The organism is Psychrobacter sp. TB15, from assembly GCF_000511655.1.
GTDB lineage: Bacteria > Pseudomonadota > Gammaproteobacteria > Pseudomonadales > Moraxellaceae > Psychrobacter > Psychrobacter submarinus.
Window position 1 is genome coordinate 115,344 of sequence record NZ_AYXN01000031.1, and the last position, 51,786, is coordinate 167,129.

Here is a 51,786-nt window from a genome sequence, read left to right on the forward strand (position 1 = left end):
TTTGTCTTGTAGCGCGGCGATTTTTGGCAGACGGAATAACGCGTTTGAATCGATACCAATTTTGCCATCGACACAGACGATCTCGCCATTTTCACGTACCGCTAATGGGTTAACTTCGAGTAAAGCAAAGTCATTATCCACAAAGGCATTATAAGCACCAGTCATGATTTTCACGAACTGATTGATTTGTTTGCCTTCTAGACCTAACTGGAACGCAACATCACGCGCTTGATAAGGCATGAGACCGACTAATGGATCTACAGTGACTTTGAAGATTTTTTCTGGCGTCTCATTAGCGACTTCTTCGATGTCAACGCCGCCTTCGGTTGAGGCCATAAAGGTGACACGGCGGGTAGAACGATCGACAACTGCGCCTAAATATAGCTCAGTCTGTACCGGATACATATCTTCTGCGACTAAGACAAAATTGACCGGTTGGCCATCAGCGTCAGTCTGAAAAGTGACTAAGTTAGTACCGATAAGCTCATCAGCAACTTGCTTAGCTTCTTCGCGAGTTTTGACAAGTTTGACGCCGCCCGCTTTACCACGGCCACCCGCATGAACCTGCGCTTTGATAACAGCGATGTCTGTTGGAGTCTTATCAAAAGCAGCGGCAGCTTCGTCACCGCTGTGAGCAACGATACCCTCTTGGATCGGTAGGCCGTAACTTTTTAATAGCTCTTTGGCTTGATACTCATGTAAATTCATTGATTGTATCCTTTATTTTTTTCAATTGAGAATGTGATAATAAATAGTTAAACAAACGCGCCATGATATAACTGACAGCGCGCCTGTGGTTAGCTAGAGCGATAATAATAGATAGCGCTACTAGCTGTAATCCTTATGCTTAAGGTTGTCCGCATGACAGCGTATTAGCCTGCCAGTTTGACAGCTATTGACGCTTTAGTTGCCATCTTCTTTAGGACGAAGTGATGACTGACTAAGGACAAACCTGCACGGATACTATTTACGTTTTTTACGCTGAATGGCGTGAATAGCACGGCCATCAGCAGATAAGGCAGCTTCGTGTACCGCTTCTGAAATCGTTGGATGCGCGAAAGTCATCAGCTGCAAATCTTCGATACTAGAGACAAATTCCATCGCGATCATGCCTTGATGGACGATGTCGCCGGCGCCAGCAAAGATAGCATGCATACCGAGTAAACGATCGGTCTTAGCATCGGCAACGACTTTGATTGAGCCTTGCGCTTCACTTTGCGCCAGCGCGCGACCGTTAGCAGCTAGATTGAATGAGCCTGTTTTGACCTCATAGCCTGCATCCGCAGCTTCTTTTTCAGTCAGACCAACCCAAGCGATTTCTGGATGGGTATAGATAATGTTGATAATAGTGTCATAGTTGACTTGTGCTTTTTCGCCATGAATGCGCTCAACCGCCATCATGCCCTCTTCCATCGCTTTATGCGCGAGCATCGGGCCACGTACTAAATCGCCAATAGCATAGACGCCATCTAGATTGGTTTTGCACTGATCATCGACATCGATAAGGCCGCGTTCGGTTAGCGTCACACCGCTGTCCTCGCCAAGTAGCTTCTCAGAGTAAGCACGGCGACCGACACAAACGATCAATTTATCAAAGCTCTCATCTGAGGCTTCGCCTTTGTTTTCGCTAGTGACGACGACTTGACCGTCTTTGACTTCTGCATTAGTCACTTTGGTATCGACGCGGATATCTAAGCCTTGTTTTTTGAACATCTTACGAGCTTCTTTGGCGATATCTTTATCAGCAGCGGCTAAAAATTCAGGCAGCGCTTCATAAACCACGACTTCCGCGCCCAAGCGACGCCATACTGAACCAAGCTCAAGACCAATAACGCCTGCACCAATCACGCCCAAGCGCTTTGGCGTCTCAGTGAAATCAAGCGCGCCAGTCGAGTCGACGATATGCTCGTGATCGACTTTGGCAACTGGAATATCGATAGGCACAGAACCTGAGGCTAAGATAACGTTCTTGGCAGTAATGGTGCTTTCTGCATCATCCTCTAGCGCAACAAATTTAACTTTTTTGTCATCGCCTTTACCGTCGACTAACGTGCCCCAACCTTGTAGCCAGTCAACACCATTGCCCTTGAGTAGTGCCGCAACACCGCCCGTTAATTGCTTGACGATACCTTCTTTACGCTCAATCATCTTCTCGACGTTGATGCCGACATCACCGGTGCTGATGCCATGCTCGTCGAGCTCGTCTTTTGTCGCCTCATAGCGATGTGAGGTATCAAGTAAAGCTTTTGATGGAATACAACCAACGTTCAAGCAAGTACCGCCAAGCGCCGGCTCGCCTTTGTAAACACGTTTTTCGATACAAGCGACGCTCATACCCAACTGACCGGCACGAATAGCCGCTTCGTAACCACCAGGTCCGCCGCCGATAACGACTAGATCATAATTATCTTTCATAGTAATTTCCTAATATTTTTATCGTAAAATTTAGTTTGGCTCTATGCTATTGACGTTATTCTCGCTTGCATAGCTATTTATTTTAATCGATTGATAAAGCATCAAATTCAAGATGTATAGCTAATACACTATCTTGATAGGATGATTCACCTAAAATGAATAGCGAGAGTTTTAAGGTGAAGTTTATTGTTCTAAACAGTAGGCAAGACAGAACATTTATTGGCATAAAGTTAAAAAGCTTGTATTAGCGATTGCCAATACAAGCTTAGAAGCTTATAGGTCTAATAACAGCATGGTTGGGTCTTCGACAAGATCCTTAAGTGTCACCAAGAACTGTACCGCCTCTTTACCATCAATCATACGGTGATCATACGATAGCGCTAGGTACATCATTGGTAAAATCTCAACCTTACCATCGACAGCCATCGGACGCTCATTAATCGCATGCATACCTAAGATAGCAGTTTGCGGTGGGTTCAAGATAGGCGTTGACATGAGTGAGCCAAAGACACCGCCGTTAGAGATGGTGAACGTACCGCCTGTCAGCTCATCAAGACCGAGCTTACCTTCTTGTGCTTTACCGCCAAGCTCACGGATTTTGCTTTCGACATCCGCCATGCTCATCTGATCAGTATCACGAAGTACAGGTACAACTAAACCGCGATCTGATGATACAGCAACACCGATATCATAAAAACCATGATAGACGATATCATCGCCATCGAGTGAGGCGTTCACTGCTGGGAAACGTTTTAGCGCTTCAGTAGCAGCTTTGACGAATAACGACATAAAGCCTAGACGCACACCATGACGCTTCTCAAACTGATCTTTGTACTTAGTACGCATATCCATGAGTGGCTTCATATTGACTTCGTTGAACGTCGTCAGCATCGCTGTTTCTTGAGTCGCTGATAGTAGACGCTCGGCAACACGCTTACGCAAACGAGTCATCGGTACGCGCTTTTCGCTACGCTCGCCCGATTCGGCGACTGGCGTCCCCTTATCGTTTTTGATGCTGCTATCTGCTTTGAGTTTAGGGCTTGCCATATCAGATTTGGTAACTCGGCCATCACGGCCACTGCCTTCGACATTTTTTGGATCAACGCCAGACTCTTTCGCCGCTTTACGTACCGCTGGGCTTTGGTCTTTATGAGCGTCTTCTTTTTTGTCTGTCGCTTGTACTGGCTCACCGCCATCAGCTGCTTGCTTTTTCTGTACTGGCGCCGCAGGCTGATCTGGATTGACGGCTGGAGCTTCCGCATCATCACCGCTGCTGTCTTCACTATCGGTACTGCCGCTAGCGCCAGCTTCAAACTCAGCGATAAGATCGTCTGACTCAACCGTATCATCGACTTGCTTAACGATTTTGGTGACTACGCCGTCATCTGGAGCGACTACTTCTAATACAACTTTGTCCGTTTCGATTTCCGCTAAGATATCATCACGGTTGACTTGTTGACCTTCAGTAACGTGCCACTCAACGATCGTGCCATCAGCTACCGATTCTGGAAACACGGGGGCTTTAATCTCAGCCATCGATATACTCCTTAGATTGGGATAAATATTATTTATTATGAAATTGTGGTAACCAGCCAAATCATTTGATTCACTTTAATTTAGTACTTTGTTCCAATACTGTTGTGAAATGAATAATACTCTGACTGCTACCACCTGTTTGTTTGATCTTTCTTAAAGCTAATACTGTCAAAAACTACTTTGTCAATTGTGAGACTTCTACACCTAAGCCGCCGGCAATTAAGTCTTGCTGCTGACTGGCATGCAATTTTGGCGATCCGGTAGCTGGTGCGGCACTTGCTGGACGCGCAACAGGCTCCATCACTTTCGCTTTGGTTGGGTGCGGAACCACAATACGGAACATATGCGGCGCTAGATAATACCAAGCCCCTTGGTTTAAAGGCTCCTCTTGCGTCCAAACGATCTCTTTTAAATTGCTGTATTTATCAAATTCAGCGATCAAACGCTCTTCTGGTAGCGGGTATAGCTGCTCAATACGTACGATAGCCACATGGTCTAAGCCCAATTCACGGCGCTGCTCGAGTAAGTCATAATAGACCTTACCCCCACAAAGCACTAAACGGGTAATTTTATCGTTATCCTGCTCATCAATCTCAGAGATCACCGTCTCGAACTTATGACCAGTCGATAACTCTTCTAGCTCTGAGGTAGCAAGCTTATGACGTAATAAGCTCTTCGGCGACATTACGATCAAAGGCTTACGAATCGGACGTACCGCTTGACGACGCAGGGCATGGAATATCTGTGCTGGTGTCGTTGGAGTAATCACTTGCATGTTATCTTCAGCACACAGCTGCAAGAAGCGCTCAAGACGAGCTGAAGAATGTTCAGGACCCTGACCTTCATAGCCATGCGGTAATAACATGGTCAAGCCGCACACGCGCTGCCACTTAGTCTCACCACTAGCGATAAACTGGTCGATGACCATTTGTGCGCCATTGACAAAGTCGCCAAACTGAGCTTCCCAAACGATTAATGCATTTGGCACAGTCGTAGCATAACCATATTCAAAAGCGAGCACTGCCTCTTCTGATAAAAGCGAGTTATAAATTGCAAAGCGCGCTTGATCTTTACTCATATGCGCTAATGGCACGTACATACTGCCATCGTTCATATTGTAGATCTCGCTATGACGATGCGAGAAAGTACCCCGGCCAACATCTTCGCCAGTGATACGTACTAAGGTTTTGTCATGGTCAACTAAGCTGGCGTAAGCGAGTGTTTCAGCCGCGCCCCAGTTTAGTGGCTCTTCACCGGTTTGCATCGCTAAACGCTGCTCAACCACCTTTTGTACTTGACGCTGTAGCTTATAACCTTCAGGCATCACTGCCATCTGCTTACCATAGCCTTTTAGGATGTCGATATCGACGCCAGTATCCCAGTCATCTTCTAACTCATGACCTAAATAAGGGGTCCAATCGACAAATAGTGCTTCATCAGGCTCACTCACTAAAGAGTTCGCGACATACTCGCCGCGATCTAGTGATTCGCGGTATTCGTCTTCGTATTTAGCGGCTTCATCTTTGCTAATAACGCCTGCATCGATAAGCTTATTGGTATAGATAGTGCGCGTCGTTGGCAGTTTTTTAATCACTGAATACATCAGTGGCTGCGTTGCTGAAGGCTCATCCGCTTCATTATGGCCATTACGACGATAGCAGAAAAGGTCAATAACGATGTCTTTGCCGAACTCATGGCGATAATCTAGTGCCAATTGCGCAGCAAACACTACCGACTCAGGATCATCACCATTCACATGTAAGATAGGCGCATGTACCATCTTAGCAATATCTGTACAGTACTCTGTCGAGCGCGCATCTTCTTGACGGCTAGTGGTAAAGCCAACTTGGTTGTTAATAACGATATGTACTGTACCGCCAGTAGTATAAGCGCGGGTCTGTGACATCTGGAAAGTTTCTTGTACGACACCCTGCGCTGCAAAAGCAGCATCACCATGAACGACAATCGGTAATACTGAATTACCGTATTTACCATGATCTTTTGGCTCGTCATTACGGCGAACTTGACGGGCGCGTACGGAACCTTGTAATACAGGTCCCACAATCTCAAGATGTGATGGGTTAAAGGCTAAGGCCAAATGTGCCTCTCCGCCAGGTGTCATCACGTTTGAAGAATAACCATTATGGTACTTGACGTCACCTGAACCTTTTTCTGGCTGCACTTTGCCATCAAACTCATCGAATAGGTCCGCTGGGTTCTTACCTAAGATATTAACGAGTAAGTTTAGGCGTCCACGGTGCGCCATACCGATGACCATCTCTTTTGTGCCGTAGCCACCAGCGCGCTGAATGATCTCGTTTACCGCAGGAATAAAGCTCTCACCGCCTTCTAGACCGAAGCGTTTTACCCCAGTATATTTACGTGCTAAGTATTTTTCTAATCCTTCAGCAGCCGTTAAGCGCTCAAGAATAGATAAGCGCTTTTCTTTATCGAATTCTATATGGCCAAGATTGCTTTCCATATACTGCTCCATCCAGCGCTTCTCAACGCTAGTGGTCACATGCATATACTCGATACCGATATAACGGCAATAGACGCGCTCCATGATTTCAATGATCTCACGTAGCGACGCTTCAGGCTTACCAATTTTTAAATCGTTGGTCGGAAAGACGGTATCTAAATCAGCTTCTGATAAGTTGTGGTAGGCCAGTGTCAAGTCTTCGACTTTGTCACGTGGATGCAAATCTAAAGGATCAAGCTGGGCACGGCGATGACCGCGGCGACGGTAAGCGGAGATGAGCTGCTGTACGCCCATTTGCTTAGGGTCAGCACAATTAGCAGTGCTATCACTATTAGCAGCTGAGGCACTAACTTTGTTTGCCGTTTGATTGCGTGCCAATAACAAGAACTGATCTTGAATGGCGTTATGCTTAGCATCATTTGGCGATTGATATTGTTTGAAGTACTGCTGCCAATTCTCATCGACACTGTTAGGGTCGGTTAAGAACTGCTCATAAAGTGCTTCGATATAATGAGCATTATCAGCGGCAAGTTCTGTGTATCCTGCATCGGCTTTTCTTTGAGTTGTACTATTCATAATAATCGTCTATTTCATAGATAAATGAATGGAAGTTGCGGGTTGTACTTATAATTATGAGTAACTTTTAGAACGTCTTGGGCTAAATCAATTATTTGTGAACGCCCAGTCTTATTATCTTAGTCGTTTGATAATAATAACTTATATATACTAGCTCTAGCCATAACTATGTCTATCGCTTAGTTTTAACTTTGAAGCGCTCATTAGTGTTTATGGCTTAAAGAGTCTATCGACTACAAATATTGTATCCTTTTACTCTCGTCACTCTCACTAAACGATGCTCCCTAGGGTAGCACGGCCCACAAGCTAACCATAGTTTGTTTGTTCAATACTAGGTATTTAAGTAATGAATATTCACTATCATAGCCAATGTTAAATACATTGAGCCACTACTAATGAGCATAAAAAACTAACATAGAAAGCGAAAATTTCGTTAATTGAGCTATTATGGCCTATGATAACATTTTCGCTCGTAAGTTTTTATGGCTAGTTTGTCATTATCGCTGTACTTAGCACAAAATATTAACAAAAGAAAAACACCGCCTCAGGACGGTGTTTTTCTTTTGTCTGATAAATAGTATGTCGCTTATTGACCTACTAGATTAGCCTGCTTGATCAATAAGCAAATTGCGCAGATGACCGATAGCTTTGGTTGGGTTTAAGCCTTTTGGACAGACTGAAACGCAGTTCATAATACCGCGGCAGCGGAACAAGCTGAACGGATCATCTAAACGCGCTAGGCGAGCCTGCGCATCCGTATCACGACTATCCGCTACGAAGCGATAGGCATGTAACAATGCTGATGGGCCCAAGAATTTATCTGGGTTCCACCAAAATGAAGGGCAGCTGGTCGAACAGCAAGCACATAGAATACACTCATAAAGACCATTCAACTGCTCGCGCTGCTCAGGAGACTGTAAGCGCTCTGTCGGCGGTGCTGGCTGGTCATTAATCAAATAAGGATGTACTTTTTCGTACTGCTCATAGAACTGGTTCATATCTACGACTAGGTCACGAACGACTGGCAGTCCAGGTAGCGGTCTGATGGTAATCTTTTCAGGTAGCGTGTTCATGTTAATAAGACAGGCTAGGCCATTTTTACCATTGATGTTCATACCGTCCGAACCACAAATACCTTCACGGCACGAGCGGCGGAAAGTGATGGTCTCATCTTCTTTCTTTAGGCGTAATAATAAATCAAGCAACATACGATCTGACTCTAGTAGCTCAATCGTATAGGTTTGCATGCGCGGCGCTGCGTCCACATCAGGATCGTAGCGATAAATTTCGATGGTGCGAGTACCTCGGCTCATATTGCTAAACTCCACACTTAGTAAGGGCTGGCATACAAGGATTCTATTCTCTTAGCGTAGGCGCTGCTGAGTAACTTGTAGCTGGCAGTAAACTGCCTAAAATTAAATATCTTAATACTTTATTGGTACTAGCGCACTAGTATGCGCTAGTACTAAACGATCCAAATAGCGATTGACTAATAAACGCGAACTTTTGGTTCAATATAATCGACCGTCAATGGCGTCTTACGTACAGGCTTATAAATGATACGGTTATCATCAGAGTACCAGATGGTATGCTTCATCCAGTCGTGATCGTTACGACCATTTGGCGCATAATCATCGTCTTCAGGACGGTCATAGTCGGCAACACTGTGCGCGCCGCGGCTCTCATGACGGCTAGCTGCTGAGATCATCGTCGCTTTGGCTACTTCGTATAAGTTAATCACTTCAAAAGCTTCGATACGCGCGGTGTTAAATACTTGCGACTTATCTGCTAAATGAATATGATCGATCTTTTCTTCTAGTGCCAATAGCTTCTCTACGCCTTCATCCATAAGCGCTTGCGTACGGAAGACGCTAGCATGCTTTTGCATAATTGCGCGAATCTCATCAGCAACGTCTTGTGCATTGTAGCCTTCGGTTGACTGCTGTAGCTTATTCAAACGGCCAACCGTAAAGTCTAGCACATGAGTATCTAGCGGCTTATAGTTATGATCGTTATGATGGAATCCATCAACGATATGCTTGCCTGCTGCACGGCCAAAGACGACTAAATCAAGCAGTGAGTTGGTACCTAAACGGTTAGCGCCATGGACACTAACGCAAGCGCACTCGCCAATAGCATATAGACCTTTGACAATCGTGCCTTCGCTATACAGACCTTCGTCATCGGTACCAGCTTCTAGATTCGGGGTGATGACCTGGCCATGAATCGTGGTTGGAATACCGCCCATCATGTAGTGAATCGTCGGAATCACGGGAATAGGCTCTTTGGTGATATCGACGTTAGCAAAGTTTTTACCAATCTCAAATACCGATGGCAAACGCTTCATAATCGTATCAACCCCCAAATGCGTCATATCCATAACGATATAGTCAGCATTTGGTCCACAGCCGCGGCCTTCTTTGATTTCTTGGTCCATAGAGCGCGATACCAGATCACGTGGCGCTAAGTCTTTGACCGTTGGCGCGTAACGCTCCATAAAGGCTTCGCCATCTTTGTTACGTAAGATAGCGCCTTCACCGCGGCAGCCTTCGGTCAATAGTACACCGGCTCCGGCCACACCCGTTGGGTGAAACTGCCAGAACTCCATGTCTTGTAGAGGAACGCCAGCGCGAACCGCCATGCCGATACCGTCGCCAGTATTGATATAAGCGTTAGTAGAAGCAGCAAAAATACGACCCGCACCGCCCGTTGCCAGTACAGTCACTGGCGACTGGAATACTGCAACCGTGCCCGTCTCTTGCTCAAGAGCAATAACACCGTTGATATTACCGTCTTCGTCTTTGATCAAATCAAGAGCAATCCACTCAATAAAGAACTGCGTACCTTGTTCAAGGTTCTTTTGATATAAAGTATGCAACAACGCGTGACCGGTTCTATCAGCTGCCGCGCAAGCACGTTGCACCGCTTTTTCGCCGTAGTTTGAGGTATGACCACCAAACGGGCGCTGATAAATCGTGCCATCTTCGTTACGGTCAAAGGGCATACCCATGTGCTCAAGCTCGTAAACCACTTTTGGCGCTTCACGGCACATATATTCGATAGCGTCTTGATCGCCTAACCAGTCTGAACCTTTAACGGTATCGTAAAAGTGGAAATGCCAGTTGTCATTGCTCATGTTCCCCAAACTTGCACCAATACCACCTTGAGCGGCTACAGTATGTGAGCGTGTTGGGAATACTTTCGTGATTACCGCAACATTCATACCCGACTCAGCCAGTTGTAGCGAGGCACGCATACCTGAGCCACCACCGCCGACGATGACTGCGTCGTAATTAAGGGTTTTGATGTTGCTAATAGTATTGTCTTGTCTTGTTGCCATTGTGATTTTCCTAATGCCTGTTTGTGCTCGCGCCTGTGTTATTTATACAAGATGCCAGCGAAGTAACTACAAGGGCTATCTACTATCTAAATCTGTGCTATACACTTATAAAAGATAAGATCTTGGCACGTTATGACCGTTGTCATCGGTATTTATTGATATAGCGACTGGCCTGTAAGAATTAAAATGCTAGGCGCTACTGTCAAAAATAGCTTAAGCGCTAATGGTTATAATCAAGCGAACGCATCACTTATCAAGCGTAATGCTAAAAATTATACGGCGATAACGCCAAAGCCATTGCCCCAAAAGATCATGATGCCCCAGAACAAATAAACTAAAATGGCAAGAATCATAAAAGTCTGTAGTACCATTCTGAGTTTAGTAGCACTTTCGCCCATCTTTCCTGAAGTGATATAGTCAGTAAACACAGTCCACATACCTACCCACGCGTGGCCAGCTAATGCCAAAATAGCAACTAAGCTAAATAGACGCATAGGTAAGCTATACATAAAGCTCGACCATTCTAGAAAGGTCACGTCTCCATGGGTCAAAAAGAAGCCCAGTAATACGATACTGTACACCGCTAGAACAATAGCACTAATGCGCTGCACCATCCAATCACGCGTTCCTGAACCAGTAAGGCCTGTAGCGCTTTTTACTCCTGAATTATTCTTTATCATTAGAACATCACCCATACAAATGACGCGACAATCAATATCGCTGCAATCACGAAACTGACAAAAGATGCCGTACGTGCTGATTTCAACTCTTCATTTTGGCCATTATCAGCAAATAAATGCTTCACACCCATTACAAAATGATAGGCCGTAGCAGCAACAAATATCCATGCTAAGAAACGAAGAAAAACGTTATCGAATACGGTCAAAAAACTCTCAGGCGATGCCAAAGAGGTTTGCAGTAGCCACAACATAACAGGAATGAGTAAAAATAGGATAATGCCAGAAATACGATGCAAGATTGACGCAATCGCAATCGGTGAGCGGTTAACGCTAATCACTTGGCTTAAGGGCAGATCAATAGGTCGGTTGCTTTTCACAGCGGGCATCCTTTTAGCGGTTATACTCGAGTTCTACTTATGGTTTAGTAATCGTCTACCAAACACACTGAGCGACATACGAGATGAATAAAATAAGGAAGAGCTAGCTGACTTTGCTAAATGCACGTTACGCCATCATGGTGATATGACATACTTACTAAGCGATGATTGCATTATTCTAGCTAGTGTCTGTCAACCACCATAAACACAAAAAAAGATAACGCCATCGGCTATCTTTATTAAGAATAACTACATGATCATCATTCTAAAAATAGAATAAATAACAATAACATTCAAGTCTTAAACGCTTTTTAATCGCCAAAACACCCTATCAATCGTAACAAGATATTAGAAAACGACCCTGTTAGCTGTCAGCTTCTGATAGGTTTGCGTTAAATTAACAAAGCGTATGTCAGTTAAATTACCGCAATTATAAAATGACTGGCGACTAATTACAAATTTATCCCCAAAATAGTCACTTTTGTCGTTGTTTTTACAAAAACTTAAGCTTCAGTGAGTGTTGGTTCAACTTTTCTAGATTTTTCTCTTAATCTGTCTACAACACTTATAAAGGTATATCACAGCTGTATATCTTCTTATATAAAGTAGGCTATCAGCATAGTCTTGCTACTTTGTAATTATTTATCAGTACCCTCATCATCAATATGTGCTTAAGATATATAGTGCTCTTCATCAGTTTGTTTCAGTAGCATATACCTCGTAAAAGTGTTAAAACGGATGAAATTAACGCTAAATTACACATCAGACATATTTTGATACAACTTATCACCCTTTTAGCTGCCTTTAAAGCCTATGAATCTCGTGTTTGGAGAGAAAAGTATTTTCACCTCTTCCTGAATTACTGCTAATATAGCTTACATATGAAGTGAGCGGCATACAAAGTACCGCTCCTCAGTAATGACTTAACCAGTAACGACAAGCCGTTACGACTACACCGTATGACGCACTAGCAAGCGTCGCTTTTACATTCATACGCTAAAACAATGGAGAGGAAATTATGGCTGACAACATTAAGTCAAATAATGAAGCCAAACTAACCGCAGAAGGTAAGGAATACCAACTTCCTATTATTCAGGGTACTTTAGGTCGTCCAGTTATCGATATCGCTGCCCTACAAGATTCAGGCTTTTGGTCTTATGATCCTGGCTTTAAAGTGACTGCCCCTGTTGAGTCAAAAATTACTTTTATCGATGGTGGTAAAGGCGAGCTGTTATACCGCGGCTACCCTATCGATCAGTTAGCAAACCATGCTGAATACCTAGAAGTGGCTTATGCGCTGATTCATGGCGATCTACCAAACGCAGAACAAAAAAAGGATTTCTTTGAGAAAATTCGTAAGCATACTGGCGTCCATGATCAGCTACGTAAATTCTTTGAAGGCTTCCGCCGTGACGCGCATCCTATGGCGATTATGGTCGGTGTTGTTGGAGCGTTATCTGCGTTTTATCATGACAAGCTCGACATCAGCGACGAAGATCATCGCGAAATCACGGCCATCCGCTTAATCGCTAAAATGCCAACTCTTGCGGCTATGAGCTATAAATACTCACAAGGCGAGCCGTTCATGTATCCGCGTAACGACTTTAGCTACGCAGAAAACTTCTTATATATGATGTTTGCTACTCCTGCTGATGTTGATTATAAAGTCAATCCTATCCTCGTTGATGCGATGGACAAAATCTTTACTTTGCATGCCGATCATGAGCAAAACGCTTCGACGTCTACTGTACGTCTAGCCGGCTCTACTGGTGCAAACCCTTATGCTTGTATCGCTGCAGGTATCGCCGCTCTATGGGGTCCATCACATGGCGGCGCGAACGAAGCTGTCCTTGAGATGCTAGATGAAATTGGCACAGTGGAAAACGTACCAGCATTTATGGAAAAAGTGAAAAGCCGTGAAGTAAAACTGATGGGCTTTGGTCACCGTGTCTACAAAAACTTCGATCCACGCGCGCAAGTACTGAAAAAAGCTTGTGATGAAGTATTAGAAGCTCTAGGTATCGACGATCCTAAGCTTGAGCTGGCTATGGAATTAGAAAGAATCGCTTTAGAAGATCCGTTCTTCATCGAGCGTAACCTCTATCCAAACGTTGACTTCTACTCTGGTATTATTCTAAAAGCTATTGGTATTCCAACGTCTATGTTTACGGTTATCTTCTCGTTAGCGCGTACCTCAGGCTGGATCAGCCACTGGATTGAGATGCATAGCGCACCGTTCAAAATCGGTCGTCCGCGTCAGCTCTATACCGGTGAGACGCATCGTGATCTTGTTAAGGTTGAAGACCGCAAATAAGAATCAACGATTTAGTTGTCTTACTAACCTTCTGTACTAAAATATCACCCATAAAAAATCCCGCTCATCGGCGGGATTTTTTATGGGTGATATTTTATGCTTAGTTTTTATAAGCAGTTACTGAAACTCTTCTAAGGTCTGTTCGTATTTCGCAATTTGCTCATCATAGTCTTTAATAGTTTCATTAAACTTGGTCATCAACTCTTCAAACTCTTGCTGCTGAGCGATTTTCATCTCTTGCATGTAGCGGGCTTGCCGAGCTTCTATTTGCTCCCAAATTTGGTGCTGGACGATGAGACGCGCTAATGCCGGACTTTTGGCATTGAGCCTGTCGGCAAGCTCTGTATGTTCAAACAGCTGTGGTATCAAGGCGGCGATATTGATTAAGGTATTGACCTCGGCGCTACTCAGTGGCTGTGATATCGGCTGATAAAGCGCATCGATGGTTTGCTGATAGCTGTCGATGATTTGTTTTTCGGTCAAGATTGTCGTTTTTCGCGGCTCAGCGCTAATGCGTCTTAATACGCTCAGATCGCGCTCACCTGCATCAGTGCTGCTATTTGGTTCCAGCTCAGTATCAATATTAATATCAGTATCGACATCAGTGTCAGTATTGGCAACGGTCTCGGTTAAGGTGTTAGATTCATTCGCTGAAAGCTCAGCATCAGTAGTGCTATTATTTGCTGTGGCTGAACTGGATCCAGCAGCGGTATCCACCGCCGCTTCATTGTCATCATTAGTCACGTTATTTAGTAACAGATCATCTTCACTGGTCGTCATATCAGCCGCTTGCAAAGACTCATACTCTGCCTGTAACCGGCGCTGTAAGCTCTGCATTTGCGCCACATATACTGGCTGCATCTGCTTGATATGGGCAGCCGCTGAATCACTTTGAGGTACAGGCTTCATCTCTTCAGTAGCCGCTTGCTCCTCTGCGTTAGCCGTACTGTCATCGACTGCTGATTGTGGCTGACATCCCACTAATAGCGATGCTGCTAGCACCATAGTCGCTAATACTTGAGGCGATTGACGGCCGGCAGATTTAGTAGGTCGTTTATGGCGCATTTGCTGGTCGTCAGCATCAGTGTCAGTGCCAGCATCGGTTTTGGGTCGAACAAGCAGAAAGTTAGGCATCAGAGAACATATCCTTTGTTAAGAGCGCCGCTATAAAAGCTAGATTAAAGTATAAATGGCTACCTTTGACTCACTTGCTCCTAGGGCGTGTTTATTCTTTATTAAAAAGTGTTTTATTGAAAAGTGAGTCGCTTTCATCATAGCGACTATCGCTGACAATCTGAAGATTAAATAGTGAACGAGCTGTCGTCAGTATCTTTTTGAATAAATACCATTGTTAAAATGCTAATGAGTATCTTTGTCAATTAGTGCTAATGTTAATTAATACCTTTGCTAGGTTTTATTTGCTCAGTCGCTGCGGTCAAAAAAGGTATGCACTCCTCTAAGTCGTTGCAATCCTTCCCAAGCTTACGACGAACAAAATAGTCTTGTACCATGCGCGCTTGCTGCTCAATGCCATATCTAAAGAAGGATTTGCCCGCTTTTAGCTCATAAGCATAACGCCGATTGACCAGCGCTCCGCGTACAACCTTTAGGCCTTGTTGCCATTGCCAAACGTGAGTGAGCTCATGAATCAGCCAACTTTGTTTGCCAAGTGCAGCCTTGCTAAAGTCATCAAGCCAATTATCAGGATGAAAATAAATATGACCATTGGGACTAACTGCATAGTTTTTTAGCACCCACCAAGCGGTTTTCAAGCGCACATCTTGTAAGTGCAGACTGTCGCCAAAAACCGAGCGTGCCAGCTCACACTCGCCTTCAGTCAAAGGCCGTGATTGTTGATTAAAACGATCCCGACTTGTTAGTTTAGACAACAGTCGCGATAACGATTTGGGAGAATAGCGAGACATTATTGAGACCGCCTTAAGGTAGTTTTGGAGGCTTTGTTTGCTTGTACTTTCTAAGTGCTAATTAATCTAAGATTATAAAATCAAACGCGCTACAGTAATGAGTTTTGCGCCGTTGCTCATCAGCAGCAAGTGACAGTCATACTAGTTTGCGATCACTGTTTCAAATTAAAATGGCTCTAAATCACCATCGTTTAATTATTAAAACAGAAATATTAAAACCAATCCACTTGTGAATAGCGAATATGCCCTAATATCAAAGGGGACAGTCCTTTTTAAGATTGTGCTTTTTTATTTAGGGCGTGTTAAACATTCGACCATGGCACTGACAGAGACTATTTTTTAGGCGATTTGCAGATAAAAATGGTAAGTTTAGTCGTTCTAAGCGTCTATTTTTATCAATAAAGCGGCAAAAAATAGTCCTGTCCCTGTTGTTGTAGTTAGGGCTGATGCTAAAATCGCCCTAGTCGTTGCGACTGTTTAAATAAAATCAGCTAACCAATGCAATAAGCATTACCTGCAATTTTCACTTAGACTAGAACTATTTTAGCTATCAGCAGTGCGCATTTGTGAATGTTCAACACGCCCTAATAGCGCATTACTTTTAATACGCCTTAGGAATTTTATGCCCTCTGCTTTTCATGCTGATACGCCTTTAGCACAGCGTATGCGCCCTACGACTTTAGATGATATCATCGGCCAAGAGCATCTGTTAGCCGCTGACGCGCCGCTGCGACGTTTGGTCGAACAAAACCATCTGTCCTCTATTATCTTGCACGGGGAAGCAGGCATTGGTAAAACCACTATCGCGATGCTATTAGCAAAAGCGGTAGGCCGACCGTTTCATGCTTTATCAGCTTTGAACACTGGCGTTAAGCAACTGCGCGAAGTGCTCGATAACAATGACTCGCTCAGCTTTGAGTCGCCGGTGGTTTTTATCGATGAGATTCATCGGTTTAATAAAGCCCAGCAAGATGCTTTGCTTGGCGCAGTGGAAGCAGGTGATATTACTTTAATTGGCGCAACTACTGAAAACCCGTCTTTTAGTGTCAATAATGCTTTGCTGTCTCGCTGCCAAGTCTACCGCTTAGAACCGCTGGATAATGAACAAATCGCTGCTGTCTTGCAAAGAGCACTCACTCAAGATACGGTGCTAAAAACTTTAAACATTGAGCTACAAGCACAAGGCTTTATTAGTGAGCTGGCACACGGCGACGCTAGAAAGGCGCTAAATTTACTAGAGTTGGCGGTGCAGACTGCTGATCCTAAGCACACCCCGATTATCATCGATGATGAGATTGTCGGGCGCGTGGCGCAGACAGCATTGGTGCGATACGATAAAGATGGTGAGCAGCATTACGATATCATCTCAGCGCTGATCAAGTCGGTACGCGGCTCGGATCCAGACGCGGCGCTGTATTGGATGGCTAGAATGCTAGTCGGCGGTGAGCCTGCTGATTTTATCGCGCGGCGGCTGGTCATATTGGCGAGCGAAGATATCGGTAATGCCAATCCAAATGCGCTGCTGCTCGCAGATGCAGCCTTGCGTAGTGTGCAGTCTATCGGTATGCCTGAGGCGCGGATTATCTTAGGACAAGTGGTGGTCTATTTGGCCACTAGCGCTAAGAGTAACAGCACTTATAAAGCGATTAATGCAGCGATGCGCTTAGCGGAAAAGGACGCCTCCCCTGTACCGCTGCATCTGCGTAATGGCGTGACTAAACTGATGCGTAATGAGGGCTACGGCGCCGGCTATACTTATCCGCATAACTACCCCAACCATTACTACGCGCAAAGTTACTTGCCTGACAACCTCATTGGCACCCGCTTTTATGAGTATGCTGACAATCAGCGCGAGCAGCACAGTAAGACGTTTATGGATTGGCTAAAGAGCCAAGCTGCTAGTAACGACTGACACGCGCTTAAGAGAATAATTACCTGTAGTACAGCACGTAAGCGTATCTACTGTTACAATTCCACTGTTACAATGACGCATCGATCTTTTGACACCCAAACCAATAAAAATATAGAGAGTCCTATGAGTTTAAATACTATTCCTGAGATAATTGAAGATATTCGCGCCGGTAAGATGGTCATCTTGATGGATGACGAAGACCGCGAAAATGAAGGCGATATCATTATGGCTGCCACCCATGTGCGCCCTGAAGATATTAACTTTATGATTACCCATGCTCGCGGCTTAGTCTGTCTTACCTTATCACAAGCGCGCTGCCAGCAATTGGCACTACCACTGATGTCAGATCGCAATGAGGCTAAGTTCAGTACCAACTTTACCGTCTCTATCGAAGCGGCTGAAGGGGTGACTACAGGTATTTCGGCGGCTGACCGGGCGCGTACCATTCAAGCAGCGGTGTCTTCGGCAGCGAAACCAGAAGATATTGTCCAGCCTGGGCACATCTTCCCTATCATGGCACAAAACGGCGGCGTGCTCCACCGCGCCGGGCATACCGAAGCGGGCTGCGACTTAGCACGCCTAGCAGGGCTTGAACCTGCTGCAGTGATCGTTGAGATTATTAATGCGGATGGGACGATGGCTCGCCGTGATGATTTAGAAGTATTTGCCAAAGAGCATGATATTAAGATGGGTACGATTGCTGATCTTATTAACTACCGTATCGCCAATGAGCAAACGATAGAAGAGATAGAGTCGCGTCCATTTGAGACGGAGCATGGCAGCTTTACCTTGCACCGCTTTCGCGAATTTGGCGCTGATGAGACGCATTTAGCCTTAGTCAAAGGTGATGTCAGTGCTGGCGTCAGTACTGTACGGGTACACGGCTTTCATCCGCTGCGAGATTTATTTGCCGCCAAAAACGATACGACGGGTCGCAGTGGCTGGAGCGTACAGTCAGCACTAGAGGAAATCAGTGCTTCAGAGCGCGGAGTCATGGTTTGGATTGGCAGTCATCAGCCTGTCGATCTTGGCGATGCGTTAGATAAAGCGGCAGGCAATGAGTCCTTGTCAACGATCACTCAGCAGCCCTATCGTAGCATCGGTGTTGGCGCGCAAATCTTGCGCCATCTAGGCGTACGTGATATGCGTCTGCTATCTTCGCCCATGAAGTTTTATGCGCTATCAGGTTTTGATCTTAATGTGGTCGATTTTGTCAGCGCTCCCAATAAAGAATAAAGTGCTGTATAAGTAAATTATTTTATTCAAAGCTGTAATTAAAAATAAAAAGGCACGCTAGCTACTGTTAGCGTGCCTTTTTTTGTCGATAGAATGATAGAAGCGCTTTAATGCTCTGGGGTATGATCAAATTGCGCTTCTAAAGCGAGCAGGCGCGAGCGCTCTTTAGCTGTCCAAGGCAGTTTGTGCTCACTATTATTATCTAAACGTACGATGACCGCTTCTGCCTCTGCTACTACCTCTTGCTGCTGCTGGCTATAATAGCTATATTCTATAATCATGCTGGTAGTACCCAAACGCTGACAACGTAGACCTATAAGTAGCGTGTCAGGATAAGTGACTGGCCGCAGATACTGGCAACTTGAATGCGCCAGCAACATAGCGCCGCTCTCGAACAGATCTAAGGCTTGCAAATAATGAATGCGCGCCGACTCAGCATAACGATAATAAACGACGTTGTTGAGATGGTTTAAGGCATCCATCTCGCCCCATTGCACCACCTGAGAGTAAATGACAGGATAGTGCTGTAAAGCAGCGGGCGTCTCATCTTCCCCATTGCTATGCGTCTGGTTCTGCTGTTTGACTTTGGTATGCTCAGGACTAGTAGGGCTCATAGTAGAGTATCCATAATTCTGTGTTATTGATTATTTTTAGGCTGATTTAGCACTTGGGTGGTCAGTAGTGGCATAGACTCAGGAGGACTGGCTATTAACTCATCCAACCAAGTAATGACTTCGCTAATATTGCTCGGCGTTTTTACCGCTGATTTGTCACTGTTAGCATTAGCAGCACTGAGATTAGCCGTTTTCTGCTCTGTTGATGACTCACCTTTTGAGACGCTGTGGTCTTTAGCCTGCGTTGGGACGACTAAGGGCTGTAGCTGAGCGCGCGTTTGGCTCAAGTAGCGTGTCAACTGATCAGGCTCACGCATATTGCTCGCTTGTATGGCTAAGTTAAGCGTCATCAGCGCTTCGTGAATGATCAACTGGCGGCGGCTAAGACTGGTGTTTTTAGACGGTAAAGTGTGACTGGACTGCTCATTACTTTTGGTGACTGAGCGACTATCAACAGACTTTTCATAGCGATGCAAAAAGGTCTGGATATCTTGAATAGCTAAGCTCTGTAATTGCCACGGGCTAGGCTGAGCACTCCGCGCTTGCAGACGCTCGATGTCATCACTGAGGCTTTGCTTAATGACGATATTGAGCGCCGGGGCGATCTCATTGTTTGCTTGTGACAGTTGCCACTGTAACCCAGTTAATAAATCAATCGCCGCGCTATAGTTATTATCTGCAAGCAAACTATCTGCCGCTTGCATCTGAATACGCAATAAGTCTAACTGATTCTGCGCTTGACTGGTGAGCGGCGCTTTAGGAGCTGGCGCGGTCTGCTGGCTAATGGCGAACAGACGGTCATCCATCTCATTGAGACGAGTGACTACTTGCTCATTATTATTCAGGCGCTCTTTAATTTGGCTCTCAAAGCGCTGCTGACTGACGTAAAGCCAAACCAGCGCTAGTGCTAAAAGTACAATAAACAACCACTGCAAGCGCAGTAATAATATATTCGCTTGCCGGCGCTGCTGAATGACTAAAGGCGACTCAGATGACGGTTTAGGCTCAGTTGACATAACAAGCACCATTATTTAAAAGAAGATAACTATTAGGGCGTATTGATTGCCATCGAAATCGTTTCAGGAGATAAATCCTCGACCTGAATATACATAAGCTGCTGCGCGGCCACCATGTCCGCTAAGCGTACGCCTAGCACCACATAACGAAAGTCGTCTAACCTAAGAGCGCCTGTATGTCTTGTTTGTGCTTGCTGCACGACACTGACCCAATGCTCAAACGCGGTGCCACTGCTGATAATCACAATAGGCTTAGGTTGCGATGTGCTAGCTTGGTCTTGTTGATTAAGATAGCTTGCTAACCATGTTGCATAATCACTCGCCGCCGAGTCTGGCATCATGCGCTCATACCATGCGATGCTCTCGATCTCAACCCCGCGCGCCTGCAACGTATCGACCAAAAGCCTGCGCCCGCCAAGCCCGCGCCAAACCAGTAATTTATCGCCTGCTTGCAACCGTTCAATCTCTGGCATCGCTAGCATGCCTTCATTATTCGCTATTAACGGCTGTAGTACTGGCTGAGTCGCCGCTTGTAAAACCTCAGCGGTGGCGTCACCAACAGCAATGATAGCGCTTGGCGGCTCATAGTGAGCGCGCTTCGCTGTTATTGGCTCGATTGGCTGCACTTGCTGCTCATCAATCAGCGCTTGCCAGACGGCCAAACCGGACTGCGCGGCGGTAGGACTGACCACCACTAACGCTTGATAATCACCGGCAAGCCAGCGCCGCATGATGTCGATATCGGTAACGACGACCGCGCGCGTCTGCAACCTCAGCATGGGCATCTCGACCACTGCAAAGCCGACATCTTGCAAGTGCTTGGTCAAAGGAGCGGCGCGTTCTATGGGACGGGTATTAATCACTACTGGTGAGAGGTTACGAGACATTGAGGTGGGCACCGAGTTAAACCTTGAATGAGACATTAAATGACACAGACAAATGCCGCTATGGTCAATCGCCAATACAATAGCGGCATCATTATTAAAGCACGAGTATTATGATGCGCAGCTGGCAGGGCCTATACTAATTATTGCTAATTGCTAATTGCGACTTAAATTATATGCTTAAGGGTTATAAATAGCATCCAAAATAGCGCCAGCACCTTTTGCTAGTAGTTGCTCAGCAACATCAATACCTAGCTGATTGGCTTGCTGCTCTTTTTGTGCTTGTGTGCCGCTCAGCGTTATGCGCTTTTCCGCTTTTAACAGTCTACTGCCATCTTCTTCACCAACGCGTCCGCGCAGCCATAAGGTGTCGCCATTATCATCATTAAGATTACTACTGATATCGGCAGCATCTGCCATTTGCAATATCGCGTAGGCGGCAATGGGTACCTGACAACCGCCTTGCAAGTGACGGTTCAGCGCGCGCTCAGCGATTAGGCGAATACGCGCCATATCATCATTGAGCGGAGCTAGTAGTGCCATTACCTCTTGATCGTCCTCACGGCATTCGATAGCCAAAGCGCCTTGGCCCACTGCCGGCAGGCATGTATCGATATCCAGCTCGCTACGGATACGCTCGTCCAGCTCAATACGCTGCAAGCCACTAGTGGCAAGGATAATCGCATCATACTCTCCAGCGTCGAGCTTACCGAGTCTCGTTCCTACGTTGCCGCGCAAAGTCTTAACCTGTAAGTCTGGGCGATAGGCTTTGATCTGGCATTGGCGACGTAGACTTGCTGTGCCGACCACAGCGCCTTGTGGTAGCTCATCGATATTATTATACGTATTAGACACAAAAGCATCGGTTGGCGAGGCGCGCTTGCAATATACCCCAAGTGTTAGACCTTCAGGGAGCTGCATCGGTACGTCTTTGAGCGAATGCACAGCGATATCTGCCTGTTTTTCATAAAGCGCCTGCTCAAGCTCTTTGACAAATAAGCCCTTACCGCCGATTTTTGCTAAAGGAGTGTCCAAAATTTTGTCACCCTTAGTGACAATTTTGAGCAGGTTGATGGTCAAATCAGGATATAAGGCCGATAATCGATCGCGAATATGCTCAGCTTGCCATAAGGCTAAAGGGCTTTGACGAGTTGCGATGTTCAAAGTAGACAAAGGAGATGACTGAGTATTGCTCATAGATAGCCTCGGAATGATAAATATAAAGAGATATATCAGAATAAAATGACTTTAGCGCAAAAAAATACCCCTATTTAAGCATAAATAGAGGTCTGATGATATGGTCGGTTAATTAAGGCGTGTTTAACACCCTTAATATCTACATACTTTGGATTTTTTCGCGTAACGCGGGCAGATGGCGACGGCTCACGGCTAGCGTCTCATCTGTTCCTTTAAAGCGCACTTGATAACGACCGTCTTCTATTGTTTCTAAGAAGCCCAAAAAATCTAAATTAATAATGGCATTACGGTGGACACGAAATAAGCGCTCATCGAACTCTTCTTCTAGCTCTTTCAACGTCTCGTCAATCAGCACTATCCCATTAGTGTGACGGACTTTGACGTATTTTTGATCTGCCGTAAAATAGTAGATATCGCTGATGTTAATTAGCTCAACCCCGCGGTGGGTACGAGCTGCGATGTGCTCACGTGGCGGACGCGACATTGGATCTTCAAGCTTACGAATGCCATCGAGCTGCGCGGCATTTAAATTGCTGGCCTTACTCAAAGCGTCAATCAGCTCATCTTTATTGGCAGGCTTTAACAAGTAGCCAATAGCATTGGCCTTAAAAGCGGCAATAGCATAATGATCGTAAGCGGTGACAAAGATAATCGCTGGCGGATGTTCAAGCTCGCCAAGTATTTGCGCGCAGCGTACGCCATCCATCTCAGGCATACGTATATCGAGCAGTATGAGCTCAGGCTGATGGAGTTTTACAGCGTCAACCGCTTCAGCTCCAGTGCCTACTTGCGCCACAACTTCATGGCCTGATTGTTTGACAATCCTGACCAAACGCTCGCGTGCGAGTGGCTCATCGTCACAAACTACTATCCGCATAAAACACCTCTTCTACTCTTTACTCAGTCGGTTGGTTCAAAATCGTCATCTTGACTATCGCCAGCCACTTTTTATATCTATAGTGACTATTTTATACTTCTTATGTTATAGCTTTCGTTTTTACCGTGGTTATCATTTAGGACACTGACAATTTAGGGAGATGACTATTTTTCTTGGGTATGTACTTCATTCTGTAATAGATCTAAGACAATAAATACAGTGCAATAAACGTACCATATTGCAGGTATTACTTATGCTTTTTTGAGTATTAACAGCCAGTCATGCAGCAAATACACGGAATAAGCAGTCCTACATTACAAGCCTGCATCTTGCAAAGGATAATCGATAATCGTCACAATCTGGGTGTTAGTGACCGTACTTTTAATGCTTGAGCTGGGACCAAAATAGAGTTGTAAGCGTTCAGCTTGCATCCGAAAATTAACGTGCTGACGTAGATCATGTACGATCATCAAGGTTTTACTCGGAAGCTGTACGCTGACAGTGATAATAACGCGGTGATCTTGCCAGACGACAGCTATATCTATATATATCGTCTCCGTGGTCATCTCTACCACATTGATAAGTATTTTTTCGATAATGCTTTGTAAGGTAAGCGCAGTGATGACCATATCGCCCATCACTTCGTCATCGGGCAGCTGCCAATTAACAACTAATTTATCTGCCAAGCGATAAGACTCAATCGTCACGTAGTGCTTACAAAGCGCCACCTCTTCCTCAAAACTAATCTCGCGTACGCCATTGAAACTGGCTCGAAACAGCGCTGAGACATGCTCAAGTAGCCTAGCTGCATAAGGCGGGTTAGACTCTATAAGCGATAGCAAACTGTTAATCGTATTAAAGAAGAAATGCGGAGATAGACGCGCCTTTATTAAGTCGTTTTGGGCGCTAAGCTTGTATTCAAAGGATTGCTTCAGCGCTATCAGCTCACGATGACGACGCATAAAATAAAGCAAAAATACTAAAGTAAAACCGCCGGTAAACATCATATTAAATAGCAGCTCTAGCCCTAGCGCCTGACGCTCGTACGCCAGCCAGCCGACATTAATCAACACTAAAATGACCAATAGCATAGCTAAAGTAGACGCCAGCATGAACATCAGCACTATATAGAGACTGACTCTAATAGGATTGATCCTTTTGAATATTGGACGTAAATAATCTACTAAATATAAAGTCGGTATAATGGCTAAAATATACTGAATACACTTAGCCAGATAAGCCACTAAAAACTGCGGCCCTGTCGCCAGCTCATGCCGACCAACAATAGTAACAAACAGCGCCCAAGCCAAGATATACTGTAGCCATTGCCAAAGCGTCATCATCTCCGTAACTTTCGGCACGAAAAACTCTAAGCGCTCAGCTAGCAAGGCGACCTCATCCTTTGCTATACTTGAGCTCTTATTCTTATGAGTTGTCTTATACCGATATGAACGCCAATTCTTCAAACTCTAGTAATCCTATGCCAGATAATTCTATCTCTTCTGCTGATTTTAGCACAAATGCCATTAAGCCAAGCCCTTCTTCTAGTAGCCAAGGCCAGCAGATGTGGGGCGGACGCTTTAGTGAAGCAACAGACAGTTTCGTTGCCGCTTTTACCGCCTCTGTCGGCTTCGATCAGCGCTTTGCCCGTCATGATATCGAAGGCTCTGTCGCTCATGCCACTATGCTAGGTCAGTGCAATATTTTGACCGATAGTGAGGTTGCCACCATCATCGAAGGACTTCAGCAAGTCTTACGCGAGATTGAAGCAGGAGACTTTAACTGGTCAATTGCGCTCGAAGATGTGCATATGAATGTCGAGTCGCGCCTGACCGATATCATCGGTGCAGTGGGTAAAAAGCTGCATACGGGGCGTAGCCGTAACGATCAAGTCGCCACTGATATTCGCTTGTGGTTACGTGAAGAGACCGATAATATCATTGAGCTGTTAGTACGCTTACAAAGCGGCCTACTTAATCTAGCTGAGCAGCATACCGATACGATTATGCCAGGCTTTACACACTTGCAGACCGCTCAGCCGGTAAGCTTCGGTCATCATGTGATGGCTTGGTTTGAGATGCTCTACCGCGATACCGAGCGCCTAGTCGATGCGCGCCGCCGTATCAATCAGCTGCCTCTTGGTAGCGCCGCGCTTGCAGGCACCACTTTCCCTATTGATCGTACGATTACCGCTGAGCTATTAGGCTTTGAGGGTATTTGCCAAAACTCACTCGATGCCGTCTCTGATCGAGACTTTGCTATTGAGTTTACCTCAAACGCTTCTATTTTGATGATGCATCTATCGCGCATGAGCGAGGAGATTATCCTTTGGATGTCAGCGCAGTTTAACTTTGTGAAAATACCGGATCGCTTCTGTACCGGCTCCTCCATCATGCCGCAAAAGAAAAATCCTGATGTGCCAGAGCTGGTACGCGGCAAAGCGGCGCGGGTGTTTGGGCAGTTGACGACGCTGCTAAGCTTAATGAAAAGCCAGCCTTTGGCGTACAATAAGGACAACCAAGAAGACAAAGAACCACTATTTGACTGTGTCGATACGTTGACAGGCTCACTTCTCGCCTTTGCCGATATGCTACCTAATATTGCCCCTAATGTTGAGGCTATGCGTGAAGCAACGATGAAAGGCTACGCTACCGCTACGGACTTAGCAGACTACCTCGTACGCAGAGGCGTGGCGTTCCGTGATGCCCATGAAGTCGTTGGCAACGCTGTTGCGCTCGCTATCGATGAAGGTGTTGATTTGAGCGATTTAACACTAGAACAATTACAGCAGTTTAGTGATGCTATTGGCGATGACGTCTTTGATTATCTAACGCTTGAGGGCTCATTGGCCGCTCGTGATCATCTCGGTGGTACAGCGCCCAATCAAGTTAAACAAGCTGTGATCAATGGCCGCGCGCGCCTAAAAGCTTTTGCTTAGTCTTTGTTTTTGACTTGAGCTTTTGCTTTCGTTGTTATTTAAAACCTGCCAATACGGTGGGTTTTTTCATGCTTGTTTATAGACAGTTACTGTTGCTACACCCGATAGTCTTTGCTAAATTTGCCAAGACCGTTATCATAGGAGGATACATCTATAGCCCAATAAACATAATGAATGAGGAGCACATCATGACGGAGACTTTTAATCCGCAAGCCAACACTGTATTTTGCCGTAAGTACCAGCAAGATTTGCCAAAAATGCCGCATCCGCCTTTTCCTAACAAAAAAGGCCAAGAGCTACAAGACACTGTCTCTGACAAAGCATGGAAGGAGTGGCTTGAGCAGCAAACCATGCTGATCAACGAAAACCATCTAAGTATGATGGACCCAGAAGCAAAGAAGTTCTTAACTGAGCAGCGTGAGAAGTTCTTAGATAACGAGGATTATGAGCGCGCGCAGGGCTGGACACCTGAGAAATAAACCTAGCTCTTTACTGCAAGCAAACTAATCCATTATAAGCAAACTATGCAAATGGCTATATATTATGAGCCAAATTTGCTACTATCAAAACTGCTAGTATTAAGCTTACTAGCTCAAAACACGACAACACTGACAGACTCGGGGTGCGTTGTACAATAAGCTAAAAAGCTTTTGTACATTCGCTGAGAGATCACCCGCCGAACCTGATGCGGTTAGTACCGACGCAGGGAAGTCTTCAGCATTTATTATCTATGACAAAGGACGGGCAGAAATGCCTTTTTATCCCGGTTACTTTTAGCCTTAATGTACGCATGGCTAAGTAATCAAAGCGGATATCAAGCGTCGTCCATAGCTCGATGACAATTATTTGCAGCTAGATGGTTTTTGATTTAGTCGCTAGCGATTGCTCATAAGCTCAACTTGCCTAGATAACGAATGCTATCCCCGCAGCGACTGGCGGTGTTGATTTTATTCAAAACAACACGCTAGGACAGCATATGACAACCTCAACCGTACCTCCAAAGACCCAACAAAACGCCGCTGACAAAAAGGCGGATGCACTAAAAACTCCGGCCCATCGTAATCAACAAGACACTCGTTTTGAAGAAGACGCGCGTGACCTGCACCGCATTCTCCCTGCTTCTCGTAAAGTCTATATCCAAGGCTCAAGGCCTGATATCCAAGTACCCATGCGCGAGATCACGCTGGATTCCACGCCTATTCAGGGCGTTGATGAGTCCGACTGGGAGCAAAACCCACCTTTTTATGTTTATGACACCTCAGGCGTCTATACCGACCCCAATGTCGATATCGATCTAACCCGCGGCTTGCCCAAACTGCGCGAGGGCTGGATAGCCGAGCGCGGTGATACCGAACAATTAAGCGGTTTATCCAGCTCATACGGGCAAGCGCGTGCGCGTGATATCACCACAGCCAATCTACGCTTTGCCCATATCGATAAGCCGCGCCGCGCAAAAATTAGTGAGGGCAAAGCCGGCAATGTCACGCAAATGTACTACGCGCGCCGCGGTATTATCACCCCTGAGATGGAGTATATCGCCATTCGCGAGACGCAAAAGCAGCATGAGCTGACTGACATGCGTCAGCACGACGGCGAGAGCTTCGGCGCTAATACGCCAAAAGTGATTACCCCTGAGTTTGTACGTAGCGAGGTCGCGGCTGGTCGCGCAATCATCCCCAATAACATCAATCATCCTGAGTCTGAGCCGATGATTATCGGGCGCAATTTCTTAGTAAAAATTAACGCCAATATCGGCAACTCAGCACTCGGTTCGTCTATCGATGAAGAAGTATCAAAGATGACATGGGCAACGCGCTGGGGCGCGGATACCATCATGGATTTGTCGACAGGTAACCATATTCATGAGACTCGTGAATGGCTGATTCGTAACTCGCCGGTACCCATCGGTACGGTGCCTATTTATCAAGCATTAGAGAAAGTCGATGGCGTCGCTGAAGACCTTACATGGGAGATATTCCGTGATACGCTTATCGAGCAAGCCGAACAAGGCGTCGATTACTTCACCATTCACGCAGGCGTGCTGCTGCGTTATGTGCCGCTCACTGCCAATCGCTTAACGGGTATCGTCTCGCGTGGTGGCTCGATCATGGCGCAGTGGTGCCTAGCCCATCATAAAGAGAGCTTTTTATACACCCATTTTGAGGATATCTGCGAGATTATGAAGCAGTATGATGTGGCGTTTAGCTTAGGCGATGGTCTACGTCCTGGCTGCTTACAAGACGCCAATGACGAAGCGCAATTTGGCGAATTGCGTACGCTTGGCGAGCTGACAAAAATCGCTTGGCAGCACGATGTGCAGGTAATGATCGAAGGTCCAGGGCACGTGGCGATGAACCGCATCAAAGAAAATATGGACTTGCAGCTTGAGCTCTGTAATGATGCGCCGTTCTACACCTTAGGGCCACTGACCACCGATATCGCACCCGGCTATGATCATATCACTAGTGCTATTGGCGCGGCAATGATTGGCTGGTTTGGCACTGCTATGCTGTGCTATGTAACACCAAAAGAGCATTTAGGCCTACCGAATAAAAAAGACGTCAAAGACGGCATTATTACTTATAAAATCGCCGCGCATGCCGCTGATCTAGCCAAAGGTCATCCGGGCGCGCAAGCTCGCGATAATGCCTTATCTAAGGCGCGTTTTGAGTTTCGCTGGGATGATCAGTTCAATCTAGCGCTCGACCCTGATACCGCCCGTGAATATCATGACGAAACGCTGCCTAAAGACGCGCACAAATCAGCGCACTTTTGCTCCATGTGTGGCCCTAAGTTTTGCTCAATGAAAATCACCCAAAACGTCCGCGAGTACGCTAAAGGTTTGGATGCTAAAGAAAGTCTAGGCGCAGACGCTATGAGCACCGCTGAGATTGAGCAAGGTATGAAAGAGATGACTGAAAAATACCATAGTGAAGGCCGTCAGCTGTATAAAGAGGTATGATAATCAAAATTAATTTTTGTCCCATAAAAAAGCGCTACTAATCAGTAGCGCTTTTTTAATAGGCAATTCACTTGATAAGAGTGCTTAAATCTGTGATGCTTTATAAATCTTATCGATAGAGGCATCAATGGTATCGGCAAACTCTTTATCGCTTTGCTGCTTACTCAAGCCTTCAGTAAAAGCACGTGAGAAGCTGGCAATCATACCAGGGTTTTCTTCAAGCTTATCACAAGCATCTTGACGACTATAGCCACCTGAGAGCGCCACCACTTTAAGCACTTTTGGATGGTCAATCAGCTCTTGATAAAACCCGCCTTCTTCTGGCAAGGTCAGCTTCAGCATCACTTGATGATCGTCATTTAGACGATCGAGGTTACGTAAGATGTCCGCTTTTAATAACAATTCGCACTCATGCTTTTCGGCGCTATCGATGTTGACCTCTGGCTCAACGATAGGCATAAAGCCTTTAGAGATAATTTGCTTAGCGACATCAAACTGCTGCTGCACTACTTTTTCGATACCATCGACGCTAGGCTCATAGATGACCGAACGCATCTTCGTGCCAAATATCGGATACTTTTTGGCTTTATCAAGTAGTAAGTCTAAGTTTGGCATCGGGCGCATGACCTGTACGCCACTCATCTGCTCCGCTAAGCCCTTATCTACTTTTAAAAACGGCACAATGTTTTTATCTTCCCAAAGATAATTTGCAGTCGGTTTACCTTCAACCTCACGCTCCATGGTGTCCTCGAACAAGATCGCGCCTAAAACGCGCTTATCATCGAAGCAGTCACAAGTCATAATCCGCGCGCGCATTTGATGTACTTGATCGAACATCTCTTCATCATTGCTATAATCAGCGCTTGTAACGCCGTAGTTTTCTAGCGCTTTTGGCGTACTACCACCGCTTTGATCAAGAGCTGCAATAAAGCCTGTGCCGTTTTTTATTTTTTCTAGTTGTTTTTGATAGTCCATTGCAAATGCATCCTATAGTTGTGAGTAAAATCAAAAAAGATAAAGGTTAAGCGAGCGCTCATAACACTATAGACGGCTATATAAGTGTCAGATAACAAGCCAAATAGTTTATAAATTACCTTACCATAGCACAAGCGACGTGCCTATTATTGCAATGTAAAACGAGCGCAAAAATATCAAAGCCTGTAAGGGGTATTAAAAACGCTCTAAGCTAGAAATAATACTGCCACACAGCTGATCGCTAATATGATGCCCAGCATGTTGATGCGGTTCAGCTGCTCTTTAAACACGCCAACACCTATTAAAGTCGCGACAGTGATGACCCCAACATTCATTCCGGTAAAGACAATACTAGGCGACTCAGACAGTACCTGATGGGCACGTACATAAGCATAGATATTACCCATATTCAATGCGCCAAGTAGCAGCCCTGCGAGCAAGGCACTACCTTGCCAGCGCACGCGAGTGATCAGTAAATAGATAAATAACAACAATCCTGCTAAGCCAAAACTGACAAATAACGTCAATGGAAAAGCCGCGCCTTGCTTCGCTACTTGCTTAAATAAAATATCAATAATACCGTAGCCTGCCCACACGCCAAATAACCATAGTGGCGTTTTGGACAGCGCCTTGCCTTGATGAGCAGACGCAGTCAAAGAAGCAGCGGCGTTATGGTTATCTTTGCCATTAGCTACAGACTGCGGGCGGTAAACGAGCGCACCTAAAGCCAAAAACCCAAGCGCTAAGCCAAAGATACGCGTACCCGTCAATACCTCGCCAAACAATAAAAATGCAGCGATAATCGGGATAATCAGCGATAAGCGCTGAGCGGCATCGGTCGCAACCATACCGATAGCGGCGATAGCACGGCCTAATATGACAAACACTAAGGGCAGTAATATACCTAGTGCAATGATAATGCCCCAAGCTGTGCCCAAAGTATCGATAGCACTGATGTCAGGCTTTAATAAGACTAAAGTCAATAAAAAAGCCACAGGATAGCCTGCGACAATGGTCTGGCGAATATCGATATCTTTTTGGCGTAGCACCTTTAGCAGTACAGAAACAGCAACGCTACATAGCACCGCTATAATTAAATAAATCATTAATTCTAACCCTTAGTTTTTGTTATCTAGCGATACAGTGATACCGTCTTTTATAATAAAAGACTAAATGTAACCATATATTTCTAAACTAGCAATGACTAATTTTGACTCGGTCTATTTCATGGTCATATCACCAGTAGCGGCGTAGACAAATTACAATTAGGCAGCAAGAGAGAGTGCTAAGTTTGTTAAAATAGAGCCCAATTTAGCCATCCCATCTCAGTGTCAATTTAGGCTACGCTTCTTTTACTACACCATCCTTATGTACTGCTATTACTTATGAACGCACTATTTCGTTTTTTTGAAAACCGCTTATCCGCCTTTCCTGACACCCCTATGCCATTGCCCTCACCTCGTGATGGGCTGTTAAAGTTTCTGTGGGCGTGTACGACAGGTCTGCGCGGCTGGCTACTGCTGTTTGTCATTTTGTCGGCAGGCATTGGCGTTTATGAAGCGATGCTATTTGCCTGGATCGGCAATATCGTCGATTGGCTTGGTATCTATACGCCGGCGATGCTATGGGCTGAAAAAGGCGATATGCTACTGCTAATGCTCGCTGTCATGCTTGCAAGTCCGGTGTGGATTGCTTTGACATCTTTTATCCACTTTCAGACCTTGCAAGGCGTGTTTCCGATGCAGATGCGTTGGCGCTTTCATCAGCGCATGCTGGGTCAATCGATGCAGTTTTATCAAGATGAATTCTCAGGCCGCGTTTCAGCAAAGGTGATGCAAACCGCACTCGCCGTGCGCGATACGGTGCTCACCGTTGCTGATATGTTTACCTATGTCACGGTTTATTTTATTACTACTAGCGTCATTTTATTTAACTTAGATAGCTTATTACTGATTCCTTTTGTCGTTTGGTTCGTTTTGGTCGCGCTAGCTATTTGGTTTTTTATTCCTAGGCTCAAACGCACAGCTATCGTACAAGCCGATGCCCGCGCCTTAATGACAGGACGGATCACTGATGCTTATGCCAACATCATGACGGTGAAGTTGTTCAGCCATTCGCGCCGGGAGTTAGGCTACGCCAAAAATGCCATGGGGCAGTTTTTGGGCACCGTACACGCGCAGATGCGCTGGGTCAGCTATCTAGAAGTCTCCACCCATCTTATCAGCGTCATTTTAGTCAGTAGCACCGCCGGTATCGGGCTATATCTGTGGCAACAAGGCGCGGTCGGTGTCGGCGCTATAGCCGCGGCGACAGCAATGGCGCTACGTCTAAACGGTCTAACACGCTGGATTATGTGGCAAACGGCCAGTCTGTTTGAGAGTATCGGTACGGTACAAGACGGCATGCGCACCCTATCTGCTCCGCAAACTATCGTTGATGTGCCGAATGCGCAGGAGCTCAAAGTCACAGACGGACATATCGTGTTTGATCATGTCGACTTTAGCTATGAGAGTGAGAATGTGACGGATCTTGAAGGCGAGCGCATCGATGAGATTAAGCCTTCCAGCGCTTTAACCAAATCAGAAGTAAAACTGTTAGATAATTTTTATCTAGATATTAAACCAGGAGAAAAAATCGGTCTCGTCGGACGCTCAGGCGCGGGTAAATCAACCTTAGTCAACCTACTGTTGAGATTCTTCGATGTCGATAGCGGCAAGATCTGTATTGATGGCCAAGCGATCGATGAAGTCACGCAAGACTCCTTACGTGCGCAGATCGGTATGGTCACGCAAGACACCTCTCTACTGCACCGTACGATCCGCGAAAACATCGCTTATGGTCGACCTGATGCTTCTGACGAAGAGATTATTGTTGCCACTAAGCAAGCGCAGGCTTGGGATTTCATCAAAGATCTGTATGATGATAAAGGCAATACCGGCCTTGATACCCAAGTCGGTGAGCGCGGCGTTAAACTCTCAGGCGGGCAGCGCCAACGCATCGCGATCTCGCGCGTCATGCTTAAAAATGCACCGATCTTATTATTAGATGAAGCCACTAGCGCGCTCGACTCTGAGATTGAATATGCTATTACTGAAAGTCTCAACGACATCATGACTGGCAAAACCGTTATCGCCATTGCCCATCGCCTCTCCACTATCGCCGCGCTCGACAGGCTAGTGGTGATGGATCGCGGGCGTATTATCGAGCAAGGCAGTCATGAAGAGCTGCTAGCATTAAACGGCGTTTATGCTGGGCTTTGGCAGCGTCAAAGTGGCGGGTTTTTGGGCGCAGAGAGCTAATTTTGGCTTGCAAGCTTCAGCCCTAAAACCAAACGATTTAAACTTAATTCTTATGATAAAAAAGGCTCTAGCATCATGGAAGAATTTGCTAAACGTATTACTCTGGATAATAAGCAAGCGCGTTACTATACTCTAAGCAATTTGACTCTAAACGATTTGGTTTCGGGCAATTTAAATGAGTCCACTAAACGTGGCTCTGCTCGCCCCAAAGCGCATTTTTATGGAGGTAATGGCTTTACGGTAGGTAATTACAAGCCGCTATTGTCGGAGCTTGCCACAGATTTTGATATCAGCGCGCTTGCCATGCGCGGCTATTGGTATGATAAACCTAAAGCAAAAGTGTTAACCCGCGAGCAAGATGCTGATTTATTGATCAAGTTTTTGGAGCAGACTCAAGACGGTCCTGTCATCGGTATTGGTCATTCGCAAGGTGCTACCGCTACCGCTATGGCCGCCGCCAAACGCCCTGATTTGTTCTCTGAGCTGTACCTTATCGAGCCTGTCACTTTTACCAAATCACAAGCGCTGCTTTATAAGCTGATACCTCGCAGTATCAAACTAAAGCGCCAGCCCTTCAAAAGCGCATTAACCAAAAAGGCAACTTGGGTCAGTATCGATGAGTACTACGATAGTCTACGTGAAAAAAACGCTTATCGGCGTGTCGCTGATAATGACCTGTATTTATTTGCCAAAGAAAGCTTAATTCAGCAAGCAGATAATCGTTATACTTTTATCTTTAGTCCTAAGCAAGAGATTGCCAACTATTTTGGTATTCCTTATATTGATGATGCGCTGAAAAAACTGGCTAAAACAGCTGTCCCCTACCAGCTTATTATTGGTAAGCCGACTATTTTTATCAATGATAAAGTGCGCCGTAATTGGAAAAAGTTCGTTCCTGCCAATCAGCTGCATATCATGCCAGAGAACGGCCATCTATTGCCTATAGAAGCTCCAAAGCAATGCGCTGAGGTTATTGTGCAACAGTTTAATCGTGGAATTAATCGTTAAAATTTTAGCTTATGATGGATCTATTCACGCCACATCCCACTGATAATCTCTTGTCTTATGACGGTAAGGTTAATGATTTCGGTGTGGTAATCAAAGATAGCGACACCCTCTATCAGACCTTATTGCATGAGCTGCCTTGGCAGGCCGATATCGTCACTTTATTTGGTAAAACACATATCACCAAGCGGCAAATCGTTTGGATGGGAGATGAGGGCTTGAGCTATCAGTATTCGGGTCACACAAGGCAAGCTGTACCTTGGACAAAGTCTGTTTTTCACGTGAAACAGCTTGTTGAGCAGCAATTAGCTAGCATTGGTATCTTTGTGACTTTTAACTCCTGCTTGCTCAACTACTATCCGAGCGGTAGTGAAGGTATGGGCTACCATGCCGATGACGAAAAGGAGCTAGGGAGTCAGCCTATCATCGCGGCATTGTCACTAGGCGCTACCCGTAAGTTTGTTTTTAAACATAAAAAGAATAGGCATGAAAATAAGCCCGTCAAAGTCGAGCTTTATCTTGAGTCCGGGCAGTTGATTGTCATGCATGGCGAAACCCAAAGCCACTGGAAGCACACTATTACTAAGACTAAAACGGTCAGCGAAGGCCGAATTAGTCTGACATTTCGACGTATGATCCTTGGTGATAAAAACTAACGGGCTAAAACAGCGACTACTGTTTAGTTAGAAACACGACTTCGATAGCGATAATTTTAGCTTTGCTGACGATCTAAAAAAGCTAGATAAAGGCTCTCTTTATCTAGCTTTGCTGTACTTATACTGATTATGGTTGCTTTAAACTTAGACTTCTAAGACGATCTTGCCAAAGGTATCGCCCTTTTGCAGCTCAGTATGAGCCGCTACCGTCTCTGATAAAGGATAGCTGTTTTGAATATGCAGCTTGAGAGTACCATCAGCAACTTGCTGCAAGACGCTTGCCATATCTTCGCCATTAGGCTTAACCGCATAACCTTCGATAGTGAGTGCCTCACTGCCAGCGGCTTTGAGTTTATCCACCCAGATAGTAGGCAATACATAAACTCGGCCATCAGATTTCAGGGTACTTAGTGCTTTTACCCCAGCATCATCACCGACTAAATCAAGTAATACATCGGCTTGTAGATCTGGAAAAGCCTTATCTTCGGTGTAGTCAATCCAGCCGGCAAGCTTGCTTTTATCAATCAAACGATCAAGCTTGTCATACTTCTCAGGCGAGCAAATCACGGTAAGCTTGATATTGTCTTGTGCCGCTTTTTTCATCAATAACTGCACGACTAGCTGCCCCACACCGCCTGCTGGCGCATTCATTACTACATGCTCGCCTGCCTTTATATCAGCAAACTGCACAAACTGTAGCGCCGTCTGTCCGGCACAAGGCGAAGCGCCTGCTTGCTTTAAGCTGACGTTGTCCGGAACTTTAGCCAGTAGTTTGCTATCAACGACAACGTACTGGGCATAACAACTGCCATCAAAGCTTAGCGCAGCTACTTTATCACCTACTGCAAAATCAGCGCTATTACTTTTGACCACCTCTCCTGCTACATCAAAACCTAGGATAGCCGGCTGATTATGATCGAATTGATTTTTTTGAATGTTGTCAGCCCCCCAGCCTTTGCCTTGGCGAGTCTTATAATCAACCGGATTGATACCGGCATAAGCCACTTTAATTAATACTTGTTCTTTGTCAATCTGAGGAACATCGATACCCTCCTCATACTTCATAACTTCAGGCTCGCCGAATTCACGGATGACAACGGCATGTTGACTAGTAGGCAGTGAGACAGTAGACATAATTATCTTCCTTGTGTTTTCGATTTATTTTAGGTGCTTGTTATTCTTAAATGATTGTCATTTTTCGATCAGTAGTAGCCTATACTGTTTCGTATAGGCTATATATACGCTCAAACCAGTGTAAACTCAGCGCTAATCGGTAGATGATCAGACAAGGTAGACCAAGGCTTGCCAGTGTGCACCCACGCGTCTTTGACTTTTAGGTTACGCACATATATCCGGTCCAGACTGAGTACTGGCAGCTTAGCAGGAAAGGTTGGAGACAGCTTGCCATGACAGTGTCTAAACGCTTCTATCATGCCTAGATTAGAAGCTAGTCTATCGCAAGACATCCGCTTCCAATCATTGAAGTCGCCGGCCAAAATAAGCGGCTGATCATCATCGATCTCGTTACGCATATATTGACTAATCGCTTCGTACTGCTTAACTCTATCGCGCTCAAAGAGGTTCAAATGCGCGCACAAGATAACTAGTGGCTTCTCCCACCCTAAAGGCTGTACTTCGCAATGTAGTACCCCGCGCTGCTCCAGTTTATTCACCGTAATATTGACATTGTGTTTAGGATCTAATGGAAAGCGGCTTAATACTGCATTACCGTGATGACCGTTTTCGTACTCTGAGTTTTTGCCATAGCTGTTTTGTAGTTGCAGATATTCACCAAACCACTCATGCTGCGACTGATCGGGATACTCATTGTATTGCATATTGCGTTTGAGATTTTGGCCTTGCACTTCTTGTAAGCACAGTACATCAGAACCGATGGACTCTAATGCTTGGGCAATACCTTGCATTTTGACCTGCCGATTCAGTGGCGACATGCCTTTATGTATGTTGTAACTGGTTAAAATAAAAGATTGTGTAGTCATAGAGTTGGCATTCTTGAGCTAAGAAAAGGGATGGGTCTCATAAATTGATAGTGAAACCACTACCTAACCATAGGGTTAAGATAAAAGAGCATTGATCCGTAGCGAACCAATGCTCTGTTTAGATCTATTTACGCTTTATGGCCATGACTTATTCATTAATCATGACTTCATGGACGCTGACTAGTAGCGAGTAACCAGAGCGATCGGCTGATCTTCACCCATAATCTCTTCAGGTAAGAAGATAACATCACCGCCGTTATGCATAACGTGCTCGATGATAACGCCAATCGCATCATCAGTAACCCCTTCTCCCGATGCATCATCTACAGGGGTTAAAGACTGCGCTTTTTCGTCAATCTTAGCTGGCTGGATGTACCAACGACGCACATATAGGGTCTCGCCGGCGCCTTGAAAGGCACTGCGATAGACTTCTTGTAGGTCAGTCTGTAGCATACTGGCACCGCGTGCTTTGTCAATCTCGCCCATCGCCTCAGTATGTAATGAGCTGCGATACTCTTCCACCGACTCTTGCACACTATCGATGATATGCTGAGCACTGCCATCATCTAGATTGGTCACATTGGATACTGTAGCGATGATATTATCAGGACGGTCACAGACTTCTTTATAGTAACCGATATTTTTTGCATCACCGACGATAACTAGAGGTAGCTTATGCTCACCCCATAGCTCTTGTACGCTTTTATCGACTTGGTTAAAGAACTCTTTTAGATGGCTGCTTTCGTTATTTGATGAACGATCCGAACCACCATCGCTAGTCATATATAAGCCGTTGTTATCAATAGGGAAAGGTATGTTTTCCATATTGTTTTGCTTATCATCCTCAGGCTGAAACTCTGCTACTACGCGATCATTAGAGGCTTCAATCAAGCGCGCCATATTACGGGTAATGACCACCGCATAAAAGTGTACTGCGCTTGCCATATCACGGACTAAATCACGTGTTGCAAAGCTATCGGAGATGACTACCCGCTCAGTCGTATCTATAGGCATACGCACCACTTGTACATCATCTGTACTTGCAAAGATAGCTAGAGTATCGAGGTTATAATTATGATTTAATTCATCTATCTTGGCGTGAATACCTTCTAAAATCGTTGTTGCGGTCTGCTTATCATATTCTTTATTTAGACGGTCTTCGGCAACTTTTAGCTGGTTCTTTAGGGCAATAGGATCTTTTTCGTTTGCAGGATGCTCACGGTGGGTTTTGACAAAGATACTTACCGCAGGGTTTGCTTTGGTTTCGCGTAAACTCTTAAGCGTCGCTTTCATAAATCATGCTCCTTATTTTATTATCGTTTGTTTTCTAGTAGTTTTGTTTTTTAGTGCTAGTCTTTCAGTGCTTTTCTATTGGTGATTGTCTTTTAGTGTTTATCTTTAAGTGATTGTTGTCTTAACAATTATGATGCTAGCAATTTCACTCTATAAGCTATATGGTTGCTTTGCAAGCAAATGATAAGGCTTTGTAAGCAAATTAAAATAAATCCTAGATTCATCATACCGCTGGCTATCGCTCAATCCCATCAAAAATGCAGCAATAAGCGTTCGTGCCAATAGCAGGACGTCATTAACATATCGACTTATTGGGCACGAGCTATAGCATCAGAGCCATGACATAGTATGCGAAAAACACTCGCTATAATTCGCTATAGCTATAAAAGCTTGCGGCTTGCATTCTCCACCAAACATACCCATCTTTTATCTTATACCTATTTTTAACCCTTACTTTGGATATTTTTATGACTGCTTTAGCGACCCATTTGCGCCTTGTTGATTTTCCTTCAGCAACGCCTAATCATTTACAACAACAAGTCACGAAAGCTATCGATGAAGCCAATGACTTTTTGGATCAGCTCAGTGCCTCTCAAGACCAAGACTCTACCCCGATACGCGCGGAACAAGCGCTTGATGATATCATGCAGTTCGATCATATTAATTTAGCACTAGATCGTAGTTGGGGCGTGTTGTCGCATCTTAATAGCGTGATGAGTAATGATGATATTCGCCACGTGCACCACGAGTTGCTACCGATGTTATCGGCTTATGGTACTCGTGTTGGGCAGCACAAGCCGCTTTTTGAGCGCTACCAAGCGATCGCTGAGGATACAGAGCTCTACTCTCAGCTTGAGCCTGCGCGCACACGGGCGATTGCTTTGGCGCTACAAAGGTTTGAGCTATCAGGGGTAGCGCTGCCAAAAGCGCAGCAAGAGCAGTTTGCCACTATTCAAAGCAAGCTATCGACTCTGTCCGCCACTTTCTCCGATCACATCTTGGATGCAACCCAAGCTTATGCTTTGCCTCTACAAAATGAGCAATTGGCAGGGGTAACGGAGAGCGGTCTTGGTCTGCTAGCCGATGCAGGCGAGCAGTATAAGGCTCATCAGCTGGCCTGTGATAAGCTAACGCAAGCTGAAATCGATGCGCTGCCGACGCCTTATTATGTGGCGACGCTCAATATTCCTGTTTATTTAGCCGTGATGACACACGCCGATGATCGTCAGCTCCGCGAAACTTTATACAAAGCTTATGTCACGCGCGCCTCAGAGTTTGATACTCATACCAACGCCAAAGGTGAGTCGTTAAACAACGCCGATATCATGAGTGACATCCTACAGCTACGCGAACAAAAAGCGGCGCTGCTTGGCTTTGATAACTATGCCGAGGTGTCACTATCGACGAAGATGGCGGATAACGTCGCTGAGGTCGAGACGTTTTTACGCAGCTTAGCGGCCAAGGCAACACCCGTTGCCCAGCAAGATCTAGCGCAGTTACAAGAGTGTGCCAAAGAGTATGGTATTACCGACTTACAGCCTTGGGATAACGCTTATATCGCCGAAAAAGTGAAGCAAAATAAGTTCAATCTATCCCAAGAAGCCATACGTCCTTATTTCCCTTTACCCAAAGTCATTGAGGGATTATTTGCCATTGTTGAGCGACTTTATGGCATCACCGTTATTGAGCAAGACTCAGCGGATAATGAAGCGAATACGTCCGCTTCGCTTTGGCACAATGACGTGCGCTTTTATCAGCTATTCGATAGCGATGATAGCTTGATTGGTGGGTTTTATTTCGATTTGTTTGCGCGCAGTGGTAAGCGCGGCGGCGCTTGGATGAGTGGCTTCCAAGCGCGCTATCGCTATGATAATGAGGGTTATGAGCAGTTGCCTGTGTGCTTTATGGTCGGTAACTTTACACCAGCCCTCGCCGGTAAACCCAGCTTACTCACTCACGATGAAGTATTGACCCTATTTCATGAGTTCGGTCATGGTCTGCACCATTTGCTAACACAAGTGAGCGTCGGCGATGTGGCCGGCGTCAATGGTGTGGAATGGGACGCCGTCGAGCTGCCGAGCCAATTTATGGAGAACTGGGCATGGGACTCTGAAGGGATTGCGCTTATTAGCAGTCACGTCGAGACGGGCGAGCCGCTACCGCAAGACAAACTTGACGCCCTGCTTGCCGCCAAAAACTTCCAAAGCGGTATGCAAACGCTGCGCCAAGTCGAGTTTGCTTTGTTTGATTTACTCATTCACGCGCAAACGCCCGCGCCCGATTACGAAGGTATTTTAGCGACACTAAACGCGGTACGCGCCGATATCGCTATCATGGATACGCCTGATTATAACCGCTTTGCCAATGGCTTTAGCCATATCTTCGCAGGCGGCTATGCGGCGGGTTACTATTCTTATAAATGGGCTGAGCTATTATCTGCTGATGCGTTTAGTAAGTTTGAAGAAGAAGGTATTTTTAATCCCAGTACTGGCAAAGCGTTTCGCGATACCATACTGTCAGTAGGAGGCAGCTTGCCTGCTAAAACCAATTTCGAGAACTTCCGTGGTCGCAGCGCGAGTATTGACGCTTTACTGCGCCATAGCGGTTTTGACATGGTAGATAGCAAAGCTGCCAATACACAGATATCAAATGAGGCCGGCTAATGCGTTATCAATCTGAGCGCCCTAAACGCCGATTTTTGGCAGGGGTGCGCTGTCCTAAATGTCAAGCGTTAGATGCTATTGTGCAAGTCAATATATTCGTTCCGGAAGCGGATGAATATATCGAATGCACCCAGTGCGATCATAGCGAGCGTCGCCCTGATTCTGATGAGGTCAGCGCAAAAAAACATCTTGAGGATCAGCTAGCACGCGATGCTATGCCGACTGGCACTCATGGTACAGTTAAGTTTAAACCTTGAGCGCAGCAATAAGTATTTTATAATTCTGTCTTTATTCTCAAGGCCTATCAACAGATAGGCTTTTTACTTTTAGTTTGCTATAGTTTTGTTATAGTATAGCCACCTGACTTCTAGTAGCCACTGGCAAGCGTATGACTTCCAAAAAACCACATTCTACCTTTAGCAAAGGCAAAAAACACCAGTCTGCAAAACCACGTCATAAAAAATGGCTAGTGGCGATATTACTTTTGCCTATTCTTATCATCGGCTATCTGTTTTGGTCGCAGCCTTCTTCTGATACCACAGTCGCACCTATGGTCGCGCCGCCGACAGTATCTCAGCAAAATGAAGCGGCTCGCTCTGCCGACCCTAGTACAGACCCTAGCGCAGAAGATGCTATTATCGAGTCGGATACCAAGAGTGATAATGATGCTATTAATGGCTCTAGCAATGACAGTATTGTTGATGAAAATTTGAGCGCTAGTAAAGATAATGCCACTGAGAATAAATCGAATGTAGCCATACCGAGCTCGAAGGCTATTACCGATGCACCTATACCAGAGACTGATACGCTCGCCAAAGAAGAGATCGACCGCTTAGCTGATGAGCATCAGCGCCTAAAAGAGCAGGAGAACATCGATGCTGAGCAAATTGAGATGACTAAGAGCTTGATGCAAATGAAAGCGCAGCAAATCGAATTACTCGAACGACAAATCGCTGAATTAGAAGCAGAGCAAGCGGCTCAATGATAATCTAGTTAGTAAGCGCTGACTTATCAAAGCTATCAACAATAGGACTATCGTCATGGCTACTATCGAGCAAACCCATACGCCTATTTTGAACAGTAACGCGCAAGTCCTTATCTTACCCGTCAATAGCGCTGGCGTCCTGTTAGATTCAGTATTAACGCGCTGCAAGACGCTTTATCCTGACAACTATCAGCGTTACCATCGCGCGTGCCGTGATGGCAGCCTAATGGTTGGCAGCTGCTTACTACACAAGCGTCAACGTGAGCTTGCCGGTCTTAGCGCCGCGCATAATGGTAATCAGCCAAACTACATTGCCAATTTAGTCATCTCTGATCACCCTTATCATTCTGCTCGCACCCGCTGGCTCACTGCAGCTTTGATAGATCTGCAACAGCAGCTGATGCCGCTGATTCGCTATCAAGGCGTCCGCAAAGCCGCTTTATTAGCGCGTCCCCTCCTCGCCTCTAGCTCTGCTAATAGGACTGAACCTAACCGTACTGGTCTGACGACAGAGACGACGGCTCTTCCTTTGGATTGGCATTCAGTGGTTCTACCCTTGATTAATCAGCACTTGCAAGCGCTCCCTAAATTACGTATTGCAGTGCATACTCCTAAGAGCCTTTCGCTATAAAGGAGGCTACTTTACAAAGTGGCTATTGTATAATTTTGACTCATCACCCGTGTTCAAAGCGTGTTTTGTAAAATACCCTGTATAGTAAAATCAAAATATGCTAAAAACAGTGCTTACTACTTAATGACTAAAGCGACGAGCGAGACTGTCGTTAAGCGGCGACGAATGCCGCGACTTAAAGCATTTTGATATAAAGCGTCGCGATCTACAGTATTATAATTTTCTGACAAAAGGACTGTCTATGAAAACCCTCAGAACTCCCGACTCGCATTTTGATAATCTACCTGACTTCGATTTTGCGCCAAATTATTTGATGGTTGCTGATGGCGACGGCGGCGAGCTGCGCGTACATTATCTAGATGAAGGTAATAAAGACGCTGACCCTATATTACTACTGCATGGTGAGCCGTCATGGTGCTACCTGTATCGCAAAATGATACCGATTCTGACCGCAGCGGGACACCGTGTTATCGCGCCGGACTTGCCAGGATTTGGGCGCTCGGACAAGCCGGCCTCACGTACCGACTACACTTATCAGCGCCATGTTGACTGGATGCAATCGCTAGTGGAGCAGCTAGATTTGCAAAATATCACTCTGTTTTGTCAAGATTGGGGCGGTCTGATTGGGCTACGACTTGTCGCGGATAACTCTGAGCGCTTTGCGAGAGTCGCGGCTGGCAACACCATGCTTCCCACCGGCGATCATGACCCTGGTGAGAGCTTTCGTCAGTGGCAGCAGTTCTCACAGGACACGCCAGAGTTTCATGTTGGCGGTATCATCAACGGCGGTACAACTACTGAATTATCACAGGCGACCATAGATGCATACAACGCGCCCTTCCCTAATGAGACCTACAAAGAAGGCGCAAGGCAGTTCCCTATACTAGTGCCAACGACGCCTGATGATCCCGCCTCAGAGGCTAACCGCGCCGCTTGGGGCAAGCTTGGTCAATGGACTAAGCCTTTTATCACTCTATTTGCGGACTCCGACCCTGTGACTGCAGGCGGAGATAAAATTATGCAAAAGCTGATACCAGGTACCAAAGGTCAAAAGCATACTACAATTGCTAACGCCGGTCATTTTTTGCAAGAAGATCAAGGTGAGCATATAGCTGAGTTATTAGCACAGTTCATCGCTGACAACCCATAGTAGGATATACTCTCGATAAACCTGCCGCAGAGCGCTCTTTATTTATGTTGTCATATACGAGTAAAGAGTTACTGTATATGCAGCAACTCCTTATCGTGTTTACTTCTGTAGCCGTTAAATAGTAGTTTGATATCAACACCTTGTTTAAGCTCAGATCATCCCTTAACATCCTTTTTAAGAGTATGAGATAAATCTTAACTCACTTTTATAAAGGATAAACAACAATGTCAAACAACAATAATAGCTCTAATCAAACTCAAGCAAATCAAGATCAGACGCAGTCTTATGATAATGATACAGTTACAGGCGTAGAAGTCGTCAAAGACGATACTGTGGTCTATGAAGATGGCGACTTTGAAGAGTATAACGAAGCGCATGATTTTGAAGAAGATAGTCAAGACAGCTCGGCTAAAGACAGTTCAACTAAAGACAGCATCGAAGATCTAAAACAGTCAGTCGACCAAACATCGAATAATGACAAAGATGACCAGTCGCAAAAAGCGAGCAAAGATAAAGACACTGATAAAGAGCAAACGTCTAATAAAGCAGACAATGCTAAAAACAAAGCTAGCAGTGATAAAGAGAAGTCTAAACCTAGCGAAGATGATAAAGACTCGCAAGACAGTAAAGCTGGCAAGAAAGATAGTGCTGATAAAGAGGACAAATCTAGCTCAGCTATGGCAGGTATTTATCAGTGGGCCTCAAAGCTCAAAGATGACCTGACCTCTGATACTGGCGGCATGACTCAAGACGTCTCTGAAAAAGCGACGGCTATGATGCTCGGTAAACTTGTCGATGCTGCAGACCTTGAACTGGCTGCGTTTGATAAAAGCTTAGAAGTTGCAAAAAACCTCATCGCGACGGCAGAAGAGAGACGCGAAAAGATTGTCGCTCGTAAGGACAAGTATCAAGGTATGATCGATCAGCTAGACCAAGAATAATCCCTTTAATTGATCAGCTTCGAAGTTTAAAGTGCTACGAATCCAATGTCGGATGTTTACTTTTAAGCATTCGGCATTGGATTTTTCGTTAACGTTTTAAAAGAACTTTATTCTATATATCGCCACTAGTGGTTTTTTATATCCAAAATCTTTGACATATTATTGCTACCAACAAGCCCTTAGAGCTTAATTATTTTGAAAAAACAGACCAGCCTGTCTGCTCTCCGAGTAGCTCTAAAGCTTTGGTCCCAAGTTTCGAGTTGCCGACTGAATTTAGGCCCGGTGACCATACTGCAATTGCGCCTTTGCCTGGTGCTATGGTAAGAATACCGCCACCGACGCCGCTTTTACCCGGTAGACCCACCTGATAAGCAAACTCTCCAGAGCCATCATAGTGACCACACATCATCATCAACGAATTGATCCGCTTAGATTGCTGCGGGCTGATTACCTTTGCCCCTGTGGGTTGATTGACGCCATTGGAGACCAAAAACAGACCGGCACGGGCCAACTGCTCACAGCTCATCGCAATCGAGCATTGATAAAAATAAGTGTTGAGAATGTTATCGACATTGTGCTGTAGATGACCGAAGGATTTCATAAAATGCGCAAGCGCCGCGTTGCGATCTTCGTGGTCAATCTCAGACGTCGCTACTTTGTAGTCAAAGCAGATCGTCTCATCGTCTGCGATAAAGTGCACAAACTGCAATATTTCATCTAATATTTCTGTGGGCTCGCGTCCGAGCATTATCGCATCGACCACAGCAATGGCGCCTGCATTGATAAAAGGGTTGCGCGGCCTGCCCGATTCATATTCTAGTATAGTGATCGAATTAAAAGGATCACCCGAAGGTTCGCGGCCGACATGACGCCAAAGCGCGCTGCCGAGTTTGCTCAGCGCAAGGGTTAATGTAAATACTTTGGAAATACTTTGTATAGAGAACAGCGTTTTGGCGTCGCCTGCCGAGTACATTTGCCCATCCGGGGTCGCAACAGCAATGCCGAATTGATTGGGGTCGACATGGGCGAGCTGCGGAATGTAATCTGCCACTTTTCCGCGCTCTGTCTCTAGCGCCATTTGGGCGGTAATGTCATCCAAGATTTGTTGCATCATAAGGAGTAACCGTGTTTTATAAGTTTTCTTAAATAGCGGTGATTTTAACTTAATTTAGCAGGATGTTGCGTGCAGCTTACGACACTCAACATTGTAAAGTACAAATTACTTTCATCATATTATTCAGAAGCAAAACCCATACAAAAACCGCCCTAACTATGAAGCTAGAGCGGTTTTTGTATTTGTACTCAATTAGATTGAGCTAAAACTATTTATTCAGCAGCGGCATCTTGCTCAACGCCTTTCATAGTCAGCTTAATGCGACCACGGTTATCGACGTCTTGTACTAAGACTTTAACGGTTTGGCCCTCAGATAGATAGTCAGAAACATTCTCGACACGCTCTTCAGCGATTTGTGAGATGTGTACCAGACCATCTGTATTTGGTAAGACGTTCACGAATGCGCCAAAGTCTACGATACGCGCGACAGTACCTTCATAAGTTTTACCGACTTCAACCTCAGCAGTAAGCGCTTCGATTTTACCGATAGCGGCTTTGGTTGCGGCTTTGTTTTCGCCAAAGATACGGATGGTACCAGCATCATCGATATCGATGACAGCACCTGTCTCTTCAGTTAGCTGACGGATCATCGCGCCGCCTTTACCGATGACGTCACGAATCTTATCAGGGTTGATCTCAATCACTGCATAGTTCGGTGCATGCGCATTGATTTCAGTACGGCTCTCAGGCAGTACTTTATTCATTGCATCTAAGATATGGATACGACCCGCATGAGCTTGCTTAAGCGCTTGCTCCATGATGTCCGGCGTAATGCCTTCGATTTTAATATCCATTTGCAGGGCGGTGATACCGTCTTTAGAACCAGCAACCTTAAAATCCATGTCTCCAAGATGATCTTCGTCACCTAAGATGTCAGATAAGACCGCAAAGCGCTCGCCTTCTTTCACTAGACCCATAGCGATACCAGCGACTGGTGCTTTAAGTGGCACGCCTGCGTCCATCAAGGCAAGGCTAGCACCACAAACAGAAGCCATAGAAGAAGAACCGTTTGATTCTGTGATCTCTGATACCACGCGGATGACATACGGGAAGCGTTCGCTGTCTGGTAGCATCGCTTGCACACCGCGGCGCGCTAGGCGACCATGACCAATCTCGCGACGCTTTGGAATGCCTTCGCGGCCGGTCTCGCCCACTGAGAAATGCGGGAAGTTATAATGCAACATGAAATGATCACGGATCGTACCCGCTAATGAGTCAATCATATTGACATCACGGCTGTTACCCAAAGTGGTGGTCACTAGCGCCTGAGTCTCACCGCGAGTAAATAATGCTGAACCATGCGTATAAGGAAGCACGCCAACTTGTACGTCTAGCGCACGCACAGTATCCAAATCACGGCCGTCGATACGCGGCTTACCTGACAAGATGTTGTCACGTACCGTACGATACTTAAGGTCATTATAGATGTCTTTTAGCTCAGCGACTTTGCTACTGTAGTCCTCAGACTCGCTATCACCTGCTAGCGCTTCGATAGCGGCGTCTTTAATTTCATCAAGTTTCGTGTAGCGATCTTGCTTGTTTTTAATGCTATAAGCATCAGCCACTTGCGCGCCGAACTGCTCTTTCATAGCAGATTCTAGCTTCTCATCGGTCTTTGGTGCTTCATACTGCTGCTTAGCCGTACCGACTTCCTCAGCTAGCGAGATAATATTATCGATGACAATTTGCTGCTGCTCATGACCGTAGAGTACCGCACCAAGCATTTGATCTTCTGAGAGCTCAGCGGCCTCAGATTCAACCATCAGTACAGCAGACTTAGTACCAGCAACCACTAGATCAAGATCACTCTCTTCGAGCTGTTCAAGTGTTGGGTTTAGGACGTATTCGCCATTCATAAAGCCAACACGCGCCGCTGCTACAGGGCCATTGAATGGCGCATCAGAGATAGCCAGTGCCGCTGAAGCACCAATGAGGGCTGCGATATCAGCAGACTGAGTCTTATCTGACGAGACAACCGTCGCTGTGATTTGAACTTCGTTGACATAACCTTCAGGGAATAACGGACGAATCGGACGGTCGATAAGACGTGAGGTTAAGGTTTCGTTTTCACTAGCACGGCCTTCGCGTTTGCCATAAGCGCCTGGGATTTTACCCGCAGCATACATTTTTTCTTGATAGTTAACGGTCAACGGGAAGAAGTTTTGACCTTCTTTAGCGTCAGACTTGACGACCGCTGCAACTAAAACCGTAACACCGCCCATATGTACCATAATAGAGTTTGCTTGACGGGCAACACGGCCAGTCTCGATAACGACTTGCTGGTCGCCATATTGAAACTCACGGGTAATGGTATTAAACATTGACTGGTTTGACATATAAATTTTTTCCTAATGTTGAATGACGAAAATGATAGTCGCCTGTATAAACAGCGCGCGTATCGCTCGTTAAAACTTTTAATAAATGCTTTGGCGCCTGACGACTATCGATAAGCTAAACAAACCAAGCTCCACCGCGCCTATAGTAACTTATGTGCTTATATTAACTAATGTGCAAGTACTGGCACTGAATAAAAATCCATATATTATATTTTACTTCTTTATAAACTTGATAACGCTACTAGTATCAATAATCTTGATAGCACTTTTATACCATCGCCTATTTTACAGAGATTTGTGGCCATTGACCAATTAATTGCAACCCTAAGCACTCTTTATGTTAGCGACTGGTTATTGTCATAACAGGCTTTGCGACCTCTGCTATTTTACAATCTGGTTTACCACTTCAAATAATGATAATGGGTCAACTATCCATACGGCATAAAAAAACGGTGTGAAACTATTCCACACCGTCTTATACTGCTCAAGTCTTGCTGTATTAATCTCATCTACCTTATCGGTAGAGGTTAAATTAACGACGCAGACCTAACTGGTTGATCAAAGTAGAATAACGACCAAGATCTTTACCTTTTAGGTAATCAAGTAGTTTACGGCGAGTGTTAACCATACGGATAAGACCACGGCGGCTATGATGATCGCCTTTGTGCTCTTTAAAATGGTTCTGTAGATCGTTGATACGAGCACTCAATAGAGCAACTTGTACTTCTGGTGAGCCAGTATCGTTTTCGCCGCGTTGGTATTGGGCGATGATTTGTTCGCGATCGGTATTCGTTAGCATAATAGTCTCCAGCAATGCTAAGAGTTAAATAACTTATTCAATCAATTTGAACGGTTATCAAACTATAAAGTAAATAAAATAGCCCACTTCTCATTCAGGGCAACCCTGCATTACTAGAGTTACCCTATTGACAAGCAAGCTTAGGTGGTTAGCTTCAATTTAAGATATAAGCAATACCAAGTCGGTGAAACCATGACGTTGATAAAATTATCGTAATGGTAAGTCTGTAGTCTAAAGACTATAAGCCTTCCCTATTAAAACTTGGCGCTAGTATAACAAAAAACGGCTCAACTAGCAGCAATTATTCGCAGTAGTTTGAACCGTTTACAATTTAAGCCGTGTCCACTCTAAGCTATTTGTAGTTTAAATTATATAAACTAGAGTAGACATGGCAAAAGTATCGATAGTTATCAGTTAGCTTACTTTTTATTCAGATCGTCTTCTTTAGCAGTTCCGCCTAAAGCATCATTATCTAAAGGGGCAGTTGTTGCCTCGGCTAAGCTATCAGGACTCTTATCTTCTTTTGGGTTGATGTCGTCAGCTAGCTTTTCGATCCGCTGCTCTTCTGTGTCCATGTTTTTCTCTGACTTATCCATATTATTTCCCTATCTGATTGCGTTGACCTGTTGTTGTCTTGGCATTCAATGAATACTTACTGAAAATTAAGCTATTACTTATCTTTCTTAGCTTCTTTTACATTATCAGCAATACGATCTGCTGCAGCTTCACTATCTGTCGTGTGGTTGTCTTCTGTCTGGCTCTTAAGAGACGCTTCTGCTGACTCTGAACGCTGCTGTTCAAGCTTAGTATCGTTTGGGTTAGGCTGTGTCATAATAATATCCTCTGTAAGTTAAGTTATCATTGTTAAATGATTGGTTATCAAAATTATCTAATTTTTAGAATGTATTAGTATCTGTAAAAAACGGCTCATTTAGACAGTGCTTTATCGATAGCTTCAACGAAATTATCAATATCATCTGGGTTGCGTGAAGTGATTAAGTTACCATCGACCTGCACGGTTTCATCAACGAAAGTTGCTCCGGCATTCTCTAAATCTGTCTGTAAGGAATGATAGGCCGTCAAGGTTCTACCTTTAGCAATACCAGTATTAATAAGTGTCCAAGGCGCATGACAGATAACAGCTAAAGTCTTATCGCTGTCATTAATAGCTTTTATGATGCTATGGGCTTGCTCGTTACCACGAATGGTATCAGCGTTAACGGTACCACCCGGCAATACTAAAGCATCGTACTCATCGGTATTCGCCTCTTTGGCAAAGATATCAGCAGTGAACGTATCACCCTTATTGACATCCTGATTCATCGCCTGAACTTCTTTGTCATCGTTGGTTGTTATGAGCAGTGTCTTATAACCTTTGTCTTTAAGCTTATTATTGACCTCTTCGTACTCAGCTTGTTCAAAGTTATTATGTAATAAAAATGCAATAGTCTTCATGGACCACCTCTTTTATTCGTAACGTTAATTTAGCTTGCTGGTATTATCATTATGATTGCTTAGATTCACTTTAATAGTGTGCTATTAAGTGCTATTGTTATTTGATGTCTCAAACTTTCCTTCACTGGAATTATAGTTATTATTTACTTAGATTAACACACCAAGTGCAACGCTAATTAATATTATAGAACGCCTGCATAGGCGTCTTAAACCCTAATCGTTTTCTTGGTCTGTTGTTTAGTTTGTTCTCAATGTCCTGTATTTCATTATCAGAGACTTGTCTAAAGTCACAACCCTTAGGCAAGTACTCTCTGATAAGGCCATTGGTATTCTCGTTGGTTCCTCGCTGCCATGACGCATAAGCATCGGCAAAGAAGAAAGGGCTAAAGAGCTTTTGTTTCACCTTCTTATGCTGAGCAAACTCTTTACCATTGTCAGAGGTAATGGTCTTAACCTGCAACCTCACTGGCGCTAAGAGTTCTATCATTGCCTCTGATACTTGCTGTGCTGTTTTATGACCCACACGCTTCATCTTCAGCAGCCCCGTTTTACGTTCAACGAGCGTGACAATCGCTTGCTTGTGATGCTGACCGATAACGGTATCCGCTTCCCAATCTCCAATACGTGAGCGTTCTTCAACAATACAAGGGCGCTCATGAATCGAGACTCTGTCATTGATACGGCCTCGAGTCTCAGCGGTTAGACGCTGCCGGTATGGTTTTCCTTTACGTCTGAGACACTGCCACAATGTACCGCCCTGCCTCTTATCACGCCAAATATAGCGATAAATGCTCATATGACTGATACCAGCATGAACGCCAGATATTTGCTCAGGACTCCAGTTCTCTTTAAGCTTGTCTGTCACCCATGCCCAGAGGTCAGTCACAATAGTTGTGGCGTTGTTAGCCCGTCTGTCACAAGCCTTGTTATTAGCATGCTTTGCTCGGTAACCTCGTAGGCTTTTATTACGCCTAAGCTCTCTTGATATGGTACTGGGACTTCTGTTTAACACCCTCGCTATAAAATTAATACTATGTTTTGCCCCTTTAAGGGCATAAATCTGGTATCGTTCACCTAGGCTTAGATGTGTATAGCTCATGGTTGCAATCTCACTTTGGTCGGTGGATAAAAACTTTGATGCTAGCGCATCTAGGTCTTTTTTTCACCTTGCATTTGGTATTGCACTTCATGTGTTAATCTAAG

General features: G+C 45.2%; 43 protein-coding genes and 1 riboswitch (1 of these 44 cut by a window edge). Of the genes, 15 read left to right on the top strand and 28 right to left on the bottom strand.

Translation table 11 applies throughout. The features are described from left to right. The 8 genes from sucC to sdhC all read right to left on the bottom strand — a co-directional run. A protein-coding gene (gene sucC, locus W234_RS0107365; protein WP_025646142.1) for an ADP-forming succinate--CoA ligase subunit beta crosses the window boundary here: on the bottom strand, positions 1 to 708 show its 5' portion. The gene continues 459 nt to the left of window position 1, outside the view; 708 of the gene's 1,167 nt are visible here — the first part of the coding sequence; it begins with the start codon at positions 706 to 708; the stop codon falls past the left edge of the window. Between the two features lie 255 nt (positions 709 to 963). Then, positions 964 to 2,415 carry a dihydrolipoyl dehydrogenase gene (gene lpdA / locus W234_RS0107370; protein ID WP_025646144.1) on the bottom strand — a complete coding sequence of 484 codons (1,452 nt, stop codon included), beginning with the start codon at positions 2,413 to 2,415 and terminating at the stop codon, positions 964 to 966. 273 nt (positions 2,416 to 2,688) lie between these two features. Next, complete coding sequence (gene odhB / locus W234_RS0107375; RefSeq protein ID WP_025646146.1) at positions 2,689 to 3,951, bottom strand: 2-oxoglutarate dehydrogenase complex dihydrolipoyllysine-residue succinyltransferase; 1,263 nt, start codon at positions 3,949 to 3,951, stop codon at positions 2,689 to 2,691. A gap of 175 nt (positions 3,952 to 4,126) precedes the next feature. Next, positions 4,127 to 7,009, bottom strand: coding sequence for a 2-oxoglutarate dehydrogenase E1 component (locus tag W234_RS0107380; protein ID WP_025646148.1), 2,883 nt, complete (start codon positions 7,007 to 7,009; stop codon positions 4,127 to 4,129). A 602-nt stretch (positions 7,010 to 7,611) separates the two neighbouring features. Further along, positions 7,612 to 8,322, bottom strand: coding sequence for a succinate dehydrogenase iron-sulfur subunit (locus W234_RS0107385; protein ID WP_025646150.1), 711 nt, complete (start codon positions 8,320 to 8,322; stop codon positions 7,612 to 7,614). Positions 8,323 to 8,498: 176 nt separating this feature from the next. Further along, on the bottom strand, positions 8,499 to 10,349 hold the full coding sequence (sdhA, locus tag W234_RS0107390) for a succinate dehydrogenase flavoprotein subunit (protein WP_025646151.1): 1,851 nt from the start codon (positions 10,347 to 10,349) through the stop codon (positions 8,499 to 8,501). Positions 10,350 to 10,621: 272 nt separating this feature from the next. Further along, entirely contained in the window at positions 10,622 to 11,029 is a 408-nt protein-coding gene (gene sdhD / locus W234_RS0107395; protein WP_037059282.1) for a succinate dehydrogenase, hydrophobic membrane anchor protein, read from the bottom strand. Next, the gene (sdhC, locus tag W234_RS0107400) at positions 11,029 to 11,415 is read right to left on the bottom strand and encodes a succinate dehydrogenase, cytochrome b556 subunit (RefSeq protein ID WP_025646159.1); all 387 of its coding nucleotides are present in this window, start codon (positions 11,413 to 11,415) and stop codon (positions 11,029 to 11,031) included. Before sdhC ends, sdhD begins: the two co-directional genes overlap by 1 nt. Before the next feature lie 1,009 nt (positions 11,416 to 12,424). Here sdhC and gltA point away from each other — a divergent pair. Then, complete coding sequence (gltA, locus tag W234_RS0107405) at positions 12,425 to 13,720, top strand: citrate synthase (RefSeq protein WP_025646160.1); 1,296 nt, start codon at positions 12,425 to 12,427, stop codon at positions 13,718 to 13,720. 117 nt (positions 13,721 to 13,837) lie between these two features. Here the strand turns inward: gltA and W234_RS0107410 are convergent, their stop codons facing one another. Continuing rightward, positions 13,838 to 14,854 (bottom strand): hypothetical protein, encoded by a 1,017-nt coding sequence (locus W234_RS0107410; RefSeq protein ID WP_025646162.1) that lies wholly within the window; start codon positions 14,852 to 14,854, stop codon positions 13,838 to 13,840. Positions 14,855 to 15,111: 257 nt separating this feature from the next. Next, the gene (locus tag W234_RS0107415; protein ID WP_025646164.1) at positions 15,112 to 15,645 is read right to left on the bottom strand and encodes a hypothetical protein; all 534 of its coding nucleotides are present in this window, start codon (positions 15,643 to 15,645) and stop codon (positions 15,112 to 15,114) included. A gap of 622 nt (positions 15,646 to 16,267) precedes the next feature. Here W234_RS0107415 and W234_RS0107420 point away from each other — a divergent pair. Further along, positions 16,268 to 17,557, top strand: a complete 1,290-nt coding sequence (locus W234_RS0107420) for a replication-associated recombination protein A (RefSeq protein ID WP_025646166.1) — start codon at positions 16,268 to 16,270, stop codon at positions 17,555 to 17,557. 123 nt (positions 17,558 to 17,680) lie between these two features. After that, a complete protein-coding gene (gene ribBA, locus W234_RS0107425; protein ID WP_025646168.1) occupies positions 17,681 to 18,793 on the top strand; it encodes a bifunctional 3,4-dihydroxy-2-butanone-4-phosphate synthase/GTP cyclohydrolase II in 1,113 nt (370 codons plus the stop codon). A 107-nt stretch (positions 18,794 to 18,900) separates the two neighbouring features. Here ribBA and W234_RS0107430 read toward each other — a convergent pair whose 3' ends face one another. The 6 genes from W234_RS0107430 to W234_RS0107455 form a co-directional block, all read right to left on the bottom strand. Next, positions 18,901 to 19,407, bottom strand: a complete 507-nt coding sequence (locus W234_RS0107430; RefSeq protein ID WP_025646170.1) for an acyl-CoA thioesterase — start codon at positions 19,405 to 19,407, stop codon at positions 18,901 to 18,903. Between the two features lie 23 nt (positions 19,408 to 19,430). Then, positions 19,431 to 20,423, bottom strand: a complete 993-nt coding sequence (locus W234_RS0107435) for a hypothetical protein (protein WP_025646172.1) — start codon at positions 20,421 to 20,423, stop codon at positions 19,431 to 19,433. Between the two features lie 32 nt (positions 20,424 to 20,455). Further along, a complete protein-coding gene (locus W234_RS14185) occupies positions 20,456 to 21,322 on the bottom strand; it encodes a uroporphyrinogen-III synthase (protein ID WP_227501910.1) in 867 nt (288 codons plus the stop codon). Positions 21,323 to 21,487: 165 nt separating this feature from the next. Next, on the bottom strand, positions 21,488 to 22,504 hold the full coding sequence (gene hemC, locus W234_RS0107445; protein ID WP_025646176.1) for a hydroxymethylbilane synthase: 1,017 nt from the start codon (positions 22,502 to 22,504) through the stop codon (positions 21,488 to 21,490). Positions 22,505 to 22,643: 139 nt separating this feature from the next. Then, entirely contained in the window at positions 22,644 to 23,381 is a 738-nt protein-coding gene (locus W234_RS0107450) for a LytR/AlgR family response regulator transcription factor (protein WP_025646177.1), read from the bottom strand. A 314-nt stretch (positions 23,382 to 23,695) separates the two neighbouring features. Further along, positions 23,696 to 24,742: a histidine kinase gene (locus tag W234_RS0107455; RefSeq protein ID WP_227501909.1), complete on the bottom strand. Its 1,047-nt coding sequence runs from the start codon at positions 24,740 to 24,742 to the stop codon at positions 23,696 to 23,698. Between the two features lie 203 nt (positions 24,743 to 24,945). Here W234_RS0107455 and argH point away from each other — a divergent pair, with 203 nt between their 5' ends. From argH to thiC, 3 genes are all read left to right on the top strand, one after another. Continuing rightward, positions 24,946 to 26,319 carry an argininosuccinate lyase gene (gene argH, locus W234_RS0107460; protein ID WP_025646179.1) on the top strand — a complete coding sequence of 458 codons (1,374 nt, stop codon included), beginning with the start codon at positions 24,946 to 24,948 and terminating at the stop codon, positions 26,317 to 26,319. A 188-nt stretch (positions 26,320 to 26,507) separates the two neighbouring features. Next, entirely contained in the window at positions 26,508 to 26,798 is a 291-nt protein-coding gene (locus W234_RS0107465) for an oxidative damage protection protein (RefSeq protein WP_025646180.1), read from the top strand. 129 nt (positions 26,799 to 26,927) lie between these two features. Continuing rightward, a riboswitch (TPP riboswitch) is annotated at positions 26,928 to 27,045 on the top strand. 250 nt (positions 27,046 to 27,295) lie between these two features. After that, positions 27,296 to 29,281 carry a phosphomethylpyrimidine synthase ThiC gene (gene thiC / locus W234_RS0107470; RefSeq protein WP_025646182.1) on the top strand — a complete coding sequence of 662 codons (1,986 nt, stop codon included), beginning with the start codon at positions 27,296 to 27,298 and terminating at the stop codon, positions 29,279 to 29,281. An 84-nt stretch (positions 29,282 to 29,365) separates the two neighbouring features. On the opposite strand, the gene W234_RS0107475 is transcribed toward thiC, so the two are convergent. Beyond that, a complete protein-coding gene (locus W234_RS0107475) occupies positions 29,366 to 30,256 on the bottom strand; it encodes a fructose bisphosphate aldolase (RefSeq protein ID WP_025646184.1) in 891 nt (296 codons plus the stop codon). A 206-nt stretch (positions 30,257 to 30,462) separates the two neighbouring features. Then, entirely contained in the window at positions 30,463 to 31,362 is a 900-nt protein-coding gene (locus W234_RS0107485; protein ID WP_025646186.1) for a hypothetical protein, read from the bottom strand. Positions 31,363 to 31,641: 279 nt separating this feature from the next. On the opposite strand from W234_RS0107485, the gene W234_RS0107490 reads away from it, so the two are divergent. The 3 genes from W234_RS0107490 to W234_RS0107500 all read left to right on the top strand — a co-directional run bounded on the left by W234_RS0107490 (position 31,642) and on the right by W234_RS0107500 (position 35,216). Continuing rightward, entirely contained in the window at positions 31,642 to 33,555 is a 1,914-nt protein-coding gene (locus W234_RS0107490) for an ABC transporter ATP-binding protein (RefSeq protein WP_025646188.1), read from the top strand. Positions 33,556 to 33,630: 75 nt separating this feature from the next. Continuing rightward, positions 33,631 to 34,563, top strand: coding sequence for an alpha/beta fold hydrolase (locus W234_RS0107495; protein ID WP_025646190.1), 933 nt, complete (start codon positions 33,631 to 33,633; stop codon positions 34,561 to 34,563). A gap of 11 nt (positions 34,564 to 34,574) precedes the next feature. Next, complete coding sequence (locus W234_RS0107500; RefSeq protein ID WP_025646192.1) at positions 34,575 to 35,216, top strand: alpha-ketoglutarate-dependent dioxygenase AlkB family protein; 642 nt, start codon at positions 34,575 to 34,577, stop codon at positions 35,214 to 35,216. A gap of 144 nt (positions 35,217 to 35,360) precedes the next feature. Here the strand turns inward: W234_RS0107500 and W234_RS0107505 are convergent, their stop codons facing one another. The 3 genes from W234_RS0107505 to W234_RS0107515 all read right to left on the bottom strand — a co-directional run bounded on the left by W234_RS0107505 (position 35,361) and on the right by W234_RS0107515 (position 38,509). Beyond that, on the bottom strand, positions 35,361 to 36,350 hold the full coding sequence (locus tag W234_RS0107505; RefSeq protein ID WP_025646194.1) for an NADP-dependent oxidoreductase: 990 nt from the start codon (positions 36,348 to 36,350) through the stop codon (positions 35,361 to 35,363). A 110-nt stretch (positions 36,351 to 36,460) separates the two neighbouring features. Further along, the gene (locus W234_RS0107510; RefSeq protein WP_025646196.1) at positions 36,461 to 37,216 is read right to left on the bottom strand and encodes an endonuclease/exonuclease/phosphatase family protein; all 756 of its coding nucleotides are present in this window, start codon (positions 37,214 to 37,216) and stop codon (positions 36,461 to 36,463) included. 180 nt (positions 37,217 to 37,396) lie between these two features. After that, positions 37,397 to 38,509, bottom strand: a complete 1,113-nt coding sequence (locus W234_RS0107515; RefSeq protein WP_025646198.1) for a hypothetical protein — start codon at positions 38,507 to 38,509, stop codon at positions 37,397 to 37,399. Between the two features lie 467 nt (positions 38,510 to 38,976). On the opposite strand from W234_RS0107515, the gene W234_RS0107520 reads away from it, so the two are divergent. The 6 genes from W234_RS0107520 (at position 38,977) to W234_RS0107550 (ending at position 44,879) form a co-directional block, all read left to right on the top strand. Beyond that, complete coding sequence (locus W234_RS0107520; protein ID WP_025646200.1) at positions 38,977 to 41,172, top strand: M3 family metallopeptidase; 2,196 nt, start codon at positions 38,977 to 38,979, stop codon at positions 41,170 to 41,172. Further along, positions 41,172 to 41,429 carry a YheV family putative metal-binding protein gene (locus W234_RS0107525; protein ID WP_025646202.1) on the top strand — a complete coding sequence of 86 codons (258 nt, stop codon included), beginning with the start codon at positions 41,172 to 41,174 and terminating at the stop codon, positions 41,427 to 41,429. Before W234_RS0107520 ends, W234_RS0107525 begins: the two co-directional genes overlap by 1 nt. Positions 41,430 to 41,560: 131 nt before the next feature. Then, positions 41,561 to 42,157: a hypothetical protein gene (locus tag W234_RS13825; protein ID WP_037059294.1), complete on the top strand. Its 597-nt coding sequence runs from the start codon at positions 41,561 to 41,563 to the stop codon at positions 42,155 to 42,157. A 55-nt stretch (positions 42,158 to 42,212) separates the two neighbouring features. Next, positions 42,213 to 42,788 (top strand): hypothetical protein, encoded by a 576-nt coding sequence (locus W234_RS0107535; RefSeq protein ID WP_025646204.1) that lies wholly within the window; start codon positions 42,213 to 42,215, stop codon positions 42,786 to 42,788. A gap of 241 nt (positions 42,789 to 43,029) precedes the next feature. Further along, positions 43,030 to 43,938 (top strand): haloalkane dehalogenase, encoded by a 909-nt coding sequence (locus tag W234_RS0107545; RefSeq protein WP_025646206.1) that lies wholly within the window; start codon positions 43,030 to 43,032, stop codon positions 43,936 to 43,938. 224 nt (positions 43,939 to 44,162) lie between these two features. Continuing rightward, on the top strand, positions 44,163 to 44,879 hold the full coding sequence (locus W234_RS0107550) for a hypothetical protein (protein ID WP_025646208.1): 717 nt from the start codon (positions 44,163 to 44,165) through the stop codon (positions 44,877 to 44,879). A gap of 190 nt (positions 44,880 to 45,069) precedes the next feature. On the opposite strand, the gene W234_RS0107555 is transcribed toward W234_RS0107550, so the two are convergent. The 7 genes from W234_RS0107555 to W234_RS13830 all read right to left on the bottom strand — a co-directional run bounded on the left by W234_RS0107555 (position 45,070) and on the right by W234_RS13830 (position 51,682). Beyond that, positions 45,070 to 45,993 carry a glutaminase gene (locus W234_RS0107555; protein ID WP_264673173.1) on the bottom strand — a complete coding sequence of 308 codons (924 nt, stop codon included), beginning with the start codon at positions 45,991 to 45,993 and terminating at the stop codon, positions 45,070 to 45,072. A gap of 212 nt (positions 45,994 to 46,205) precedes the next feature. Further along, the gene (pnp, locus tag W234_RS0107560; RefSeq protein ID WP_025646213.1) at positions 46,206 to 48,314 is read right to left on the bottom strand and encodes a polyribonucleotide nucleotidyltransferase; all 2,109 of its coding nucleotides are present in this window, start codon (positions 48,312 to 48,314) and stop codon (positions 46,206 to 46,208) included. Positions 48,315 to 48,861: 547 nt separating this feature from the next. After that, complete coding sequence (rpsO, locus tag W234_RS0107565) at positions 48,862 to 49,128, bottom strand: 30S ribosomal protein S15 (protein ID WP_051397416.1); 267 nt, start codon at positions 49,126 to 49,128, stop codon at positions 48,862 to 48,864. Positions 49,129 to 49,547: 419 nt separating this feature from the next. Further along, positions 49,548 to 49,724, bottom strand: a complete 177-nt coding sequence (locus W234_RS14665) for a hypothetical protein (RefSeq protein ID WP_198013331.1) — start codon at positions 49,722 to 49,724, stop codon at positions 49,548 to 49,550. A gap of 74 nt (positions 49,725 to 49,798) precedes the next feature. Beyond that, positions 49,799 to 49,960, bottom strand: a complete 162-nt coding sequence (locus tag W234_RS14540) for a hypothetical protein (RefSeq protein WP_156923971.1) — start codon at positions 49,958 to 49,960, stop codon at positions 49,799 to 49,801. Positions 49,961 to 50,055: 95 nt separating this feature from the next. Beyond that, complete coding sequence (locus tag W234_RS0107580; protein ID WP_025646216.1) at positions 50,056 to 50,583, bottom strand: type 1 glutamine amidotransferase domain-containing protein; 528 nt, start codon at positions 50,581 to 50,583, stop codon at positions 50,056 to 50,058. 172 nt (positions 50,584 to 50,755) lie between these two features. Next, positions 50,756 to 51,682: an IS30 family transposase gene (locus W234_RS13830; RefSeq protein ID WP_025643743.1), complete on the bottom strand. Its 927-nt coding sequence runs from the start codon at positions 51,680 to 51,682 to the stop codon at positions 50,756 to 50,758. Between the last annotated feature and the right edge of the window lie 104 nt (positions 51,683 to 51,786).

What these genes read in the sequence shown, in the direction of transcription:
- lpdA (WP_025646144.1), bottom strand. Translation starts at nt 2,415, where the DNA reads ATGAAAGATAATTATGATCTAGTCGTTATCGGCGGCGGACCTGGTGGT.
- odhB (WP_025646146.1), bottom strand. Translation starts at nt 3,951, where the DNA reads ATGGCTGAGATTAAAGCCCCCGTGTTTCCAGAATCGGTAGCTGATGGC.
- W234_RS0107380 (WP_025646148.1), bottom strand. Translation starts at nt 7,009, where the DNA reads ATGAATAGTACAACTCAAAGAAAAGCCGATGCAGGATACACAGAACTT.
- W234_RS0107385 (WP_025646150.1), bottom strand. Translation starts at nt 8,322, where the DNA reads ATGAGCCGAGGTACTCGCACCATCGAAATTTATCGCTACGATCCTGAT.
- sdhA (WP_025646151.1), bottom strand. Translation starts at nt 10,349, where the DNA reads ATGGCAACAAGACAAGACAATACTATTAGCAACATCAAAACCCTTAAT.
- sdhD (WP_037059282.1), bottom strand. Translation starts at nt 11,029, where the DNA reads ATGATAAAGAATAATTCAGGAGTAAAAAGCGCTACAGGCCTTACTGGT.
- sdhC (WP_025646159.1), bottom strand. Translation starts at nt 11,415, where the DNA reads ATGCCCGCTGTGAAAAGCAACCGACCTATTGATCTGCCCTTAAGCCAA.
- gltA (WP_025646160.1), top strand. Translation starts at nt 12,425, where the DNA reads ATGGCTGACAACATTAAGTCAAATAATGAAGCCAAACTAACCGCAGAA.
- W234_RS0107410 (WP_025646162.1), bottom strand. Translation starts at nt 14,854, where the DNA reads ATGCCTAACTTTCTGCTTGTTCGACCCAAAACCGATGCTGGCACTGAC.
- W234_RS0107415 (WP_025646164.1), bottom strand. Translation starts at nt 15,645, where the DNA reads ATGTCTCGCTATTCTCCCAAATCGTTATCGCGACTGTTGTCTAAACTA.
- W234_RS0107420 (WP_025646166.1), top strand. Translation starts at nt 16,268, where the DNA reads ATGCCCTCTGCTTTTCATGCTGATACGCCTTTAGCACAGCGTATGCGC.
- ribBA (WP_025646168.1), top strand. Translation starts at nt 17,681, where the DNA reads ATGAGTTTAAATACTATTCCTGAGATAATTGAAGATATTCGCGCCGGT.
- W234_RS0107430 (WP_025646170.1), bottom strand. Translation starts at nt 19,407, where the DNA reads ATGAGCCCTACTAGTCCTGAGCATACCAAAGTCAAACAGCAGAACCAG.
- W234_RS0107435 (WP_025646172.1), bottom strand. Translation starts at nt 20,423, where the DNA reads ATGTCAACTGAGCCTAAACCGTCATCTGAGTCGCCTTTAGTCATTCAG.
- hemC (WP_025646176.1), bottom strand. Translation starts at nt 22,504, where the DNA reads ATGAGCAATACTCAGTCATCTCCTTTGTCTACTTTGAACATCGCAACT.
- W234_RS0107450 (WP_025646177.1), bottom strand. Translation starts at nt 23,381, where the DNA reads ATGCGGATAGTAGTTTGTGACGATGAGCCACTCGCACGCGAGCGTTTG.
- argH (WP_025646179.1), top strand. Translation starts at nt 24,946, where the DNA reads ATGTGGGGCGGACGCTTTAGTGAAGCAACAGACAGTTTCGTTGCCGCT.
- W234_RS0107465 (WP_025646180.1), top strand. Translation starts at nt 26,508, where the DNA reads ATGACGGAGACTTTTAATCCGCAAGCCAACACTGTATTTTGCCGTAAG.
- thiC (WP_025646182.1), top strand. Translation starts at nt 27,296, where the DNA reads ATGACAACCTCAACCGTACCTCCAAAGACCCAACAAAACGCCGCTGAC.
- W234_RS0107475 (WP_025646184.1), bottom strand. Translation starts at nt 30,256, where the DNA reads ATGGACTATCAAAAACAACTAGAAAAAATAAAAAACGGCACAGGCTTT.
- W234_RS0107485 (WP_025646186.1), bottom strand. Translation starts at nt 31,362, where the DNA reads ATGATTTATTTAATTATAGCGGTGCTATGTAGCGTTGCTGTTTCTGTA.
- W234_RS0107490 (WP_025646188.1), top strand. Translation starts at nt 31,642, where the DNA reads ATGAACGCACTATTTCGTTTTTTTGAAAACCGCTTATCCGCCTTTCCT.
- W234_RS0107495 (WP_025646190.1), top strand. Translation starts at nt 33,631, where the DNA reads ATGGAAGAATTTGCTAAACGTATTACTCTGGATAATAAGCAAGCGCGT.
- W234_RS0107500 (WP_025646192.1), top strand. Translation starts at nt 34,575, where the DNA reads ATGATGGATCTATTCACGCCACATCCCACTGATAATCTCTTGTCTTAT.
- W234_RS0107505 (WP_025646194.1), bottom strand. Translation starts at nt 36,350, where the DNA reads ATGTCTACTGTCTCACTGCCTACTAGTCAACATGCCGTTGTCATCCGT.
- W234_RS0107510 (WP_025646196.1), bottom strand. Translation starts at nt 37,216, where the DNA reads ATGACTACACAATCTTTTATTTTAACCAGTTACAACATACATAAAGGC.
- W234_RS0107515 (WP_025646198.1), bottom strand. Translation starts at nt 38,509, where the DNA reads ATGAAAGCGACGCTTAAGAGTTTACGCGAAACCAAAGCAAACCCTGCG.
- W234_RS0107520 (WP_025646200.1), top strand. Translation starts at nt 38,977, where the DNA reads ATGACTGCTTTAGCGACCCATTTGCGCCTTGTTGATTTTCCTTCAGCA.
- W234_RS0107525 (WP_025646202.1), top strand. Translation starts at nt 41,172, where the DNA reads ATGCGTTATCAATCTGAGCGCCCTAAACGCCGATTTTTGGCAGGGGTG.
- W234_RS13825 (WP_037059294.1), top strand. Translation starts at nt 41,561, where the DNA reads ATGACTTCCAAAAAACCACATTCTACCTTTAGCAAAGGCAAAAAACAC.
- W234_RS0107535 (WP_025646204.1), top strand. Translation starts at nt 42,213, where the DNA reads ATGGCTACTATCGAGCAAACCCATACGCCTATTTTGAACAGTAACGCG.
- W234_RS0107545 (WP_025646206.1), top strand. Translation starts at nt 43,030, where the DNA reads ATGAAAACCCTCAGAACTCCCGACTCGCATTTTGATAATCTACCTGAC.
- W234_RS0107550 (WP_025646208.1), top strand. Translation starts at nt 44,163, where the DNA reads ATGTCAAACAACAATAATAGCTCTAATCAAACTCAAGCAAATCAAGAT.
- W234_RS0107555 (WP_264673173.1), bottom strand. Translation starts at nt 45,993, where the DNA reads ATGATGCAACAAATCTTGGATGACATTACCGCCCAAATGGCGCTAGAG.
- pnp (WP_025646213.1), bottom strand. Translation starts at nt 48,314, where the DNA reads ATGTTTAATACCATTACCCGTGAGTTTCAATATGGCGACCAGCAAGTC.
- rpsO (WP_051397416.1), bottom strand. Translation starts at nt 49,128, where the DNA reads ATGCTAACGAATACCGATCGCGAACAAATCATCGCCCAATACCAACGC.
- W234_RS14665 (WP_198013331.1), bottom strand. Translation starts at nt 49,724, where the DNA reads ATGGATAAGTCAGAGAAAAACATGGACACAGAAGAGCAGCGGATCGAA.
- W234_RS14540 (WP_156923971.1), bottom strand. Translation starts at nt 49,960, where the DNA reads ATGACACAGCCTAACCCAAACGATACTAAGCTTGAACAGCAGCGTTCA.
- W234_RS0107580 (WP_025646216.1), bottom strand. Translation starts at nt 50,583, where the DNA reads ATGAAGACTATTGCATTTTTATTACATAATAACTTTGAACAAGCTGAG.
- W234_RS13830 (WP_025643743.1), bottom strand. Translation starts at nt 51,682, where the DNA reads ATGAGCTATACACATCTAAGCCTAGGTGAACGATACCAGATTTATGCC.